General features: G+C 58.9%; 33 protein-coding genes. 20 read left to right on the top strand and 13 right to left on the bottom strand.

Going from position 1 to position 43,147, the window contains the following annotated elements:
- Positions 1-632 precede the first annotated feature (632 nt).
- The 9 genes from PV407_RS16595 to PV407_RS16555 all read left to right on the top strand — a co-directional run bounded on the left by PV407_RS16595 (position 633) and on the right by PV407_RS16555 (position 14,668).
- Positions 633-2,009 carry an extracellular solute-binding protein gene (locus PV407_RS16595; protein ID WP_332091036.1) on the top strand — a complete coding sequence of 459 codons (1,377 nt, stop codon included), beginning with the start codon at positions 633-635 and terminating at the stop codon, positions 2,007-2,009.
- A 19-nt stretch (positions 2,010-2,028) separates the two neighbouring features.
- Positions 2,029-3,375 (top strand): ABC transporter substrate-binding protein, encoded by a 1,347-nt coding sequence (locus PV407_RS16590; RefSeq protein WP_332091035.1) that lies wholly within the window; start codon positions 2,029-2,031, stop codon positions 3,373-3,375.
- A gap of 1,126 nt (positions 3,376-4,501) precedes the next feature.
- Complete coding sequence (locus tag PV407_RS16585; protein ID WP_442951669.1) at positions 4,502-8,845, top strand: carboxypeptidase regulatory-like domain-containing protein; 4,344 nt, start codon at positions 4,502-4,504, stop codon at positions 8,843-8,845.
- 92 nt (positions 8,846-8,937) lie between these two features.
- Positions 8,938-9,945 carry a Gfo/Idh/MocA family protein gene (locus PV407_RS16580; RefSeq protein WP_332091033.1) on the top strand — a complete coding sequence of 336 codons (1,008 nt, stop codon included), beginning with the start codon at positions 8,938-8,940 and terminating at the stop codon, positions 9,943-9,945.
- A 434-nt stretch (positions 9,946-10,379) separates the two neighbouring features.
- On the top strand, positions 10,380-10,796 hold the full coding sequence (locus tag PV407_RS16575) for an HIT family protein (protein ID WP_332091032.1): 417 nt from the start codon (positions 10,380-10,382) through the stop codon (positions 10,794-10,796).
- 20 nt (positions 10,797-10,816) lie between these two features.
- Positions 10,817-11,206 (top strand): hypothetical protein, encoded by a 390-nt coding sequence (locus PV407_RS16570; RefSeq protein ID WP_332091031.1) that lies wholly within the window; start codon positions 10,817-10,819, stop codon positions 11,204-11,206.
- 33 nt (positions 11,207-11,239) lie between these two features.
- Complete coding sequence (locus PV407_RS16565; RefSeq protein ID WP_332091030.1) at positions 11,240-12,178, top strand: methylenetetrahydrofolate reductase; 939 nt, start codon at positions 11,240-11,242, stop codon at positions 12,176-12,178.
- A gap of 220 nt (positions 12,179-12,398) precedes the next feature.
- Complete coding sequence (locus PV407_RS16560) at positions 12,399-14,165, top strand: ABC transporter ATP-binding protein (protein WP_332091029.1); 1,767 nt, start codon at positions 12,399-12,401, stop codon at positions 14,163-14,165.
- A gap of 83 nt (positions 14,166-14,248) precedes the next feature.
- A complete protein-coding gene (locus PV407_RS16555; RefSeq protein WP_332091028.1) occupies positions 14,249-14,668 on the top strand; it encodes a zinc ribbon domain-containing protein in 420 nt (139 codons plus the stop codon).
- A 45-nt stretch (positions 14,669-14,713) separates the two neighbouring features.
- Here the strand turns inward: PV407_RS16555 and PV407_RS16550 are convergent, their stop codons facing one another.
- Positions 14,714-15,589 (bottom strand): AraC family transcriptional regulator, encoded by an 876-nt coding sequence (locus PV407_RS16550; protein WP_332091027.1) that lies wholly within the window; start codon positions 15,587-15,589, stop codon positions 14,714-14,716.
- A 127-nt stretch (positions 15,590-15,716) separates the two neighbouring features.
- Between PV407_RS16550 and PV407_RS16545 the strand changes: the two genes are divergently transcribed.
- Complete coding sequence (locus PV407_RS16545) at positions 15,717-16,541, top strand: phytanoyl-CoA dioxygenase family protein (protein WP_332091026.1); 825 nt, start codon at positions 15,717-15,719, stop codon at positions 16,539-16,541.
- Between the two features lie 103 nt (positions 16,542-16,644).
- On the opposite strand, the gene PV407_RS16540 is transcribed toward PV407_RS16545, so the two are convergent.
- The 5 genes from PV407_RS16540 to PV407_RS16520 form a co-directional block, all read right to left on the bottom strand.
- The gene (locus PV407_RS16540; protein WP_332091025.1) at positions 16,645-18,459 is read right to left on the bottom strand and encodes a right-handed parallel beta-helix repeat-containing protein; all 1,815 of its coding nucleotides are present in this window, start codon (positions 18,457-18,459) and stop codon (positions 16,645-16,647) included.
- 74 nt (positions 18,460-18,533) lie between these two features.
- Positions 18,534-19,538: a ComEC/Rec2 family competence protein gene (locus PV407_RS16535; protein ID WP_332091024.1), complete on the bottom strand. Its 1,005-nt coding sequence runs from the start codon at positions 19,536-19,538 to the stop codon at positions 18,534-18,536.
- A gap of 87 nt (positions 19,539-19,625) precedes the next feature.
- Positions 19,626-21,266 (bottom strand): extracellular solute-binding protein, encoded by a 1,641-nt coding sequence (locus PV407_RS16530; protein ID WP_332091023.1) that lies wholly within the window; start codon positions 21,264-21,266, stop codon positions 19,626-19,628.
- Between the two features lie 64 nt (positions 21,267-21,330).
- Positions 21,331-22,215: a carbohydrate ABC transporter permease gene (locus tag PV407_RS16525; protein WP_332091022.1), complete on the bottom strand. Its 885-nt coding sequence runs from the start codon at positions 22,213-22,215 to the stop codon at positions 21,331-21,333.
- Positions 22,216-22,226: 11 nt separating this feature from the next.
- Positions 22,227-23,180 (bottom strand): ABC transporter permease, encoded by a 954-nt coding sequence (locus PV407_RS16520; protein WP_332091021.1) that lies wholly within the window; start codon positions 23,178-23,180, stop codon positions 22,227-22,229.
- Positions 23,181-23,436: 256 nt separating this feature from the next.
- On the opposite strand from PV407_RS16520, the gene PV407_RS16515 reads away from it, so the two are divergent.
- From PV407_RS16515 to PV407_RS16480, 8 genes are all read left to right on the top strand, one after another.
- Complete coding sequence (locus PV407_RS16515) at positions 23,437-25,731, top strand: helix-turn-helix domain-containing protein (RefSeq protein ID WP_332091020.1); 2,295 nt, start codon at positions 23,437-23,439, stop codon at positions 25,729-25,731.
- Positions 25,732-25,925: 194 nt separating this feature from the next.
- Positions 25,926-26,765, top strand: coding sequence for an alpha/beta hydrolase (locus PV407_RS16510; RefSeq protein WP_332091019.1), 840 nt, complete (start codon positions 25,926-25,928; stop codon positions 26,763-26,765).
- A gap of 258 nt (positions 26,766-27,023) precedes the next feature.
- Positions 27,024-27,893, top strand: coding sequence for a 5'-3' exonuclease (locus PV407_RS16505; RefSeq protein ID WP_332091018.1), 870 nt, complete (start codon positions 27,024-27,026; stop codon positions 27,891-27,893).
- Positions 27,894-27,958: 65 nt separating this feature from the next.
- Positions 27,959-28,441, top strand: coding sequence for a GNAT family N-acetyltransferase (locus PV407_RS16500; protein ID WP_332091017.1), 483 nt, complete (start codon positions 27,959-27,961; stop codon positions 28,439-28,441).
- Between the two features lie 838 nt (positions 28,442-29,279).
- Positions 29,280-30,086 (top strand): alpha/beta hydrolase, encoded by an 807-nt coding sequence (locus PV407_RS16495; RefSeq protein WP_332091016.1) that lies wholly within the window; start codon positions 29,280-29,282, stop codon positions 30,084-30,086.
- 174 nt (positions 30,087-30,260) lie between these two features.
- Entirely contained in the window at positions 30,261-30,788 is a 528-nt protein-coding gene (locus PV407_RS16490) for a phosphatase PAP2 family protein (protein ID WP_332091015.1), read from the top strand.
- A 36-nt stretch (positions 30,789-30,824) separates the two neighbouring features.
- Positions 30,825-31,958 carry an MGDG synthase family glycosyltransferase gene (locus tag PV407_RS16485; protein ID WP_332091014.1) on the top strand — a complete coding sequence of 378 codons (1,134 nt, stop codon included), beginning with the start codon at positions 30,825-30,827 and terminating at the stop codon, positions 31,956-31,958.
- Between the two features lie 20 nt (positions 31,959-31,978).
- Complete coding sequence (locus PV407_RS16480; protein ID WP_332091013.1) at positions 31,979-33,166, top strand: MFS transporter; 1,188 nt, start codon at positions 31,979-31,981, stop codon at positions 33,164-33,166.
- A 10-nt stretch (positions 33,167-33,176) separates the two neighbouring features.
- On the opposite strand, the gene PV407_RS16475 is transcribed toward PV407_RS16480, so the two are convergent.
- On the bottom strand, positions 33,177-33,491 hold the full coding sequence (locus tag PV407_RS16475; protein ID WP_332091012.1) for a hypothetical protein: 315 nt from the start codon (positions 33,489-33,491) through the stop codon (positions 33,177-33,179).
- Positions 33,492-33,664: 173 nt separating this feature from the next.
- On the opposite strand from PV407_RS16475, the gene PV407_RS16470 reads away from it, so the two are divergent.
- Positions 33,665-34,102 (top strand): MarR family winged helix-turn-helix transcriptional regulator, encoded by a 438-nt coding sequence (locus PV407_RS16470; protein WP_332091011.1) that lies wholly within the window; start codon positions 33,665-33,667, stop codon positions 34,100-34,102.
- Between the two features lie 26 nt (positions 34,103-34,128).
- Here the strand turns inward: PV407_RS16470 and PV407_RS16465 are convergent, their stop codons facing one another.
- Both PV407_RS16465 and PV407_RS16460 read right to left on the bottom strand, forming a co-directional pair.
- Positions 34,129-34,428, bottom strand: a complete 300-nt coding sequence (locus PV407_RS16465) for a DUF3055 domain-containing protein (protein WP_332091010.1) — start codon at positions 34,426-34,428, stop codon at positions 34,129-34,131.
- A 400-nt stretch (positions 34,429-34,828) separates the two neighbouring features.
- The gene (locus tag PV407_RS16460) at positions 34,829-35,500 is read right to left on the bottom strand and encodes a hypothetical protein (protein WP_332091009.1); all 672 of its coding nucleotides are present in this window, start codon (positions 35,498-35,500) and stop codon (positions 34,829-34,831) included.
- Positions 35,501-36,289: 789 nt separating this feature from the next.
- Between PV407_RS16460 and PV407_RS16455 the strand changes: the two genes are divergently transcribed.
- Positions 36,290-37,339, top strand: coding sequence for an HRDC domain-containing protein (locus tag PV407_RS16455; RefSeq protein WP_332091008.1), 1,050 nt, complete (start codon positions 36,290-36,292; stop codon positions 37,337-37,339).
- A gap of 64 nt (positions 37,340-37,403) precedes the next feature.
- Here the strand turns inward: PV407_RS16455 and corA are convergent, their stop codons facing one another.
- The 4 genes from corA to PV407_RS16435 form a co-directional block, all read right to left on the bottom strand.
- The gene (corA, locus tag PV407_RS16450; RefSeq protein WP_332091007.1) at positions 37,404-38,339 is read right to left on the bottom strand and encodes a magnesium/cobalt transporter CorA; all 936 of its coding nucleotides are present in this window, start codon (positions 38,337-38,339) and stop codon (positions 37,404-37,406) included.
- A gap of 793 nt (positions 38,340-39,132) precedes the next feature.
- Entirely contained in the window at positions 39,133-40,284 is a 1,152-nt protein-coding gene (locus PV407_RS16445; protein ID WP_332091006.1) for a Ger(x)C family spore germination protein, read from the bottom strand.
- On the bottom strand, positions 40,245-41,345 hold the full coding sequence (locus PV407_RS16440; RefSeq protein WP_332091005.1) for a GerAB/ArcD/ProY family transporter: 1,101 nt from the start codon (positions 41,343-41,345) through the stop codon (positions 40,245-40,247). Before PV407_RS16440 ends, PV407_RS16445 begins: the two co-directional genes overlap by 40 nt.
- 6 nt (positions 41,346-41,351) lie before the next feature.
- Complete coding sequence (locus tag PV407_RS16435) at positions 41,352-42,905, bottom strand: spore germination protein (protein ID WP_442951668.1); 1,554 nt, start codon at positions 42,903-42,905, stop codon at positions 41,352-41,354.
- Between the last annotated feature and the right edge of the window lie 242 nt (positions 42,906-43,147).

Genomic DNA, 43,147 nt, shown 5'->3' with positions numbered 1-43,147 from the left:
GGGCAACCGCCAGCGGGGCAAGCGCCCGCGCGGGCAACCGCCCACAGGGCTGCCCGGGGCTTTCGCTTGCCCGCTGGCCGCCCGGGCGACTGCAAGACGCATTTCATTCCACGATTGTGGTATGAAATGCGTCTTTTTCCTTTCCCGCACAGCGCTCGCACTGGGAGCGACGGTAGATGTCTTTGGAGCCTCTTATTTTCGCCAAAACGCGGCGAAATGGAGAAGTAGCGGACGTTTGGGACCGTTATTCCGGCTGTTCGGCCCGATTTTCCGGTTAACAGCCGGGCATAGCGGTTCCAAACGCCCTCTATTTGCGCAGGCTGCCCGTCCGTCCCCGATTAGCAGCCTCAAAAAGACCTCTATTTGCGTCGAAGCAACCTGCGACGATATTTGTGGTTCATAAAATAAGATATAAACTTTAAACTGATTCATTAAATAAAAATTGACCAAACGAAATCCGTCGTATAATATGATCATCAGAAGGAGATGGCGCGATTTTTGTTTGTTGGTTTATAAAAATAAAATAATTTTATGAACCAACCGCATTCAATCGCCAAAGGGAGGGCGGACGGCCATGCACTCGCGATAAGATGGAAAGAAACGACGCTTGTCGAACAATGGAGATCGAGACGATGAGAAGACGACCGACAAAAGAGCAGTTTCAACAGCAATTGGAGCGGATGGTCGGCGAGCTGCGCGGCGACATCATGGACGGGCGCCTCGCGCCGGGCGACAACCTGCCGCCGGAGAAGGCGTTGGCGGCGCGGTTCGGCATGAGCAACAATTCGGTGCGGGCCGGCCTGGAGCAGCTCGTCCGGGAGGGCTGGATCGAGAAAATCGCCCGCGTCGGCAACCGGGTGGCGGCGGCGCGTCCTCCGGTGAAGCTGAAGCTCGTATGCAACTGGATGCCGTTCCGCAATTTGCAGCTTTCGCGGCTGCTGGACGATTTTCGCCGCCAGTACCCGTGGATACTGGTGGAAGCGGTTGCGACGGGCGGCAATCCCGGCTATGAAGCGAACGACGGAACGCTGTCCGGCGACGTGGTCATGCTGGAAAATTTCCAATTCCAGTACGTCGCGGAGACGGGCGGCCACGAGCTGCTCGAGGCGCTGCCCGTAAAGCCGGAATTGTACCCGCAGGCGACCGATACGTTTACGGTGGAAGGACGGCTTTACATGCAGCCGCTCATTTTTTCGCCGATCGTGCTTTGCTACAACAAGGCGCATTTTCGCGAAAACGGGATGCTCGAGCCGGACGGAAGCTGGACGTGGGACGACTTGATGCGCGCCGCGGAAAAGCTGTCGGACGGCAAAGGGCGATACGGCTTTTGCTTCCACGTGCCGTCGAAAAACCGCTGGCCCGTCTTTTTGCTGCAGAGCGGGGAGCGGTTCGAATGGGACGGCGGACGGCTGCGCAGCCTGCGCGGCACGAAGCTGCTCGAAGGGATGAAGGTGTGCAAGCGGATCATCCGCAACCGCAAAGCGTTTCCGATGTATTTGTCGGAAAATCACGACGATATCGACCGGATGTTTCTCGAAGGCAAAGTGTCCATGACGCTGAGCAGCTACATGGGGATGAACGGCTGGAAGCAGTCGGACATCGAATTCGACGTCTCTCCGGTTCCGCGCATCGACGAAATGCGCACGCTCGTCATTTCGCTCGGCATCGGCGTCGGTCGCGGGACGAAGCATAAGGAGGAGGCGCTGCTGCTGATCGACTTTTTGACGTCCGAGCACGCGCAAAACGTCATTCGCCGGACGACGTTCAGCATTCCGAGCCTCGGCACGGTGCATCTGAACGCGAACGACGCCGAAGGGTACCGCCCGTCCCGCTACATGATGTTCCGGGAAATCATGTCCTCGCTCCGGCCGCACAACGCGCTGAACGTCTCGCACGACGCGATGGGGAAAATGGAAAACGAACTGAAGGCGTATTGGGCCGATTTGCTGGACGAAGACGAGCTGTGCGACCGGCTCGGCAAATTGCTTTCCACGAAAGAAAGCGAATAGACAATCGGGGGGTTCCGATATGAAAATGAAAACGATGCTTATCCCCGCGGCTTGCGCCGTGCTGCTGGCGGCGACCGCCTGCTCCGGCGGAACGCGGGATGGGGGCAAATCCGCCGCCGGACAACCGGGACAATCGAACGGCCAGACGAACGGCCAGACGGAGGTCAAGAAGGAGCCGGTCGAGCTCGTCTTTTATTCGCAGGTCGCCGACTATGACCAGACGTTCATGGAGACGTTCGGCAATTTGATTCAGAAAAAGTTTCCGCACATTACGGTCAAGCATTTGCCGGCGGGCAGCAACAAGGTGGCAGACGTCGTCGCCTCCGGGCAAACGATCGACGTCCTGTTCATGTCGATCGGGCAGGCGGATACGCTGACGACGTACGGCTACCAGTACGACATTTCCGAGCTGATCAAGACGCGGAAGTACGACTTGTCCAAGCTGGAGCCGTCGACCGTGGAGCTGCAGAAAGGGTTCGCGGGCGGCGGCATGTACGGTCTCCCGGTGTTCACGAACACGCTCGGCTTGTTTTACAACAAAAATTTGTTCGATAAATTCGGCGTCGAATACCCGAAGGACGGACTCACGTGGGATCAGCTGAAGGAGATGGCGAAGCGGCTGTCGCGGTCGGAGGGCGGCGTCGATTACAAAGGGCTGGTCATGTCGTCGTCGGCCAACATCGTGCTCAACCAATATTCGGTCCAATACCTCGATGCGGCAACGAAAAAGTCGGTGTTCACGACCGATACGTTCAAAAAAGCGTTCGAGCTGCTGACGAGCGTCTCGCAAATTCCCGGCAACGGACTGAACGCCCAAACCTGGAGTCTCGCCGCCCAGCAAAAAATGTTTTTCCAGGATCAGTCGGCCGCGATGCTGCTCCACTTCGTCGTCCTGTCGCTGTCCACGCTCAGGGACCAGTTCAACTGGGATATCGCGACTTACCCGCAGCTCGCCGACAAGCCCGGCGTCGGTCCGCAATCGTATCCGACTTATTTTTATGTGACGAAGACGAGCAAGCACAAAGAAGACGCCTTTGATGTAATCGCTTACATGACCACGGACGAATTCCAGAGCCATCTGGCCAAAAAAGGCATGCTGCCGATTTTGAAAGACCGGACGGCGGGCATGGCCCAATTCGGCCAAGACGTGCCGACGCTCAAAAACAAAAACGTGAAGGCGCTGCTGCCGGAAACATTCGCTCCGTCCGCGCTGACGAAGGTCGAAATCGTGAAAGGGCAAACGCCCGGACATTCGGCGTTTTTCGAAGCTTACCAAAACGTCGTGCTCGGCACGAAAGATACGAATACGGCGCTTCGCGAGGCGGGCGAGAAGCTCGACCAGAAGCTGGCGGAGCTGCTCAAATAACGCCACCTAGAAGGGAACGGAACCGAATTGTCTTCCGATGAGGAGGTTTTAGGCAATGGGCAAACGCGGCTTGGACAAAAAGGGACTGCTGGCCATCGCCGTCTCGCTGTCGCTTCTGGTGTCGGCGGCGGGTCCGCTCCCCGTTACGCGAGCGGAAGGCGAAGGAGGAGGGGGGAGCGCCTTGGAGCCGATCAAGGCGTATTCGGATAAATGGGCGGTGGCGCCGTTGATCGACGGGGCCGACGCCCCTGTCGTCGACGGCGCGGCGGACGAGGACATTTGGCAAACGGCGGCCGTCATGAACGGCTTCGCAACCGCCTTTTACGAGAACGAGGCGCCGCACCACGCGGAATACAAAGCGGCGTACGACGGCACGTCGCTTTACATCGCGGGCATTCTCGATCGTCCGGCGGCGGATACGCTGGCGCAAATCGAGATCGTCATTCGGCCGGCGGGCGAGAAGGAGTCGTTTTACGCCGTCAAAATTCCGCTCGCTTCGGCGCAGCCGCCGATGATCCAAACGGTGTGGAATCCCGCCATGTACGACATCAATACGTCGGCGGACATCGGACGCCGCAACGTTGCCGATGCGGCTTACGCGACGGCGCAGGACGCGTCCAAGCTGCGCGTGGAAGCGGCCATTCCGCTGGCGTCGATCGCGCCGGGCGGCGTCCCTGCGGGGACGGAATGGGGAATCAACGTCATCCACGTCCATAACCTGTATACGAGCCCGCTCGATTCGTGGGTGCCGGTTCGCCATGCGAATCATTGGCACGAGGGCGGAAGCGGGGCTAGGCTCGTCGGCGACGTTATCGGGCAGCAGCGGCTCGGCAGCTTGTTTTTTTCCCGTTTGCCGGACCGGTTCGCATCCGCGCCGAGCGGCGGCAAGGCGTGGCATCCGGCGCAGGCCGAGCTCGCTTATGCCGGCTTCGCGAGCAAGCGGCTGACGGTCTCTTTGCCGAATGCCGCCGTGACGGGCGACAACGTGAAGCTCTTTTGGCAGGAGCCGGGGGGCGATTGGCAGCTTCTCGCGGTAGACGCATTCGCGCCGGACGGCTTGACCGCGACGATCGATTTTCATCATCCGGCGCCCGCGAAGGACGGCGTATACCGGCTGGCGATCGCGATGTCTCCGGCGGCCGGCGCCAAAACGAAGGTGGCGCTGCTCGCCTTCGACCGCGAGCATATCGTCGAGGCGGGAATCGCCTCTTCCCCCGCCGCGCCGCCCGCACCCGTACGCTCCGTGCCGTGGACGGAGCCGTCGCAGGCCGTTTTGCGCACGATGTCGCTCATTCCGCCGCAGCCGGGCTTCATATTCGTCGGCTTGCCGGAAATGCCGGAGCTGTATCCGCAGTCGCTGTACCAGCTGTCCGCGGACGGGCACAGCCTGATCGCTCCGCGTACCGGCACCGTTTATCCGAACGCCGCTTTTCCGGAAACCGAGCGGCTCGTCGTCGCGAACGCGAAGGGCGAGACGGTCGAAATTCCGTACTACAAGGACGCGGCCGGCGCGAAATATTTCATTACGGCCCATATGTGGTATTTGCAAAAGCAGCGCGCCGTCTCGGAGACGGCGACGATCGCCAAGACGGACCCGTTGGGCGCGGCCCGGCTGCTGCTCCGGTTCGCGGAAGCGTACGCCTCCTATAATCCGACGGTCGATCGGGTCGGGGGCAGCAACCAGATCAACCATTCGGCGAACAAATCGTCCGGCCCTCCGTATGCGTACTGGGGCGGCATATGGGATCGCTGGTGGTACAACGATCTGCCCCAGCTTCGCCCGCTGCTGAACGCGTACGCGGAAGTGAAGAAGACGGACGCGTTCGCGCAGCTTAGCGGCGCGCTCGGCATAGACGTCGAACGCAAAATCGTTCGCGACATGTTCATGCCGTCCGCGGACTACGTGCTTACGCATGTGAACCGGTACAGCAACATGTCGCTGCAGCCCTGGATCGGCTTGATCGCCATGGGCAAAGCGCTCGGCGAGCCGGACTATATTCATCGCGCCGTCGAGTCGATCGAATCGTTTACCGCCCGCATGTATTTGTCGGACGGCTTTTGGCAGGAAGTGACGCCCTCGTACCATATGCAGACGGTAAACGGGCTCCGCGCGGCGCTCGATATGCTGAACGGCTGGAGCGACCCGGACGGGTACGTTTCGCCGCGCACCGGGAAACATTTCGACAATCTCGATATGGCCCGCCAGTTTCCGATTATCGGCCGCGCGCTCGAAGCCGCGAACCGGCTCGTCTACCCGGACGGCAAAGTGCTGCCCGTCATGGATACGTGGGCGTACGAACGAGCGCCCCAGCCGAAAACGGACGAAGGTCCGCTGCTCATGCCGTCGGCCGGAATCGGCAGGCTTTCCGGCGGCCGGGGACCGGGACAGACGATGCTGTACATGGGCTTCCAGCCGAAATACGGCCACGTGCACTGGGATCCGCTCCATTTGAATTTGTACGCGAAAGGCCAGGAGCTGCTCCCCGATCTCGGCTATACGCACAATACGAAGTACCGGTATTTCGCCTTGTCGACGATGTCGCACAATACGGTCGTCGTGGACGGCAAAAACATGGCAGGCGGCGAGTCGTCGAAGCACGGCGGCAATATCGAGTCTTTCGTCGCGGAAGGAGCCGCGTTCCAGGCGATGCGCGCCGCTTACGAGGGGGCGTATCCGGGAACGTCGGAATACAGCCGCGAGCCGTGGTTCGTGCCGTTCCCGGGCGGAACGGGCGAGGACGGCTACGTGCTCGACCTGTTCCGGGTGTCCGGCGGCAGCCGGCACGAGTATACGCTTCAAGGCGACGCGAACCGGGACGCCGAATTCCGCACCGAGCTGCCTTTGACCGATTACGGGCCGTACTTGGTCCCGCCCGGAACCGTCGTCGTCGAGCCGACGAACAACAGCGACAGCGGCAGCGCGGAAGGACATTACCCGGGCTACATTTACGTTCGCGACGTGAAGCGGGCGCAGCTGCAGGACGACCGTTACGAGGTAACGCTCGTTACCGAACAGGACGGCGCGGAGAAGGCGAAAATGAGCATTACCGGGCTGCTCGAGCCGGGATCGAACGAGCTGTATTTGGGCCGCTCGCCGTCGCTTCGTTCGATTCGCGTTCAGGGCCGTTCGATGGACAACAACGACGAAGCCGACAAATACGACATGCCGAAGCTCGTGCTGCGGCGGGACGGAACGAATTTGCAAAGCTCGTTCGTCACCGTGATGGAGCCGTACGCCGGCGAGCGTCCGCGCATCGAGTCGATCGACAAGCTGCAGCCGGACGTCGCGCCGGAAGGGGCCGTCGCCGTCCGCATCGCCTACGGCGACACGATCGACATTTTGCTGAGCAATCCGCATCATCCCGATCAGCCGGTGCAGGTCGGCGACGTCACGATGCGGGGACAAATGGGGTTGATCCGGCTCGTGAACGGAGCGGTCCGCGACATGACGCTGTACGGCGGTACGCTGCTGAAAAAAGGCGCAGCCGAGCTCGTCGGGGAAGGCGCCGTAACCGGAACGGTGACGGGAACGCTCCGCAAGGCGAAGGGCGACGAGCACGACGCCTTCGTGACCGATACGCCCGTATCCCGCGAGGCGGCCGGCAGCTATGTCATCGTCACGCATCCGGACGGCGGCAAGCAAGGCTTCAAGATCGGCGACGTCGTGCCGGTTGCGAATGGCCGGACGGCCATCGTTCTGGCCGAGCACGATCCCGGCTTCGAAGTTCGCGCGGACGGAAGCTCGGAGCAAATGTTTTTCCCTTCGAAGCGGTGGACGGGCGCGCATACGTTCGAGATCGCGAACGTGGAGCATGTCGAAGGGCTTGCGGGCGAGCCCGGCGCGACGCGAACCGGCACCGTTACCGGCTCCGTCTATGCCGGCGGCGCGCCGGTAAGCGGAGCGGCGGTCCATCCGACCGGCTACGCGACGCCCGCCGCCGTTACGGACGGCGCGGGCCGGTTTACGCTCGCGAACGTGCCGGAAGGCAAGCAGCGGGTGACGGTGAGCGCTCCCGGCTACGCGCTGACCGTTTCGCACGCCGTCTATGTGGCGGAGGGGCAGACGGCGAACGTATCGGTCGTCTTGACCGAGAAGCTGCCGCCGGTGCTGACGGACGCAACCCCGATCGGCGCCGCGGTCGGCGATCCCGTTCGCGCGACGAGCTCGGGCGACGGGCACGTTTACTTGGTCCCGGCCGGCACGCCGCGCCAGGCGGAGGCGATCGAGAACGCGGCCGGATCGGTTGGCGGAGCCGTGTACGGCGTCAAAGCCGCGGCGACGGCGCAGGTGCCGGTCGAGCTGCCGACCGGCGGCATGGCCCCCGGCTACTACACGCTGTACGCCGTCGACGAAACGCGGCAGCTCGTGTCGGCCGGGTCGCCGATCGTTCTCGTCTCGCGCGATTTGACCGTCATTCAGGACACGTATTCGCTCGTCCGCTATACCGGAACGTGGCTGAAACTCGAATCCGGCAGCTACTCCGGAGGCACGATGATGCTCGGACGCGAAAGCGGCTCCTATGCGGACATTCCGTTTTACGGGACGTCGGCGAAACTCGTCGCCGATCTGCATACGTCCCGCGGCAAAGGGAACGTTTACGTGGACGGCGTGCTCCAAACGACGGTCGACTTTTACAGCCCGACGATCAAATACCGTCAGGAGCTGTTCGATACGGGGCCGCTCCCCGAAGGGGTGCACGTCATCCGCATCGAGACGACCGGCGACAAGCAGCCCGCTTCCACCGGCATAAACGTTCCGTTCGATTCGCTGCTCGTGTACAAGGACAGATTCGCCTTGTCCGAAGCGACGTCCGGCCCGGTTGCGGCCGGCGAAACGGTTGCGGCGACGAGCCCGAAAAGCGGCATGCTTTATTTGGTGCCGGCCGCCACGGAGGACGCCAGGGCGGCGATCGAAGCGGCCGCCGCCTCGGGCGCCGGACGGTCGGTATCCGTCGCGGCCGGTACGCCCGGCTTGATCGGAACGGCGGGCTTGCCGCCCGGCTGGTACCGGTTTTATGCGATCGACGGCGGCGGCGGCGTTTCCCGGGCGACGGGGCCGGTCGCGATCGTGGACCCGCAGGCGCAGGCCGCGAACGTCGACGACGACGATCCGCTCGTGCTGTATGCGGGCGAGTGGCGCAAGTTCGAGTCATCGCTGTACGCGGGCGGGAGCCTGATGCTCGGCTGGGTGCAGGACGCTTACGCGGAAATTCCGTTTTACGGCACCGGGGCGAAGCTCGTCACCGACAAGCGGACGCCGCGGGGCAAAGGCGCCGTGTACGTGGACGGCGTCTATAAGGCGACGATCGATTTTTACAATCCGACGATCGTCTATAAGCAGCAAGTGTTCGATACCGGGCCGCTGCCGGCCGGCTTGCATACGATTCGGATCGTCGCCGTCTGGGACAAAAACGGTTCCGCGACCGCCTACTACGTTCCGTTCGACGAGCTGCAGGTGACGGCGCCGTAAAAAAATGAACCGGATGGGACCCGGGCGCCGGTACGCCCAAGTCGATCTTGTCTCGACCGGCGCCTTTTTTTCTAAAGAGAGAGGGAGAGAGCATGAACACATACAAAGCGGCCGTCATCGGAGCCGGCATTATCGCCAAAGTCCACATGAAGACGCTGCACGAAAACGAACAGACGAGCTTGGCCGCCGTCGCCGACATCGACGCGGAACGGGCGGGAGCGCTGGCCGCCCCGTACGGCGCGACGCCTTACGTCGATTACCGCCGCATGGTGCGGGAGGAACGGCCCGACATCGTCGTCGTGACGCTGCCGCATTTTTTGCACAAGGAGGCGGCGATCTGGTGCGCCGAGCAGGGCTGCCACGTGCTGCTGGAAAAGCCGATGGCGATGGACGCCGCGGAATGCGCCGACATTAACGCGGCGGGCGACCGCTGCGGCGTCGTGATCGCCGTCGGGCATATGCAGCATTATTTCCCGGCGGTCATGAGGGCGAAGCAAATGATCGAATCGGGAAGCCTCGGCCGGCTCGTCATGATTAACGACCGGCGGCATCATTTTTACTTCAACGCGGAGCGGCCGGCCTGGTTTCTCGATCGGGCCCGTTCCGGCGGCGGCATCGTCCGCAATCTCGGCAGCCATTCGATCGACAAAATCCAATGGCTCACCGGGAGCGCGGTGACGAAGGTGAAGGCGCATCTGACGCATTGCGGCGAACGCGGCGACGTCGAAGGGAGCGGCTTGCTGTACGTGCAAACCGCGTCCGGCGTCCCGGCCGTCGTTTCGCTGTGCGGCTACCATAACGTGTCGGTCAACGAGACCGAGCTGCTGTTTACCGGAGGCCAGCTCAAGATCGGGGGCGCGCGCGCGCTCTGGATCGGCAGCGACGCCGCGGGCTACGAGCCGGTCGACCTGGGCGAAGCGCCCGAGCCGTTCGCCGCGCAATGGCGCGACATGCTGCATGCCGTCGAAAGCGGAAGCGGGCCGGTCGCGTCGGGGGCGTACGGGCAATCCGTCGCCGCCGCCGTGGACGCCGCCTACCGCTCGCACGAGACGGGGGCGGAGCAGACGGTCGAGCCGGTCGGGCCGGGGATATTCGCATAAGCAAGCTAAGCAAGTACGTTTCGGGTGCCGGTTTCGCCGGCATCCTTTTTATTTGGCGGCGTCGGGACGCATGGCTGCAAGCCATTCGTACTTTTGCGCTTAGAAGTCTTTACAGTCTTCTATTTTGCCGAAAACGACGCATATCGCCGAAATAGAAGACGTTCGGGACTTCTATTTTTGAGGAAACGGGCTTGGAGGACGCGGTTTGAGCCAAATACGCCCGAATAGAAGTCCCGAACAGCCGCTAGTCTCCTCCCGGGGCCGATCCCCCGGAGCTTGGCGGACGCAAGAGACTTCTATTTTTGCGAATCGATGTACATCCGGCCCACAGGCAAGCTCCATCATGGTAAAATGGTTAAAACGCGGGGTGAAACCGGCCCTATCCGGAGGCTGGAGCGAGCTATGCGAAACATAACGGAAGAAGAGGCGCGTTTATGATCGAGTGCCCCTTTTGCAGCGTAAAGGAAACGGACGGGCAGCGCATCTATTTTGAAAACGAATACTGTATGTTTCTCCAAAAGGACGGCGAGCAGGACGTCTTGGAAGGAAGCGGCCTCATCGTGCCGAAGGCGCACAAAGAAACCGTGTTCGAGCTGTCCCGGGAAGAATGGAACGCCACGTACGACGTGCTGCGGCAGGCGAAAGAGCTGCTGGACGCCGAGCATTCGCCGGACGGCTATACGCTCGGCTGGAACGTGGGGCGGGTATCGAATCAGGAAATATTCCACGCCCACTTCCATATCATCCCCAGATATCGCGACGAGCCGTACGCGGGCAAAGGGCTTCGCTACTGGCTGAAGCAGCCGGACAATAAGCGGGCGGGCAAGCCGAGCCGTCCGGGCTCCTATTGAATAAACCGGAGGTGCATCCGTTGCCGCCCGTCATCATACGCGACTACGACAGCAGCGACCGGGAGCAGCTGCTCCGGCTGTCGCAAGCTTTTTATGCCGGCCAAGTAGGCTCGTTTTCGTTGGCCGGGCAGATCGACGGCAGTCGGATGAAGGCAAAGCTCGTGATCGGCGATGCCGAAACGGGACAGCTGCGCGTATACGCCCTGTTGGCCGAACAAATGGCGCCGCTGCTCAAATGGCGGTTGGAGCTTGTCGTCGACGATTGCTGCAAGGAAGACCCATACGGCGAACCGTTCGTCGAACGGCGCCATGTCCAGAGTGAACGAAAAGCTCGGTTGGGTCGTAACCGGCAGCGAAATTCGGATGGAGAAAATCGTCAACTCGCGCCGCGGGACGGACTGAACGGCTAATGCGAAATTTAGATCGAAAAAGGAGGAGGCTCCATGCAAACGCTGAAGCAAAAAATTGCGAACAAACAACCGGGGATCGTTACGTACGGGATGACCCCGCCCAAAATCACGAGCACGCCGGAGCAAATCGCGGACATTGCCGAAAAGCAGACGGACCGGCTGAAAGATTTGCGCCTCGACGGACTCCTCCTGTACGACATTCAGGAAGAAGCCGACCGCATGGAGCGGGAAAGGCCGTTTCCGTTCCTGTCGACGGTCGATCCGGGCGAGTACGGCGAGCGCTATTTGCATCGGCTGAACGTCCCCAAAATCGTGTATCGCTGCGTCGGCAAATATACGGAAGCGGAGCTGTCGGAATGGATCCGGGCCGACCCGGAACGGGACCGGTTTGCCGTCTATGTGGGCGCGTCTTCCGGCAAGCAGTCCGTCGCGCTGCGTCTGGCCGACGCATACCCGTTAAGCAGGCGGCTTAACGGGCGTTTGACGTTCGGCGGCGTCGTCATCCCGGAAAGGCATGCGAAGCATCGGGACGAACATGTGCGCATCGTCGCCAAAATGAACGAAGGGTGCGCCTTTTTCGTTTCGCAGGCCACGTACAACGTCGAGGCGACCAAAAACATGCTGTCCGATTATTACTACCACTGCCGGGACAACGGCATCGGCATGGTGCCGATTTTGATCAATTTCGCGCCGTGCGGCTCCGCGAAAACGTTGGAATTTATGAAATGGCTCGGAATCAGCATTCCGAAATGGCTCGAAAACGAGCTGCTCCATTCCCACGACATCCTGGACAAATCGATCCGGCTGTCGCAATCGATTTTCGAGGAGCTGCTCGATTTCGGGCTCGAGAAAGGAATTCCGGTCGGATGCAGCATCGAAAGCGTCTCGACCCGCAAAGTGGAAATCGAAGCGTCCGTGCAGCTGCTTGCGCAGCTGCAATCGGCGATCGACCGCCGGCTGAAGCCGGATTGACAGTATCCCTTCACTGCAACGGGCATAACCGACCTCCGGGTCGGTTTTTTTGCGCGGACGCCAAATCGATTATAACGAATTGGTAAATGGATGACCCGTTGGCGGGATGTTACGATGAAACCAAATCAACCGAATGGAGTGAGCGCGATGAGAAACGCTGCCGAATCCGCGAACGTGAACATGATCCCGAAAGGAAGACCCGAAGCCGGAGGTATGCGGATTGGACAAATTCAAAACGTTTTTGGCTTACTACAGGCCTTATAAAAAACAGCTCGCCCTCGACCTGCTCTTCGCGTCGCTGTCTTCGGTCGTCGCGCTTCTGTATCCGATTGTCGTCAATCGGATCACGAACGGCGCATTGAGCGACGAAGGAATCGCCGCGGAGCTGGTCGTCGAAATGGTCACCGTCTTTTTGATGCTGATGGCGGTCGAGTACGGCTGCAATTATTATACGGATTATTACGGACACGCGATGGGGGCCAGGATGGAGGCGGACATGCGGAACGAGCTGTTCCGGCATGTGCAGAAGCTTTCGTTCCGGTTTCACGACAATGCGAGAACCGGCCGGCTCATGTCTCGCATGACGACGGATTTGTTCGACATATCGGAGCTCGCGCACCACGGGCCGGAGGATCTCGTCATTTCGCTCGTGAGAATCGTCGGCTCGTTCGTCATAGTAACGCATATGAACGGGGCGCTCGCTTTGACGATTTTTATTGTGCTGCCCTTCATGTTCGCGTTCGCCTACCGGTACAGCCTGAAAGTGAAAAACGCGCTGAAAACGAACAAGGAACGGATCGCGGACATCAACGCGCAAATCGAGGACAGCCTGTCCGGGATTCGCGTCGTCCAATCGTTTGCGGCCGAGCCGATCGAGGCGGAAAAGTTCGAAAGCGGCAACCGCCGTTTTTTGGAAAGCCGGAAAAACGGGTATAGGGCGGAGGCACTGTTTTTCAACGGCTTGAACGCGTTCTTTTCGCTTATGACGATTTCGGTCGTCGTCGCCGGCGCCGTTCTGATCAGCTACGACCGGCTGCGCGTCACGGAGCTGATCACGTTCCTGCTGTACGTGAACACGCTGATCGATCCGGTGAAACGGCTCGTCAATTTTACGCAAAATTTGCAAAACGGCGCGGCCGGCTTCGAACGGTTTACGGAGCTGCTGGCGGTCGAGCCGGACATTGTCGACGCGGAGGACGCCGTAGCGTTAAGCGGGGCGAAGGGCAAGGTGGAGTTCGTCGACGTAGGCTTCCGGTACGGCGACGATTCGAACGACGTGTTCCGCCATGTCGACCTGACGGTGAATCCCGGCGAATACGTCGCGCTCGTAGGCGCGTCCGGCGTCGGCAAAACGACGCTTTGCAGCTTGATCCCGCGTTTCTACGAAGCAAGCGAGGGCGCGATCCGAATCGACGATACGGATATTAAAGCCATCCGGCTGAAGTCGCTGCGGGAAACGGTCGGATTCGTGCACCAGGACGTCTATTTGTTTGCGGGCACGATTAAAGAAAACATCGTATACGGGAAGCCGGGAGCGACCGACGCGGAAATTGTCGACGCCGCCAAACGGGCGAACGCCCACGAGTTCATTATGAGCCTGCCCGGCGGCTACGACGCCCGGATCGGCCAGCGGGGCGTCAAGCTGTCGGGCGGCCAGAAGCAGCGCATAAGCATCGCGCGCGTCTTTTTGAAAAATCCCGCCATCGTTATTTTCGACGAAGCGACATCCGCCCTGGACAACGAGAGCGAACGGGTCGTGCAGGAAAGCTTCGAACGGCTGGCGAGGAACCGTACGACCTTCGTCATCGCCCATCGGCTGTCCACGATCCGCAACGCGGACCGGATTATCGTGCTGGCCGACGGGGGGATTGCGGAGGAAGGCACGCATGAAACGCTTTTGGCCCGAAACGGCGTCTACGCGACATTGTACAAGACGCAGTTCCGCCCCGCCGCGCGAGATCGTTCGCCGGAAATCAACCGGAAGTAATGGGATTTTATACCTATTCCACATCCTTACAATAATCGATATATTATGAAAAGAATATACAGGAAACGATGGAGGCACGGACGATGAGCTTTTTCGAGAAAATGAAGGAAGGCGCCGCGAAAGCGGCGGAAAAGGCGAAGGAAACGGTCGAGGTCACCCGTCTTAACGCCCAGATCGGCGCGAAGAAGAAAGAAATCGAAAAATTGCAGCAAAACATCGGGGAACTGGTGTATCAGTCGTATTTATCCAAAGACGCCGATTTGGAGTCGAGAACGGTCTCGTTGTGCATGCAGATTGCCGACCGCTATCAAGATATTGCCGCGCTCGAACTGAAGATCAAAGAAGTGAAAAACGAGAAAGTTTGCGTTTGCGGCGCCGAGCTGGCGGCCGACATTCGGTTTTGTCCGTCGTGCGGCCATCAGTTCGAGCCGAAGCCGGCGGAGCCGGACAAAACCGCTCCGGTATCGGCGCTTGGGTCGGGCAAGGCCGAGGACGATCAATAAAACGGCGCGGGAAACGCCGAGGCCGCCAGCAGGGGGCGCATACGACTACATGTCCGCATGCGTCCCCTGCTGGCGGAACTGGCCCGGCGTCAGCCCGGTCGCCTTCTTGAACTGGCGGCTCAAATAATGCACGCTCGCATAGCCGAACGTTTCGGCGAGCGTCTCCAGCTTTTCGCCCCGCAGCAGTCCCTGCTTCGTTTGCCGGACCCGCTCCGCGATCAAGTACGCCTTCGGATTTTTGCCGATTTCCTGGCGGAATACGTCCGTAAAATAGCTCGGGTTATAGCCGCACAGGCCGGCGAGCTCCGCTACGGACCAATTCCGGCCGGGCTCTTCGCGCATGGCGTCGATCGCCGGACCGATCCGGCTTTGTTTCGTTCCCCGCGCGTTCCGTTCCGCCAATTGCCGGACGACGGAGCAGAGCAGCTCCGCCAGCAGCGCCCGCAGCATGACCGGGAAGCCGGGACGCTCGTGCCGGTACTCGCTTACGATCCGCATCAGCAGCGGCTCCAGACCGTGCGCGGCGAAACGATGCGGGACGGCCACTTCGCCGTACCCGTCCGCCAGCAGCGCGTACGCCGCCGCCGGCCGGGCCTCGTCCATCGTTACGTCCTCGCGGATGCGCGGAGCGGGATGGACGGGAAGCGGGGAAGACGCGTTCCACGAAAAATGCAGACTGAAATAGTCCGTCCCTTCGTCCGCGGTCAGCATATGCGGGCAATCCGGGCCGTAAAACAGAAAGTCGCCCGGCCCCGCTTCGAACCGCTCGCCGCCGAGCGCGAGCCGCGCCCGGCCGGACGCCACGTACACGAGCTGGCAATCCGGTATGAGGCGGGGCCCCCAATGCGTTTTGTGCGTCGTCGCCGCCCTGCTCGCGAAATTGACGGTCGGAGCGATGCCGTTCCAATCGCCGATCCACATCACGCTACCCCCATTCCCGATCTGGAAAAATCGCAACAAAGACATGGAACAAGTGCAAATACTTCGCCTCTCCTTATGCGTTAAGCTTAAAGCGCAATCGATTCCATGTAAAGAAGGTGCGACTGGGATGTTGACGGCGGAGCAGGTGAAGGAGTTCGATACGAACGGCTATTTGAAAGGCGGCGTCATTCTCGGGGACGACGAGGTGGAGCGGCTTCGCGAGGAGCTCGACCTCGTCATGGAAGGCAAGTCGGTCAGGCGGCCCGTCCTGAACCGCAATTTGCTGGAGTCGGAAACGAAGCTGTACGACAATATGAAAATGAGCGTCAACGAAAAAGTGGTGCAAATCGTCAACATTTGGATGGCCAGCGATTTGTTTTACAGGCACGCCTGCCATCCGGTCATCTGCGAGGAAATCGCCCAGCTGTGCCGCACCGATACGCTTCGCATATGGCACGATCAGGTGCAGTACAAGCCTCCGCTGTCCGGAGGGCCGACCGGCTGGCACCAGGACCATCCGCTATGGCCGATCATACAGCCGGCCGAGCTCGTCAGCGCATGGGTGGCGCTCGACGACGCGGTGATCGAGAACGGCTGCATGTGGATGGTGCCGGGCAGCCACAAGTGGGGCAATCAGATGAAGCATATGGCCAGCACGCCGGATTTCAAGCCGTACCATAAGGAGCCGGGGCTGCTGCCGGACGACGCCGTCGTGGAAGCCGTGCCGTTCGAAATCAAGAAAGGGCAGGTCGGCTACCATCACTGCCTGACGTGGCACGGCAGCCCGCACAACCGTTCCGAGCGGAAGCGGAGGGCGATCGCCGTCCATTATATGCCGGGCTATACGCGGTACGAGCCGATCTCCGGCCATGTCATGGACCGGTACGTCGAAGTGAAGCCGGGCGACATTTTGGAAGGGGAGCATTTTCCCGTCGTGTACCGGAGAGCTTGAGGCCCGGGCCGCGAACGGAGAAAGGCGAACCGGCCCGTGCGACGGGCCGACGAAAATCGGGAGGCCGACCGCCGCGGCGGATCGCGCCTCCCGATGTGCTCTTTTAAGCCGGCGCAAACGCGGGAACGCCGTCGCTGCCGATCGTCATTTTGTACCTCGCTCCGTTCGGAGCGTGCATGTAGACGCCGTCGAAATTCGTCGCCCCCTGCACGAGAACGGCGGCCGTTTTGCCCTCCGCATAGTTGTTCGACAGCTGCACGTTGGCGCACGTGGACGTGACGTTGATGCCGTATTGGTTTTGGTTGCCGGACGGCGCTTTCGCAATCCGGTTGCCGGATACCGTCCCGTTTTTGGCTCCGTTCGCGACGTTGATTCCATGCCGGGCGTTGTCCGTTTCGAGAGCGGGGGAGTCGATCGTATTGCCGCTCACCTGAAAGCCGTCCATGCTTTGGATGAAAATGCCGTTCCGGCCGCAGCGGCGGATCTGGTTATGATGGATCTGGATGAATGCGGTATGTCCCCGGCCGCGGTACGCCGCATCCGGCTCCTCGGAGTAGACCGCCTCGGTTTTCGTATCCTCGAAATGGTTGTCGGCGATGTTCGCGTGGCTGACGTAGGACAGCCAGACGCCCCGGTACGTACGGTGAAACGAGTTGCCGGCGATCGTCAGCCGGTTCGTCCAGCGCGCGGTGATGCAGCTGCTCGTCGTCGCCCCCTGCTCGAACGCGTTGTTCGCGATGACGACCGACTCGACTTTGGCGTAAACGTCGTTGTCTTTCGGCCAGCCGACGCAGTATACGTTTTCCCCGAGCGTCCCTTTGAACACGTTGCCGGCGATGACGACGTTTCGCGACGACTGCGGCAACCCGGTCTGGTTGCCGGCCCCGTCCTTCGACGACTCGGTGTTGCCCGCCGGGTTGGACAGCATGACGCCCCGCCGGCAGTTCAGAAACGCGTTGCCCTCGATGAACAGCTCGGCGAACTTGAAGCTGCGGACGCCGGCGAACGTCATGCCGTCGAACGTATTCCCGGCGATCTTAATATTCGAATTGAACGAATCGTACACGGCGTAATGGTTGCCGACGCCGGACGGCCAAGGCTGCGTTCCCGGCGTGCCGGACGCGCCGAAGTAGCAGCCGGCGACGACGACGTTGCGGCACGGCGTGCCGTCGAAGGCGCCCCATTGCGAGAAGCCGGACGCGGTATGGTTCGCGAGCTGGATCGCTTCCGGATAGTCCCGCGATTGATCGGCGGTGCCGTCCTTGTAGCCGAGAAACCGGCAATTTTCGATCCATACGTTGCGGCAGGCGTTCATGTCGATGCCGTGGTTGCTGACGATATCCCGCATTTCGACGCCGCGGACGACGATATTTTGGCCGCGGGCGAGACCGAACCCGTTGAAGGCGTCCGGGTACGCCAAAATGTTGCCCTCCCATACGCCCCCTTCGATCACGATGTTGCCGTGCCCTTCGTAGCCTTCGTACGTCGCGCCGTTATCGCCGCCCACAAGGAACGAATGGTCGTGGCAGCGCAAAATGGTCGCCCCCGGATCCAGCATCAGGTGCGTATTGCGGTAGATGCGCAGCGTGTTCGTCACTTTATACGTCCCCTTCGGGACGACGACGCGGGAGATGCCGCCTTGCTGCGTTTGATTCAACGCGGCTTGCAAAGACGCCGTATCGTCGCGCGTCCCGTCGCCGGCCGCTCCGAAATCCCGGACGTTGCAGACGGCCGCCGTTTCCGTCGCGAAGACGGGATGGGACTTGGCGCCGTAGACGTCGCCGGTTACCGGTCCGGCGAATGCGCCCTCCTGGCGCAGGAAGGCGTTCCCGGACGCTAAGGCGACTCCGGTCAAGCCGATGGATGCGAGCAGTTTTCTTCGGCTGATCGCTCCGTTCGATGGCATGTGTTCCGACATGGCAAATTCCTCCTTTGGATGGGGATGCGGCTTTCGATTGCGGCGCCCGCGGTTTCGGGCGAGACGGCTTCGGCTCATTTCCCGGGCGGCGTCCAGTCTTTTTCGGTGACGACTTCGATCGTCCTCCCGTCGGAATGGAGCAAAAGGTTGCCGTGCAGCCCGGTCGAGTAGACGGTCGCGCCTTTTTTCTCGAGCCGTTCCTTCAAATTCGGGCTTTGGAAAATGTTTTGGCTCATGACGACGATTTTCGGCGAAACCGCTTGCAGAAACGCCTCCGACGAAGACGTCGACTCGCTGCCGTGGTGCGGGATGTCCATCATGTCCGACTTCAGCTTGTCTTTCCAGGGGGAGGCGGTCAGCTCGATTTCCCGGCGCTTGTAAATGTCGGCCGTAAACAAAAACGTCCGCTCCTTGTACGTCATTTTCAGCACCATCGAGTAGTCGTTCAGTTCTTGGGCGGAAAACGATTTCACCGCGTCCGGCAGCTCGCCCTTGGGCGGATTCAGCACCTCGAACTCGACTTCGCCGCCGAGCTTGAACGTATCGCCCGCCTCGAGCGTCTTCTTCGGCACTTGTCCCGCGTCGAGGGCGGCCATCGCGTTTTTGTACGGATTGGACGTCGGGTACGGCAAAGGCTCCATGTAAAACTGGCGGATCGTCTTTTGCTTCGCGACGGTGGCGAAGCCGCCGATATGGTCGATATGCGGATGCGTATTCAAGGCGACGTCCAGCGAATCGATGCCGAGCTTGTTCAAGTAGGCCACGACTTGCGCGCCGACCTCCGGCAGCCCGGCGTCGACGAGCATCGTTTTGCCGTCCGGGGACGTGATGAGGAAGCTGTCTCCGGTCAAGTTTTCCCCGGCCAGGTGAAAGTAGCGGATCGTCAGCTGCCCCTTGAAGGCGTCTTTGTCGAAAATAAGCTCCGGTCGCGCCGTCTGCTTCGCGGGCGCCGTCTCCGGCGCCGGCGCCACGGCCGGTTCGGTCTGCGGACCGGCAGACCGGCAGGACGCGAGAAGCAGCGCGAGCAGGCAGGCCGCGCCGATTTTGCGCAGGCGGTCGATCCGTCGCGGGAATGGCATGCGTTCAGCTCCTTGTATGCGCCGTAATAAGACGGGAGGCCGGGCTGCGCCGTACCTCCCGGATACCGATGACGGGCAGGCTCCGCGTTATTTGCTGTTTTTGTAGCGCTCGTACGCCTGCTTGTAAATTTTCATATACTCGTCCACGCCCATCTTTTGCACGGTCGCGACGTATTTGTCCCACTCGGACATCGGCATCGAGCCGGTGATGAATTTCGCTTCCGTCTCGCCGATATAGTTTTGGATGTCGTTGCCGACCGTGGAGCGGAACTCGGTCTCCTCCTCCGTGAAGTTGAAGTTGTTCCACAGCTCCTTGACCGCGTACGGCTGCGCCTTTTTCCCGACGGCGATCGACTCCGGCAGCGTTTCCGAGCCTTTGAAATATTTTTCCTGCACGTAGCCCGGGTAGCTGCCGCCGAGCCAGGTGATATATTTGGCGAGCGCCTGGTCCATCGTCAGCCCGTTCGGGTTTTTCGTAATTTCGTCGACGAATTCCAGCTTCCCGTCGGCGGTCTTTCTGTACGTCTGCCCTTCGATGCCCATGAAGTAGAACGTCGCCCCTTCGTCGCCGTAGAAATGGTCGATCCAGCGCACGGTCGCTTCCGGATGCTTGTTTTTGTCCGTAATGACGAACGCTCCGGGCCATACGGCCGGCACTTTGACGTGGGAGTACAGCTGGTCGCCGTGCGGCCCTTTGAGCGCGCCGAGTCCGAAATAGCCGGTCTGGTTCAGCTGGGTCGTCGGGTTCGGGTTGATCGTCGCGCCGAACACGCCTTTTTGCCCTTTGGCGTACAGCGCGCTCGTCTTGATCGTGAAAATTTCTTTATCGATCAGGCCTTCGGTATACAGCTTGCGGACGTACTCGATCACTTCTTTATACTTCGGATCGGTGCGGAAAAAGCGCAGCTCGTTCGTCTTCGGATCGACGTCGACGAATTTGTGGCCGAGGCCGCGGTTGCCGAAGCCCCAAGCGCCGCGAATTTGCTCGATGAGCGGGTTGATCCCTTCGCCCGCGTACGGAATTTCGTCCGCCTGGCCGTTGCCGTTCAGGTCGGTTTGCTTGACCGCCTTCAAATATTGGTACAGCTCCTCGGTCGTCGTCGGCTCCTTCATGCCGAGCTTGTCGAGCCATTCCTGCTTCACCCACAGCGGCGTGCCGATGAGCATCGGCAAAAAGTCCGGGCTGTAGAACGACGGGAACGAATAAATGTTGCCGTCCGGCATCGTCAGCCCTTTTTTCAAATCCGGATATTTCTCCAGCAGCTTCTTGAAGTTGGGCGCGTATTTGTCGATCAGATCGTTCAGCTTGATGAACGTGCCCTGCGCGCCGTATTTCATCAGGTCGGAAGCGGGAACGCGCGCCGAGTAAAAGGCGTCGGGATAGTCGCCGCCGGCCAAGGCGAGGTTGCGCTTTTCGGTCAAGTTGTCGAACGGGACGAGCTGGAATTTGACGTTGACGTTCGTCATTTTGGCGTATTCTTTCCAGACGAGCGTTTCCTCGAAGTTATTGCCGTTCGTCGCCGCCTTGCCGGTAAAAAACGTCAGCGAAATCGGCTCCTTGACGATCGGCATGCCCGAAAGGTTAAGGCCTGCGACTTCCTTCGCGGCGCCCTCCTTGCCGGCCCCGCCGGTTTCGGTTTTCCCGCCTCCGCCGCCTCCGCAGCCGGCGAGCAAGCCGCCCGCGACGGCCAGCGTCGCGACGGCGGAAACCCACTGTTTCGTGTTCATCGAAGATGTCCTCCCTTTTTCTCCACTGTCATTATCGCTAAAAGGGCCGCGGCCCTCAATAGCCCTACCCTTTGATGGCCCCAATCATGACGCCCTTGACGAAATATTTTTGCAGGAACGGATACAGCAGCAGCACCGGCAAATTGGCCACGATGACGACGGCGTACTTGATCGCTTCGCCCTCCATGACGATTTTCGCCTGCGTGTCGTCGCCGATGCCGAGCATTTCCTGCATTTGGCCCTGGATCAAAATTTCGCGCAAAAACAGCTGCAGCGGGTATTTGTCGCGGTCGGTCAAATAAATCAGGGCGCTGAAATACGAGTTCCAATGGCCGACGCTGTAAAACAAAATCATGACGGCGATAATCGGCATCGACAGCGGCAGCACGATCCGAGTCAGCGTCGACAAATTCGAGCAGCCGTCCATCGCGGCCGCCTCCTGCATCTCGTACGGAATGCCGCTTTGAAAAAAGGTGCGCATGATGAGGATGTTATAAACCGACACGGCGCTCGGAATGAGCAGCGCCCACATCGAGTTCAGCATCCCGAGCTGCTTGACGAGCAAATACGTCGGCACCATGCCGCCGCTGAAAAACATCGTGAACACCATCATCGCTGCGATCCAGTTGCGGCCGAAAAAGTCGCGCCGCGACAGCGGATAGGCGGCCGCGATCGACATGGCGAGGTTGATCGCCGTACCGACTACGGTGTAAACGATCGTGTTCAAATAGCCGGACAATATTTCGCTGTTTTGAAAAATTTTTTCGTAGCCGACGACGGTAAGCCCTTTCGGCCACAGCCAAACTTCGCCGCGCATCACCGCGTCGGGACTGCTGAACGACGCGACGAGGACGAAGACGAGCGGATACAGCACGATGACGCACAGCAGCGCGAGCGCCGCATGGACGAACCAATCGAACAGCTTCTCGCCTGCGCTTTGCCGGTTCATGGCGGCACCTCCTACCATAAGCTAGTGTCGTTGACTTTGCGCGCGATCCGGTTGACCAGGATGAGCAGCACGAAGTTGATGACCGAGTTGAACAGCCCGACGGCCGCGGAATAGCTGTACTGTCCGTCGATGATCCCTTTGCGGTAGACGTGGGTCGCGATTATGTCCGACGCCTGCATGTTGAGCGAGTTTTGCATCAGAAACACTTTCTCGAAGCCGACGCTGAGCAGGGAGCCCATGTTCAAAATGAGCAAAATCGTAATCGTCGGCGCGATGCCCGGCAAATTGATGTGCCAAATGCGACGAAGCCGGCCGGCGCCGTCCACGCGGGCCGCCTCGTGCAGCTGGGGGTCGATGCCGGTCAGGGCGGCGAGATAAATGATCGAGCTCCAGCCCATCTGCTGCCAGACGCCGGACCAGACGTAAATCGATTTGAACCATGCCGGCTCGGTCAGGAAGTCGATCGGCTCGCCCCATAGGAGAGTGATCGCTTTGTTCAGCAAACCGGTTTGCGGCGACAAAAAGATGAACAATATGCCGACCATGACCACGGTCGACAGAAAATGCGGCGCGTACGTGACCGTTTGGACGAACCGGCTGAACGCTTTCGACTTCACTTCGTTGATCAGCAGCGCCAGCGCGATCGGGATCGGGAAGCCGACGAGCAGCTGGTACAGGCCGATGCCGAGCGTATTTTTCAGCAGCCTCCAAAAATAGTAGCTTTCGAAAAAGCGCTCGAAGTGCCGGAAGCCGACCCACGGGCTGCCCCATATGCCTTTGGTGGCGATAAAGTTTTTGAACGCGATCTGCACGCCGTACATCGGGATATATTCGAATACGATAAAAAAGACGATGACGGGGGCGATGAGCAAATACAAATCCCAGTTTTTGCGCAGTTGTCTCGCGACCGCGTTCGGCCGTCTTCGCTTCGTTCCGGTTTCCGGCAGCAGCGCTTGCTTCGGCATAGGTTTCCCCCCTTTTGTCGTTTACTATGGTTCGGAGCATAGCAAAGACGGAAGGGAAAAGGAATTTACCGTTCTTTCGTTCCTGTACGGCGCATTGTCCCGGCTAAAAAAATGATAACTTCCCAAAAAAAAGCGTGTTTTGCCGCCCGCGCACTTTCAGTACAATGAAGAAAAAGCTTGGAGCGGGGTTTTGCGAACCCGGATCGTTCAGTCCGGACGCCGCTCCCGGAAATAGCCGTTAAAGGGGTTACCGCATTTGAAATGGTCGATGTTCCACCGGCAAACGCTGATGTTTCGCATATTCGTCAGTTTTCTCAGCATCATTTTGCTGTTTTCCGTCTTTAACGCGCTGTCCGTTCATCTGTTCAACAACGGCGTACAAAAAGAAATCATTCAGTACAACCGGCTGATTTTGAAAAATACGGCCGAACGGTATCAAACCCATTTCGACCGGATCAAGACGATGCTGTTCGACCTGTACTCGGATGAGCGCGTCACCGCGTTCAACCGGCAGATGCTGGCGAAAAACGAGGCGGACATCGAATATTGGAGGGCGACGGAGGTGCTGAAGGAGCTTCGCTCGCATGCGTACAATCCGATGTTCTATTTGAACAATTTGCTGATCTATTACGATTCCCGCTCGTTTCTGATCGAGAAGGAGGGCAGCGTCCCGGCGGACATGTTTTTCGGCCGCTTCTACGCCAGCGGGAAATATCCGCTTTCGTATTGGAAAGGGCAGCTCGATCGCAGCGACAACTACGTGCTGCACCCGCAGGATACGTTTACCGTTTCGACGCTCAGCTCGTCCGTGGAGCTTCCGCTCATCCCGTTTTCGCTGCGCATGCCTTCGTCCAATTATCAGGTCATAGCGCTGATGGACGGGCGAAAGCTGCAGGAGGCGTTTTACGGCATCGGCGACGACAGGCGGTTCATGATCGTGCGGGAGGACGGATCGCTGCTGTACCGGTCCACCGGGGAGCTGTCCGCGGCCGACGTCCCTTCGTTCGAAGGCGGCGACGGGTACGGGCTGGCGGGCGATTATTACTATTTCAAGGAGACGCCGGACGGGTCGGACTTTACGTACGTGACGGCGGTGCCTTATTCGGACATCGCCTCCCGGGTGCGCAACGCGAATTTGTCGCTGCTGCTCGTATCCGCCGTTTCGATCGCGATCGGCCTGCTCGCTTCCGTCTATTTCAGCGGCGCGATCAACCGGCCCGTCAAACAGATGGTCGCGTCGATCGTCAGGCGGGAGCCGCTGCGGCTGCGCACCGCCATTCGCGAGTTCGACCTGATTCACGAAAACATCGGCGAGCTGATGAAGGAGAAGGAAGGCATCCACAAGGAGCTGCAGGAAAAACGGTCGCTGCTGACGAGCTTCGGCTACATCAACAAGCTGAAGTCGATCACGTCCGACATCAACGAATGGAAAGATATCGCGGTAATGGACGAACCGTTCTTCGTCGTTCTGTTCCAAATCCGCTTCAAGCTGCGGTCCGTCGCCGACAGCCAAATGAAGACCGAGCGGATGGCGTACTACATCCAGGAATATATCAACCTCGTCTTCTCCGAGCGGTTGCCGACGTCGCATACGTTTCAGATCGAGAACGACGAAATTTTGTCGATCGTCCGCGGCAAAGCGATGCCGGACGGTTTGGACGAGCTGCTTGCGATGCTGAAGACGATTTTGGACCGCGACAACGCCTTCTTCCTCGTCACGATCGCCGTCAGCCCGATGTACGGCCATTCCGGTCAAGTGAGCGACGCTTACCGGGAAGTGCAGGATTTGGCGCGGCAGGCGCGGCCCGTGGACGAGAGCCAGATCATTCGCGAGCGCCGGACGGTGCCGGCCCAGCTCGTGCTTACGGTCGCGCAGGAGCAGGAGCTGTACGCGAACGTGCAGGCCGGCAACCGTTCGTTTTGCGTCGCCTTCATGGAGCGGATCATCGATCAGATGGAGAAGAAGGAAGCGACGCTCGGGCAGCTGCAGCAGCTCGCCGAAGGCGTCATCGCGCGGGTCGCGAAAATATTGGAGCCGTTCGGTGCGGACGCGGGCGAGGGCGGTGGCGGCGGCGAAGCGGGCTTTCAGGCGCGCCAGCACGCGCTCATGCGGGAATGCTGCACGCCCGAGCAGTTCAAGCGGTTTTACGGGGAGCTGTTCCTCGAAGCCGGCAACGTCGTTCAGTCGAAAAAAGGGGAGCAGGACGCGGCGATCGCCTTCGTCATGGATTACGTGGAAAACCGGTTCGCGGAGGATATATCGCTCGACCTGCTTGCCGATAAGCTGAATTTGTCGGTCGCCTATTTGTCCGTTTACATCAAGGAAAAAACCGGGTCCAATTTCAGCGAGCATCTGAACGCGGTGCGCATTCGCAAGGCGAAGGAGCTGCTGGCCGACTCGGAGCTCAGCGTCCAGGAAATCAGCGAGCGTATCGGCTACCGGAACGCGACGTCGTTCATTCGGATGTTCAAAAAGATGACCGGCGTTCCGCCCGGCGAATATCGCAAGCACCGGACGATCGAAGCGGAGCTGGCGAACCAAACGTCGTGAGTAAGCGATTTCTCGCGGGGGTTTTCGGGAAACGGAAAAAAGGACGGTATTCCGGGGAAAAAGCGGGATATCGTCCTTTTTATTGCCCGAAACGTTGAGCGAAGCGGTTGCATCGGGCGGGAGCTTCCGTTAATTTGGTAATAGCGCTTTTGTTCTTTTCCTTATATTTCAACCCGGAAAGGTGATCGAGGTTCATGCTGCAAACAGCGACGGAGCACAAGGACGTAATGTACGGTCCGCACGAAAGAAACGTATTGGACGCCTATTTGGTCGGCAGCGCGGAGGCGCCTTCGCCGGCGGTTCTGTTTCTGCACGGGGGCGGGTACGTCGGCGGCGATAAAAACGCGGTGTTGTCGACGGCTTTGATGAGAGAATGTTTGGAGGCGGGCATTTCCGTCCTTTCGGCCAATTACCGGTTCATCCAAAAGCATCCGTTTCCGGCCCCGATGGAGGACGGGACGCGCGCGATCCAGTTCGTCCGGCACAAAGCGGCGGAATGGAACATCGACCCGGCGCGCATCGCTACGGCGGGCTCGTCCGCCGGCGGGCATATCGCGTTATGGAACGCGCTGCGGGGCGACTTGGCGAAGCCGGACAGCCCGGACCCGGTCGAGCGCGAATCGAGCGCGGTCAGCGCCTTTATCGGCTTCGGGACGCAGGTGTCGAAAGACCAGCGGTTTTACGAGGGCATTTACGAAGGACCGCACATTCAGCCGAACTTGGCGATGTTTTACGGCATCGAATCGCTGGACGAGCTGTACCGTCCGGACGTGCTGAAGAAGGCCGAAGAAGCGTCCGCGATCAACTACATGTCGGAGGCGGCTCCGCCGGTTCTGATGAACTACGACTACGTGTTCGATCTTCCGCGCATTCCGGCCGACGCGCCGGTCGGCGAAGTGATCCACCATCCGATGCACGGCTATATGCTCAAGCAAAAGTACGACGCGCTCGGCAAAACGTTCGTCTTCCGGCACAAAGGCGATCCGCTGCGCCCGGGCGAGCTGGCGCGGTTTCTGCTGGACAGCTTCGGCTGACGCAAACGAACAAGGCCCGCTTGGCCATAAGCGGGCTTTGCTCGTTTGCGCGGGATTCGCTCCGGGAAGCGATTGTCCCGGTCTCCGGCCGGATGGGAAATCGTGTTCATCGTTTCGGCGCCCGGTGGAATCGGCATCCACAGTCGGCACAAATATGCTATAATGGCAAAGTGATAGACCGATAGAATGTCGATAGAGAAAGCGCGCGAAGCCGGCTTCGGCCGACCGAGCGACGTTCGCGGAAGGGGACGACCGAAGATGAGCGACCGCATCGTGCTGCTTGTGGACGGCATGGCGCTGTTGTTTCGCGCCTATTACGCCAGCGCATACAGCGGATATATCAAACGAACGAGCGCCGGGCTGCCCACCAACGCGGTGCACGGGTTCGTCAAATATTTTACCGACGCCGTCAAGCGGTTTCGGCCGACGCACGTCGTCTGCTGCTGGGATATGGGAAGCACGACGTTCCGCACCGAGCAGTACGCGGATTATAAAGGAAACCGCGAGGCGCCGCCGGACGATTTGATTCCCCAATTCGATCTCGTCAAGGAAGTGGTCGACAGCTTCGGCGTGCCGAACGTCGGGCTGCGCGGCTACGAGGCGGACGATTGCATCGGCACGTTGGCGCGGCGCTACGCGGAGGAAGGAGCGCACGTGTTCGCGCTCACGGGGGATCACGATTTGCTGCAAATCGTGGCCGAGCGGGTGCACGTCGTCATCATGAAGAAAGGCCCGTCCAATTACGCCGTTTACGACGAAGCGGCGCTGCTTGCGGAGCGCGGACTGACGCCTCGCCAGGTGATCGAGCTGAAGGGGCTCACCGGCGACACGAGCGACAATTACCCGGGCGTCAAAGGGATCGGGGAGAAAACGGCGCTCAAGCTGCTCGCCGAATACGGCGACATCGACGGCATTCTCGCCGCCCTCGATTCGGTAGCCGCCGGCGTGCGCAAAAAAATCGAAGCGTCGCTCGACATGCTGCATTTGTCCCGCGACTTGGCGACGATCCGCTGCGACGTACCGGTCGAATGCCCGCTGGGCGACTGCGTCTCGTCTCCCGACCTGCTCCGGCTGCGCGAGAAGTTCGAGGAGCTGGAATTTAAAGGACTCGCTCAGCAAATCGGCTGACCCGGGCCGAGGCGGTCCCAGGCTACATACACCCAACCGATACCAACATGCTGGAGGAAACCATTATGCCGGATATGCTCGTAAAGCTGTACGAATTGCCCGAAAAAACGACGATCATCAACAAGCTGGCGGCGGAAGGAATCGACATTCGCCGCGGGCTCGCTCCGGAGAAGCATATCGTAAAAGAATGGGTGCGCCGCACGTTCAACGAGCATTGGGAAAGCGAAGTCGACGTGGCGTTTTCCCGCCAGCCGGTTTCGTGCTTTATCGCGACACAGGACGGCAAAGTCGTCGGCTTCGGCTGCTACGAAGCGACCCGCAAAAACTACTTCGGCCCGACCGGCGTCGATCCGTCCATGCGGGGCAAAGGCGTCGGCAAAGCGCTGCTGCTCGCCTGCATGCACGGCCTGTACGACGAAGGGTACGCGTACGCGATTATCGGCGGAGCCGGTCCGACGGAATTTTACAACAAGGCGGTCGGGGCGATTCCGATCGAAGGCTCGGTGCCGGGCGTGTATAAAGGGATGCTGAAGAAGGTTCAGGAATAGGCGGGGCTGTGCTCGGAAGCCCGGCGGCTTCGAGAACGGTTCGTTCGGAAGCTTTCCATATGAAATGAGGCGGGAGCGCGGCTCCCGCCTTTGTTTGCTGCCCCCTCCGCTCCGATGCCGGGGCTCTCTCATTTTTTCGTTTTTCCGGAAGCGCGTCATACAGGGGATCCGCGGCAACCGGGCGGATCCGGATCGATGCTGACGAATCTTACGATGCTTATCGGCGGGAAAACGACCGTTTTTTAAGGCTTACGAATCCGTGCAGCGTTATCGAGCCGAAAAGGGAAGAAAACGATCCGAATCGCGGGCAATAACGTTACCGAAGTTCGTTACAAATTCAAACCCCCGCATTCAGCTCCGATAACGATCGTCGGTTCGTTAGCCGTATGTCCGAAAACCGGAAGAAGCGAAGTGAAGGCGAAAGCCGTTCGCGGAAGCTTGGAGGGAACCGGAGGAGGACGCGGCGTCCGTTCAACCTCCGGCTTCGCACTTTCCGGCGAGGTTTCGACCTCTGCCGGAGTATCGTTTTTTTGGCATCGCCTCCTCCTATTCATCGAGCCTCCCTTTTGGAACAGTTCCTTTCGTTTTGCCGTATACCTCCTGAGAATTTGATGTATAGTGATGTACATTTAATTGCGATTGACAGCGCGCCTGCAATCGATTATCGTGTTTTTGAAAAGAGTTGGAGTATGGATTGTTCGTTTTTTGTGTAACTGCGTTATATATACATCAGTTTGTACATCAGCAGTTATTGCAGGCTCAGTTATTGCAGGCGCACTACATCATGCCCATCGGCCGCTATTCGCCGTTACCCCAAAAGCGAAAGGAATGTTCCGCCATGCAGCTTCATACCCTTTACTATGACAAGCTCCCCGCGGACCCGAGAGGCGTCGACGTCGCGCTTCCGTCCGCCGTCCGCTCCGACACCGCCTTGTTCTACGTTCACGGAGGAGGCTGGTATTCGAGCAGCCGCGACATTTACCGCAAGCATTTGAACCGCTTCGCCGGGCTCGGCTACGTTTGCGCCTCGGCGGGCTACCGAACGGACAAGGCGACGCGATTGGCCGAGAAAATGGACGACGTCGTAACCGGCTACGCCCGATTCGACGCCTATCTTCGCGAGCATTATCCCGAAGTGAGCCGCATCGTCGTGACGGGCAGCTCGGCCGGCGCGCATCTCGTTTCGCTGCTGTCGCTGACCGATCCTTCCGTTTGGACGAGCGACGAGCGCATCGCGGCCGATTGGCGCAAGCCGTCCGGGTGCATCTCGGTGAACGGACCGGGAACGCTCGTCGGATGGCCGGACATGCATCCGGACATTCGCGCGAGCATGGAGCGGCTCGTCGGGGCGTCTTACGACGATGCGTCGTCGGAAGAGGCGTTTCGCCGCGCTTCGCCCGATTTGTACGTGAGTCCGGGAGCCCCCGACTTTTTGTTTCTGATCGTCGGCAAGGAGCAATTTTTTCCGCACCGTTACGTTTACGAAATGTGCGACAAGCTTCGGGCGGCCGGCGCGACGTCCGACGTCGTTTTGTATCCGGAAGCCGCGCACGGCTTTTTTTACGACGTGGTCAACGCCTTACAGAAACAAGCCTTGGACGAGATGGACCGTTTCCTGGCCCGCATCGAGAACAAGATCGGCTAAACGGAAAGCGGCGCCCGGTAGACGAATCGACGGTCTGCCCGGCGCTTTTTTGCTGGACTTAGGACTTGGAACAAAACCGACTGTAAGACCGGTTCCCTTCGATAGCCGTTTTCGGTATGATAGAGATATAATCGTTAGGAGGATTCGAAAGCGGAAAGAAAGGGGCTCCGTCGTGTGACGAGACGTATTTATCCGCATTTGCGGGAATGGGACAGCCGGCTGTTCCGGTGGTGCAACCGCACGATTCGGCACAGCGCCCTGGATCGGCTGTTCGGATGGTTCACTCATCTGGGGGGAGCCTTGTTCACGATATCGTTCGTGCTGGCGTTCGTCCTGTTCGCTTCGGAGCCGTGGAGAAGCGTCGGCTGGAAAAGCCTCGTCTCCTTGACGATCAGCCATCTCGTAGCGGTGATTATCAAAAGGAAGGTCGATCGCGTTCGGCCGTATATGGCGATGCGGGAAGTCATTACGGGACCGAAGCCGCTCAAGGACCCGTCGTTTCCGTCCGGACATACGACCGCCGCGTTTTCCGTATTCGTGCCGTTCGCCCTTGCTTCGGCTTGGCTTTCGCTGCTCGTCATTCCGCTGGCGGCGACGGTAGGGATGTCGCGGATGTATTTGGGTCTTCATTATCCTTCGGATTGCATAGCCGGCTGTTTCATCGGCACTTTCGTATCGATCTTGGCCGTCTCGGTCATTTAACGGCCGGGCGGCGTTTCATGCTAGGAGGAGCAGACGATGCGGCGAAACGGAACCATTGTCATTCTAAGCGCCGGCTATGGCGACGGACATGTGCAAGTATCCGCAACGCTGGAGCGCAAATTCGGCCAGTTCGGATTCGATAACGTCCGGATCGTCGACCTATTCCGGGAGGCGCACCCGGCGATGAACGCGTTCTCGAAATTTTTGTACGCGCAAAGTCCGGCGTTGTCCGGGCTGGGCCTCGATTATTACGGCTGGAGCTATTATTTGACCCGCGACATGAAGCAGGACGGGATGATGTCGAAATGGCTCGGGACATGGGGATTGCGCAAGCTGAGCGAATTGCTGCGCAGCGAAAATCCGGTTGCGCTCGTCAGCACGTTTCCGTTCAGCGGAGTGTTCGAGCATGTGCGCAAACGCGGCATCGCGATTCCGACGTTTACCGTCGTAACCGATTTTACGCTGCACAATCGCTGGCTTTCCTCGAGTCCGGATCTTTTTTTTGTGGCGACCGACGATCTGAAGCGGGCGATGGTGGAGCGCGGCGTGCCCGAACGGCGCATATCGGTGACCGGCATCCCGATCCGGGATTCGTTTTACGACGGGGAGGAGGGCCGTTCGCCGCGAGACAAGTCCGTTCTCATTATGGCGGGCGCGTTCGGCGTGCTGCGCGATATTCGCTCGATGACGATGCGGCTGCTCGAGTTTGACGGAACGGGCGTGTCGATCGTTTGCGGGCGGAACGAATCGCTCCGGAAAGAGCTCGAGGAAACGTTCGCGGGGCACCCGAACGTTCGCGTATTCGGCTATGTCGAGCGTGTCGACAGGCTGATGCGGGGCGCTTCGTGCATGGTAACGAAGGCGGGCGGCGTCACGCTGTCCGAAGCGATCCAAATCGGCATTCCGACGCTGCTTTACAAGCCGTTTCCGGGACAGGAGAAAGAAAACGCCATTTACCTGGAGTCGAAAGGATACGCCTCCATCTCGCACAGCATCGAGCAGATGGCCGGGCAGGCCCGCCGCATTTTGGAGGGCGGGGGGGAAGCGGCCGGCGGCGAATCGCTCCGCCGCGAAGGGCGGGCGGCCGACGAAATCGTCAAAGCGGTCGAGCGTTCGCTCGGACGGCCGGCCAAGCCGAGAGCCAACAAAAAACAATATATTCGGTTATAGCAGGAGGCGAAGATGAGCGAATGACTACAGCAAAGCGATCCGCGACCTGGACACCCCATTTCATTCGTTTATCGTCCATGCTGTTCGTGATTGAATTTGTACGCAGCGCGCTGCTCATTTCTTTTTTACCGGCCTATGCGGTAGGCCATCTCGGCATATCGCTGACGGCCGTCGGACTAGCCGTTTCGATTCACTATTTGGCCGACACCGGCGTCAAGGTGGCGGCCGGCTACTTGTTGGACCGGTTTTCGTCGCGTTTGATGCTTCATTTGTCATTTGCGGCGTCGCTGGCCGGCTTGTGGGCCGTTTTTTACGGCCATCAGCCTTGGTTGCTCGTCGTCGGCGCGGTGCTGCTCGGCATCGGCGGCTCGCCCGTTTGGCTCATTTGCCTCAGCTCGATCCGGGATCAAGGGCGCGGGTCGCAGATGGGAGCGATTTATACGGTATGGCTGGCCAGTCTCGGCGCCGGACCGATTGCGCTTAACTTCGTTATGGATCAAGGATACGCTTTGTCGTTCTGGCTGCTCATGGCTTTGCTGATCGTCGGCTGGGGGATTGCGCTTCGCTCCAAATTCGAAGCGGTGTCCGCGCTTCCGACCGTTTCGCTCAAGGACCAGCTGAAGCAGCTGAAAGGGCGGCTCACGCTGATGAAGCCGCTCGTTCCCGGCATGGTGCTGCAAACGGCGGCGGCCGGGCTGCTCGTGCCCGTCCTGCCGACGTTCGCGACGAATCAGCTCGGACTCGACTATTCGGGGTATTCGCTCGTTTTGATCGTGGGCGGGGTCGTGACCGCGGCCGGATTGATTCCGATGGGGCGGCTGTCCGACAGATGGGGACATCGACGGTTTCTCGTCGCCGGCTTTTTCGGCTTGGCCGCCGCGCTGATCATGCTGCTGTCGTCGTCGGGCTTGCCGTCGACGATGCTGCTCGCTTCGGTGCTCGGCCTCTCCTACGCGATCGTGCTGCCGTCGTGGAACGCGGTGCTGTCCACCTTCGTGCCGAACGAGCAAAAAGGAACGGGCTGGGGCGTTTTGTCCAGCATCGAAGGGATCGGCGTCATGATCGGACCGATGCTCGGCGGGTGGGTCGCCGGGCGATTCAACGAGACGGTGACGGTAGCGGTAAGCGCCTGCCTGCTCGCGGCGATCGCTTTGTTTTATTTGCTTGTGCCGCAGGGCCGGTTGATTCCGGGGAAGGCGGCGGATTGACGGACATCCGTCAATCGACCGGATATTCGTCCCCGGATTCGTCGTGCGTTTCGTGCTCGGCCGGATAGCCGCCGCGATCGAGCCCTTCGTGCAAATCGCGGTTTTCGTAGGAATACGTGTTCGGCGAACGTTGATCTTCGCGCCACGGCGAGCTTTTGCCGAGCGTCTCGCGTTCGAGCGCCGCTCCGTACGGGCCTTCCGGGAATTCTTCGGCCGTCAGATCGTTGCGCTGCGATTCGACCGTGGCCAAATCGGTATATTTGCTTCGGAATTCCTTCAAAAATCCTTCGGTTTTTTCGGGCTTTTGCCCGTCGCGGCGGGACATGGCGAAAATCCTCCTTTGGAACGATGTTTACGTTACATTGTTCCTCGGGAGGATTGTTTTTATGTCGAGCGTTCGTTTCAATCGTTTGCTTGCTCGGCGGATAAACGGTAGACTATAGGAATAGTTCAGTTCGTAGAATTGGGAGGAACGAAACGAACGAGGGGGGAATCGCTGTGCTGGACCCGAAGAAGACGGAGCTGTCGGAGCTGTATGCGACGCATATGGCCCGGTTTGTCGGCGGATTTTCGAAACTATTGGCGCGCTACGATTTGACGGATTCCCAATACCGGCTGCTGCAAATCGTCAAGAAGGAAGGGCGGCAGTCATGCTCCCGCATCGCCGAAGCGATGGACGTTACATTGTCGGCGGTCACGAATTTGTCCAACAAGCTCGTCAAAAAACGATATATCGAACGGATCGTTCCGGAAAACGACCGCCGGACCACTTTTTTGCAAATTACGGACGAAGGCGAGCGCATCGTCCAGCAAATGATCGACAAGTACAAAGTCGTGTCGGAGGGAATGTGGACGAACTTCACCGAGACGGAAATCGAGCTGCTCATCGGCTGCTACCGCAAGCTTATCGCGAATATGGAACGGTTGGACAAGTAAGCTCCGCTTTCCTTTCGGGGGCCGATTTAGATGTCCGTGAAATTGATCATGCCGACCACTTCGGTCAAAAAGCTGCGCAAATGTTCCGCGTCCTCCTCGGACAGCTTGAACACATATTCCAAATACCCCGCTTCATCCAAATCGTCGGGGCCGATAATCGCCGTTTTGCCGGACTGGATGTCGGTGACGAGCTGTTTGCCGTAAAACCGGCTCGTCGTCGTCAGCGCCAAGTCGAACCGCTGCAGCGACGGCGTTATGAAGCAGACGAACCGCGTTCGCGTATCTTCCGTATGGTCGTATAAAAAATCGAATGAATTGGCGGACATGCCGATGCCTCCGTGTCGTCTGGAATGGTTTAAATCGATTATACATGAACGCGGCCGGATCGGCAAAAAGGCGCGGGATTGGTCCGCATCGAACGGCCCCCAAATGAGGGGCCGGCATGTGTCGGACCGTGCGGGCGTGGAACCGCGCATGCACCGCCGGGACTCTGCATGAACCTGTACATGGCTCCGCCCATAACCCCGCATGAACCGTACACGCTAGCTGGAAAAGCTCCATCTAATCTGACTTCAACGTTGCATCGGACAAAGCTAGTTGGAAAACCTCCCGCTATTTCGTCGATTGGTTTTAAATCACATGATTTATAAGGATATTAGCGTGCGATTTTCCATTTAAGTTGGCCGGAAAGGGAGAGAAATCGTTTATGAACGGGATATTTTCCCGTTAATCCAAAAAGTCTGCCGCGTTCCGAGCGAGTTCGTACCGAACGATCCTTTTTCCGCTTGCGCGATGGGCAGGCCGAATCCAGCCTTTCAGGCAAAGCTTTTTCAGCATCAGCACTGCCGTTTTATGATCGATCCCGAAATGGTGCTCCACATCTTTCGGCCGAATCGGCCCGGCGAGCCGGATTGCAAGACGGACGATTTCTTTCTCGGCGAGTATTGCCCGCGAAACGGGCGCCGAGCTCGGCTGATACCGGTTCAACACCAGGCGAAGCAGCATCATGCATAGCTCGGGGCGTTGCTCGACATCGTCATACGCAAAGGAAACGACATGAAATCCCAGCGCGTGAAGAAACGTCTCGCGATTCAATTCCCTGCAATAAGATTGCCGGTCCATGTCGCGTACGTGCGAGGCGAAGCCTTTGATTTCGAATAATAGCTTTACATGCCCCGGAAGCCAGGCGAAATCGGCAAAGTAAGATCTCCCCCGCCAATCGAGCACCTCGTATTCCGGGTGAAGATGCTCCAAATTGCCGAGAAGCGGCCACCAAACATTGCTCAAAAACAGCGACTCTCCGTGCCGATGCCCTCTTTCCAACCGGCCTCGCCGTTCGCCGGTCCTTTTCTCCAAATGGCGGGTTATGAAAGCCTCGTGCGCTTCTTCGAAGGTCATATATTCCCTCCTTGTATCCGGTAAACATAAAAACGCCCCGTTCCATTCGTCGAAAATGGTACGGGACGTTCTTCGTCGCCTTTGTTTTCGATTATACTGCATGTCGGTCCGGTTTGGAAGTACGTGGAACAAGTTCCATTCGGACTCGATCCAAAAGACTGGAAAACCTCCAGCTAAATTTGTGTTTTTCCCGTTCCGGGACCTTTTAACTGGAAAACGTCCCGATAAATTTGTGCGGACCGCATGTTTTACCGATTCTTCCCCGATTTAGCGGGAGGATTTCCAGTTCGTTCGAGCTACTCCTTACGAAAAGCGTCATTAACAGGAGGTTTTCCGGCAAAGCACGAGCCGCTTGGCTGGCACGGGAGCCGGAATAGGGAGTGGAATGAATCGGAGCTATTCCGGTTGTTATTCGAGCTGCTGGTATCGAATGAGCCGGAGCTATTCCGGCTAAACTCAGCTTGCGGGCTGAGGACGTCTGAACGAATAGAGCGAATGAGCCGTAGCTACTCCGAAAAGCTCGACCCGCTTGGCGAACCGCCTGATCGTCGCCAAACGCACAGCGCCGGAGGGCGCCCGACGCTTCGCTGAGGCCGAAGCGCCCGACATTCGCGCCCGTGCCGCTCCGCCGCGATCCGCTGGAGCGGATCGCCGAACGTATTGCAACGTGCCGCTCCTTATGGTATGCTAAAGAAGAACCAAATATTGGAACGGCCGAGGAAGCACCTCTTCTACTTGCGTGGAAGCGGTGCTTTTTTTGTTGCCGCAAAAACCGAAGGAGGAGTCATCGTGAATCTTGTATTTCTGAACCGGTTCGAGAAAGAGGGCGAGCAAGAAGGCGTCGTGACGGCGCAGCTGTCCATCGCCGAAGAATTCGGAGAATGGCATGTTTGGTGGCACGAGCCCGGAAAGACGGGCATACCGGCGCAGGAAAGCTGGTACAAAGGAACGGAGTGGGAGCAAATGATCGCCGAGTTCCGGGCGCGGCTGTCGGAAAAGCGCCAGGCCGGCTACCGGCCGCTCGTGGAATTTGCGGCGGGGCGGGAGCAGGCGTCCGCCGGAAGGGCCGCCTTCTTGCGCAAGCTTGACTATTACGCCGAGCAGCACGCGGACGACGCGCTGTTCGAGGCGCTGCGCCGCTGGCGCAACGGGCAGGCGGCGAACGAAGGTAAATCCGCTTTCATCGTCGCATCGAACCGGCTGCTGAAGCTCGTCAGCGCGTTCAAGCCGCAAACGATGGACGAGCTGCTGCAAATTCCCGGCTTCGGCGAGTATAAGGCCGGCCTGTACGGCCAAGACCTGCTCGCCCTGACGGCGGCGGTCGACCGCCAAACGGCGTTTCCGCTCGATTGGGTCGAAGAGGCGGTCGACGGAGCCGCGGCCGAGCAGTGGGCCAAAGACAAGCAGGAGGAGCGGCGCAATGGCGCAACGAGCAAGCGGGAGCTGAAGCGGAAGCTGCTGGAAGCGATTCGCGCCGGAAAAACGTTGGACGAGATGGAGCCGCTGTTTGCCGCCTCCCGCCGCGAGCTCGTAACGTGCATCGAGGAGCTGGACAAGGAAGGCTACGACCTGGAGCCGCTGATCGCCGCCGAACTGGAAACCGTTCCGCCGCAGCTCGTCGAGCAGGCGTGGAGCGCGTTCGCCAAAACCGGCGGCCGGTATTTGCGTCCGATTTTGCAAAAGCTGTACGACGAGAAAAAGCTGGACGAGAAAGCGCTGAGCCGCGCCTACGAATGGCTGCGCCTGCTGCGCATCCGGTACCGCGGCGCGAACATCGACATTTCCGAGCCGCCCGGGGCGGAAGCCGGCGAACGGCACGAGCGGTCCGAATCGGCGTGAGCCGCATACCGTTTTCCGGCAGGAAAAAAGGCTGTCTTCGTTGAGCGAGACAGCCTCCGGTTCATCAAAACCAATTCTTTTTTTTGAAAAACCAAAACATCGATAAGCCGACGCCCAATATGACCGCGAGCACCGCATAATAGCCGTGAGCCGTATGCAGCTCGGGCATATTGTCGAAGTTCATGCCGTAGATGCCGGTAATGATCGTCATCGGCATGAAAATCGTCGTCAGCGCCGTAAAGATGCGCATGATTTCGTTCGTCCGGTTCGACAGGCTGGACTGGTACGCCTCGCGCAAGTTGCCCATCAGATCGCGGAACGTTTCGAATTCCTCGGTTATTTTTACGGCGTTTTCGTGAATGTCGCCGAAATATTTTTGCAGCTCGTCGTCGATGAGCCGAAGCTCCTTTTTGTTGAGCGCCCAGATCAGATCGCGCTGCGGCACGAGCATTTTTTTCAGCCACAATATTTCGCTGCGCAGTCCGATAATTTCGTTCAGGTGCGATTTTTTCGTATGCACGAGAATATCTTCCTCGAGCGTCTCGATTCGCGCCTCGATGCGGTCTCCGACCGAGAAATAGTTGTCGACGACCAGGTCGACGAGATGGTACAGAAACCGGTCCGGCGAGTTGACTTCTTCTTCCCACAGCACCGGCTTGATCGAACGGATTTCGTTGATTTTTTGCCGGGTGACGGTAATGATCGCGTGCTTGAACAAAAAGATGTTGAGCGCGCGCAAAAAGATTTCTTCGTCGTCGAAGCGGATGCTGTTAATAACGATAAAATAGTGCGAGTCGTACAGCTCGAGCTTCGGCCGCTGCTCCTCGTCGTTCAAGCAGTCTTCCACGGCCAAATCGTGCAGCTGGAACATGGGCTGCAGCGTTTCCAGGTCATCCAGGTTGGCGTCGATCCAATAAAAACCGCCCGACGGAGGCGCAAGCGCCGCCGAAATATCGTCGATTTGCGTAAACAGTCCGTTTTGTACGAGACGTACCTTCATCTGTCTCACCCCTTAGCAGTGTTCCCCGAATTGGGGGATGTCACCGTGCGATTGAGCGGGGCGCCTGCGAGACATGGCTCGCGAAACCAAGGACAGCGGGAAAAACAACGCGCGGTGCGGAAAGGACGCCGCAACGATGCCGCTTTGGCGGCGAAGGTCATGTCGAATTTGACGCCCCGCATGCTGCCGGCAGGCCAACATAACTACAGGAATGGCCAACATAGACGCGGCAAACGATTCGTTTCATCGCCAAGGAACGACAGAAAGGGTTGCGCTTGGTTCATCTCGGAACGCAATGGTCCGGGACCGGTTGCCGCGCGGGAACAAGCTTTCGTACGGGAGAAGCCTCACGACGAAGCGTTTCCGGTCCGCGAAGGCTGAAGGTCCGCAAGCTCGACCGTGCTCGGGGGAAATGACGGGGCGGGACATATGCGGCGCGGCAATGCCCGTTAAGCCCGGAAGGTTGCAGCGGATATGGAATGGCGAAGATGCATCGGCGCAAACCGATCTGCCGTCCGGCTATTCAGTTGAGTCGTCGTCGGTCTGGGTCGGTCCCCGTCCATGCATCGTTCACCCCTTTAATATCGATTTCGATGTTAAAACGTTGGAACCGTTCCCGGGCGATCGGCCGCTTGAAACGGAACGAGATCCTTGTCTAGTATAACGCTCCGGCCCTTCGCGCACAAGATGGCCCGGGCGTCTCCGGAGCAAGAATCTACCTCATCGTATGATGCGGGGGGACGGATGGTGCGCCCTGTCCGGAGGCGGGGGCGTTTCCGATTCGCAGCATGCGTCATTTGATCGTTCCCATCGCGGCAATCTGCGTCGTAACCTTCACGTTGACGACCGATTCGGACAACGCTTCGCCCCAACGGTCCTGAACCTTCTTCCATTCGGGATAGGCGTACGCTCTCGCGTAAAGGCCGAGTCCGATCGGATCGATCCGTGCTTTCTGGATTTTTCGGACCAGGCTGTTGAACTGCGATTGCAGCTGCTTGTTCAAGTCTTTCTCCAGCTTCTTGTAGTTTTTTCGCAGGTCGAACGGAAAAAGCTTCTCCGAAATGCCCACGGTCATTTTGACGTCGATATCGAAAACGAACGTTTGATCGTACCTCGCTTTCGTTTTGACCTTCATGCGCTGCACGCTGAAGCTGAACTTGTTCATCTCCGAATCGGTCCCGGCAAGCGAAGGGGGGGCGGAGAGCGTCAGCGAAAAATCTCCGTCCGTTCGGTGCTGCATCATTTGGAGCAGCTTGTTTTGTTGGGAGTCGATCGTCAGCTTGTACGCTCCTTTTTCGTCAAGCAGCGCCGTTCCGGCGATTTCCAATATTTTGTTGATTTTGATTTCGGTAATGCTCGGCGTTATGCCCGGTTCGACCATTTGTCTGTGAAACTCGCGAAGCTTCGTATCGATCGACACGTTTCTTCGGGTGGCGGTTTGGAGCAATTTCGTCAAATACAACGGGAGGCGGGGCTTGTCTTTCGGACTGTATTTGATAATGTCCGAGACGGGGCCGTCCACGGCCAAGACGAACGAGGTGACCGAGTTTTTGGCGTCGCGCAAAAACGGGTCCAGGTAGCGCGTCCAGTCCGGTTGCTCCATGAACCGTTTGCTGACCAAAATTGCATGCGTTTTGCTTGCGGTCGTCAGTCCCATGACCATGGAGTCGAACCGGTCCCTCGAATGCCGCAAAGTAAACGCCTTGACCTCGAATTCCTCCTCCTTGTCTTTCGCCTCGCGGTTAAAGACGGGGCTCGATTCGTATACCGTGATACGGCCTTTATCATCCACATCCATTCCGACGATCAGGGCCAGCGTTACGTCCTCGATATTGGTTTGGTCGAAGCAGCCGGACAGCGTTACGGCCGCGACCAGCAGAGAGCAGCATAAAGCGGCTTTGCGCGTCAATGGGACCCCCTCCGTTTCGCCTTCCTGTAAATCCATATATAGCCGCATAGCAGCACGGGAAAGACGTAAGCCATGCCGATTGCGGATTTCGACAATAATTTTTGCCAGGCGTCGGCATGAAACCAGTTCGGGTGAACGAGCAAGGTTATTGCGATAATCGCCGCCATTCCGGCGAATGCAAACGGTACATGATTTTGCTTGCCGAAAACCATGGCGGAACCGATCGAACAAAAATAAAGGACCGGCATCCATGCTGTGGATACGACGAGCAAATAGACAGCGAAAAAAACCATGTCGAACCGCTCCAGAAAACGGAATTCGATCACTTTCAGCAAGTTGAGCACAGGCTGATTGTATTCCGTCACTTCCGCCGGACTGAAATAAATGAAGCATGCGATCGTTACGAACAAATACGTGAGCATCGTCAGTGTATTCGCCGCGATCATGCCGCGAACGGCATACTTTTTATTTTGAAGGTACGGATAAAGAAAACCGCTGATCTCGAATCCGACCATGGAATAGATCGTCACGCCCATAGCCTGGATAATGGGGGAGAGCCCTTCCTTGAAAAAAGGCAGCAAATGCAAAACCGAACCGTCCTTGATCGGAATGAGGACGATGAACAGCATCCATGTCGTCATATAAAAAATCAGCTCGCTAAAGCGGCCCAAAATGCGAACTCTCGACCGAACGATCAGCAAGGTCGGGAGAGCAAATAACGATACGATAACGAAATCCGGCGTTTTCGGCAAAAGCCACGCTTTGATGTAAAGCATCGATTTCACTTGGATCAGGAAGCTGTAAAAGCCGAAATAAACGACGTAGCCGGCGATGACGATTTTTCCGATTACGGTTCCGAACAGGCGGGGAAACAGCTCGAAAGGCGTGAGCTCCGGATATTTTTCCATCGCCTTGATCCATGCATAGCCGGCCAAAATGCCGACGAGCCAGCTTAAGACGATCGCCATCCACCCGTCCGTTCCCGCCTTCTCCGCTACTTCCCGCGGCAGGGACAATACGCCGACGCCTACTTGAAACCCGTTGATGATGAATACATACTGCATAATCGTAATTTGATCGGACGGTTCCTTCTTCAATGGCTTTCACCTTTTGCCCCGATTTTTTCCTTGGCGGACGGATTGAGTCGTTTCCATGCTTTTCGGCCGGGTAATCATCGTCCAGATCGGAAAGCGGACGAGCGTATCTTTCAGATCGGTGAAACGAAACGGCGCGAGCGGACTGCCGTAGGGCGCCCCAAGCGAGGTCAACCCGACGAGGTGGGCGAGGACGGTCGCCCAGCCGATGACCAGCCCGACAAGGCCGAACGTGGCGGCGAGCAGCATCATCGGGAAGCGGAGCAGCCGGATCGCCGCGCCCATGTCGTAGCTCGGCACGATAAACGACGCGATCGCCGTCAAGGCGACGATGATGACCATGATGTTGCTGACGATACCCGCCTGAACCGCCGCCTGCCCGATGACGATCCCCCCGACGATGCCGACCGTTTGGCCGATCGGCGCGGGCAGCCGGATACCCGCTTCGCGCATCATTTCCAGCGTAATTTCCATCAGAAGAGCTTCCATAACGGGCGAGAACGGGACCCGCTCCCTCGTTTCGGCGATGGAAAAAAACATTTCCATCGGGATGACTTCGTAATTGAACGAAATGAGGGCGACGTACAAGGCTGGCAAAAACATGGCGATAAACAGCGCGCCGTAACGAAGCAAACGGATAAACGAAGCGACGAGCCATCGGGTGCTGTAATCGTCCACGCTTTGGAAAAAAGCGATGAACGTCGCGGGGGCGACCAGCACGGCCGGGGAACGGTCGACGATGACGGCGAAACGGCCCTGCAAAATTTGCGAAGCGACCGAATCCGGCCGTTCCGTGAGCAAAAACTGAGGGAACGGCGAATACGGGTTGTCTTCGATCAGTTCGGCCAGCTCGCCCGTGTTGATGACGTTGTCGACGTTCAGGCCGCTTATTCGCTTCTCCAGCTCGGCGAGCAGCTCCGGACTGGCCACGTCGGCCAAATATATGATGTAGACCGCGGCTTTTCCTCTGGCGCCGACGTTTATTTTTTTCACCTGCAGCTCGCGGTTCGGAATGTAGCGCCGAATCAAGGCGACGTTCTGAATCGCCGTTTCGACGAACCCTTGGTGGGCGCCTTTAAGCGACGCTTCCAGCTGCGGATCTTCGATCGCCCTTTGCGGCCAGCCTTGCGTATCGATCAATAGCGCTTCGAAATGACCGTCGACGAACAAAACGCTCTGGCCGCTTAATACGGCGTGCTCGATGTCCGGCCACGACGCCGCGGCGACGGCGCCTCCGACGGACGTCCGAAAATCGACATCGCGGTCGGCCCGCTCGTAGATCAAGTTTCGCAGTACATTGTTAAGCACCGCGTTTTTGTCCGTCAGCCCGTCCAAGTAAACGAGCGCGGCGGGCGTCTTGTCGGGCGCCGCCAAAAAGCGGCGTACGACCAAATCCGTCGCGTTGCGAAACGATTGCTTCAGCCTGGCCAGATTACCGTTCAAATCCGGGCCTACAGGGGCATCGTCCGCCATGCCGTTCGTTTCCGCGGGCGCCGCAGGCGCCGCGGAGCGGCGATACCGCGAATAACGCTTCGGTTTGAACATTTTCATGAAGCCGAACATGCTCTCCTTCACCGCCGTTCCCAGTCGATTAAGCGTAATTAGTATGACCGGGCGGCACCCGGACCATTCCCGAATCGTTCCTGAACCGGCAGCCGCACCCATTCGTCGCACCCATCTGTCAAGCGTCTGTGAAAATGTCACCTTAACTGAGCAGTAAAAATGTCACTTTTTGTAGTGTGGAGGCCGCCCGTCACCAGAAGGCCTCATGATAGGTGTTGTGCTGGGAATACAGAGCCTCTTGG

It is taken from the genome of Paenibacillus sp. GYB003 (genome assembly GCF_036577625.1).
Taxonomy (GTDB): domain Bacteria; phylum Bacillota; class Bacilli; order Paenibacillales; family NBRC-103111; genus Paenibacillus_AB.
This window is presented reverse-complemented; position numbering and strand designations above follow the sequence as displayed.

Bases quoted from the DNA above. Each gene is read 5' to 3' on its own strand.
- PV407_RS16595 (WP_332091036.1), top strand. From the start codon at position 633: ATGAGAAGACGACCGACAAAAGAGCAGTTTCAACAGCAATTGGAGCGG.
- PV407_RS16590 (WP_332091035.1), top strand. From the start codon at position 2,029: ATGAAAATGAAAACGATGCTTATCCCCGCGGCTTGCGCCGTGCTGCTG.
- PV407_RS16585 (WP_442951669.1), top strand. From the start codon at position 4,502: ATGTCTCCGGCGGCCGGCGCCAAAACGAAGGTGGCGCTGCTCGCCTTC.
- PV407_RS16580 (WP_332091033.1), top strand. From the start codon at position 8,938: ATGAACACATACAAAGCGGCCGTCATCGGAGCCGGCATTATCGCCAAA.
- PV407_RS16575 (WP_332091032.1), top strand. From the start codon at position 10,380: ATGATCGAGTGCCCCTTTTGCAGCGTAAAGGAAACGGACGGGCAGCGC.
- PV407_RS16565 (WP_332091030.1), top strand. From the start codon at position 11,240: ATGCAAACGCTGAAGCAAAAAATTGCGAACAAACAACCGGGGATCGTT.
- PV407_RS16555 (WP_332091028.1), top strand. From the start codon at position 14,249: ATGAGCTTTTTCGAGAAAATGAAGGAAGGCGCCGCGAAAGCGGCGGAA.
- PV407_RS16550 (WP_332091027.1), bottom strand. From the start codon at position 15,589: ATGTGGATCGGCGATTGGAACGGCATCGCTCCGACCGTCAATTTCGCG.
- PV407_RS16545 (WP_332091026.1), top strand. From the start codon at position 15,717: ATGTTGACGGCGGAGCAGGTGAAGGAGTTCGATACGAACGGCTATTTG.
- PV407_RS16540 (WP_332091025.1), bottom strand. From the start codon at position 18,459: ATGTCGGAACACATGCCATCGAACGGAGCGATCAGCCGAAGAAAACTG.
- PV407_RS16535 (WP_332091024.1), bottom strand. From the start codon at position 19,538: ATGCCATTCCCGCGACGGATCGACCGCCTGCGCAAAATCGGCGCGGCC.
- PV407_RS16530 (WP_332091023.1), bottom strand. From the start codon at position 21,266: ATGAACACGAAACAGTGGGTTTCCGCCGTCGCGACGCTGGCCGTCGCG.
- PV407_RS16525 (WP_332091022.1), bottom strand. From the start codon at position 22,215: ATGAACCGGCAAAGCGCAGGCGAGAAGCTGTTCGATTGGTTCGTCCAT.
- PV407_RS16520 (WP_332091021.1), bottom strand. From the start codon at position 23,180: ATGCCGAAGCAAGCGCTGCTGCCGGAAACCGGAACGAAGCGAAGACGG.
- PV407_RS16510 (WP_332091019.1), top strand. From the start codon at position 25,926: ATGCTGCAAACAGCGACGGAGCACAAGGACGTAATGTACGGTCCGCAC.
- PV407_RS16505 (WP_332091018.1), top strand. From the start codon at position 27,024: ATGAGCGACCGCATCGTGCTGCTTGTGGACGGCATGGCGCTGTTGTTT.
- PV407_RS16500 (WP_332091017.1), top strand. From the start codon at position 27,959: ATGCCGGATATGCTCGTAAAGCTGTACGAATTGCCCGAAAAAACGACG.
- PV407_RS16495 (WP_332091016.1), top strand. From the start codon at position 29,280: ATGCAGCTTCATACCCTTTACTATGACAAGCTCCCCGCGGACCCGAGA.
- PV407_RS16485 (WP_332091014.1), top strand. From the start codon at position 30,825: ATGCGGCGAAACGGAACCATTGTCATTCTAAGCGCCGGCTATGGCGAC.
- PV407_RS16480 (WP_332091013.1), top strand. From the start codon at position 31,979: ATGACTACAGCAAAGCGATCCGCGACCTGGACACCCCATTTCATTCGT.
- PV407_RS16475 (WP_332091012.1), bottom strand. From the start codon at position 33,491: ATGTCCCGCCGCGACGGGCAAAAGCCCGAAAAAACCGAAGGATTTTTG.
- PV407_RS16465 (WP_332091010.1), bottom strand. From the start codon at position 34,428: ATGTCCGCCAATTCATTCGATTTTTTATACGACCATACGGAAGATACG.
- PV407_RS16460 (WP_332091009.1), bottom strand. From the start codon at position 35,500: ATGACCTTCGAAGAAGCGCACGAGGCTTTCATAACCCGCCATTTGGAG.
- corA (WP_332091007.1), bottom strand. From the start codon at position 38,339: ATGAAGGTACGTCTCGTACAAAACGGACTGTTTACGCAAATCGACGAT.
- PV407_RS16445 (WP_332091006.1), bottom strand. From the start codon at position 40,284: ATGGATTTACAGGAAGGCGAAACGGAGGGGGTCCCATTGACGCGCAAA.
- PV407_RS16435 (WP_442951668.1), bottom strand. From the start codon at position 42,905: ATGTTCGGCTTCATGAAAATGTTCAAACCGAAGCGTTATTCGCGGTAT.